The following is a 57,671-nucleotide window of genomic DNA, read 5'->3' on the forward strand; positions in this document are numbered from 1 at the left end:
ATGCAGCTGGTTTTCCTTGAATGGACCAAGGACTAATTCGTCATTTTTATGTAAATAAAAGCCAGCCCAATTAATTTGCTCTAGCTCCATAAAAAGGATACTGCTGATGTTGGCTAAATTCGCTATTACATCAGATTCATCCCCTAGCAATGCAAGAACTTGCTGCTGTAATGTTTGATAATTTGTCATAATGATTTTTAAAAGTAATATCTATAATTTCATTTTACTGTAAATATGACACTAACACGAGCACCGCTCCCATGCTTAATGGATAAATCTTTGTATTAGTATACTTTTTGGCCATGTAAACTGTACACGTGATTAAATTTTATGGTTGTTATTATTGTCACGACTATTTTGTATGAGTGTATTGGAACGGTCATATGATTGTTTGGCAAGTCGATCATACAAAATGACATTGCCAGTAGCACCTAAGTTCATACTATTAAATGTAGGCACATAGACGACTGCATCAGCTGTTTCAACTATTTCAATAGGCACAGAACCATCTTCAGGACCTAAAATATAATATGCATTTTCAGGATGCGTAAACTCAGGCAGTGGAATAGCATTTTCTACCAATTCTACCACCACAATACTAGCACCTTGTGGCTTATAGGCTAATAAATCATCTACTCCCACAGTGGGTATTTTGTCACGCATACGCTGAGTATCAGCATTAAATTCTTTAGCATAACCAAAACGCTGACCGGTGTAATAAACAGCGCTGACGCCATAACAACCAGCTGCGCGAAGAATGCTGGCAACATTACTAGCTGATTTAGGGTTAATTAATCCCATTGTTACTGTTTTATATATCATGTTAAGAGTCTTGTTCCTGTTATCCAAAAAACCAGTAGCTAACGACGATCGCCGTTGAAATACCAGCAACATCTGCAGCTAAACAACACCCCACGGCGTGACGGCTGTATTTAACCCCGACTGCACCTAAATAGACAGCCAATACATAAAACGTTGTTTCAGTAGAACCCTGTAATACTGACGCTAGACGACCTGCAAAAGAGTCAGGACCATGAAATTGCATTGTTTCAACCATTAATGCTCGAGCCCCACTGCCACTAAGCGGTTTCATCAGTGCAGTGGGCAATCCATCGACGAAGCGTGAGTCTACTCCTAACACAGATACACCGTTAGCGATCATAGTGACTATCACATCCAATAATCCACTCGCCCGGAGCATTCCAATAGCAATTAACATCGCCAATAAATAAGGGATAATAGAAATCGCTACGTCAAATCCCTTTTTTGCACCTTCAATAAATAAATCATAGACATTTAAGCCTTTACGCCAGCCCACCACAAGCACCAATACAATGAACGTAAATAATAAAAAATTAGCGATGAATGAAGATTGCTCACCCATTGCTTGGGAAGATAATTGAGCAAAATACAATATGATGGCACCTAAAATGCTAAACAAGCCGGCCATGTAAAAGAGAATAATATGGTTAAACAAATTAATACGCTGAATGAGACAGGTAATAATTAAACCAGCAAATGTAGAAGCACATGTCGCTAGCAAAATTGGAATGAATACATCTGTGGGTTGAAGCGCGCCCTGCTCTGCTCGATATAAAAATACAGCAATAGGGAACAATGTCACAGAAGATGTATTGAGCACCAAAAACATAATTTGTGCGTTGGTCAATGTATCAGTTTTAGTAGATAACGACTGCATGTCTTGCATGGCCTTGATGCCAAAAGGAGTCGCCGCATTATCTAAACCTAATAAGTTGGCAGAAATATTCATTGTGATACTGCCATGCGCTGGATGATGACGTGGGATCTCTGGCATAATTCGACATAAAAATGGTGCCAGGGCCTTGGCTAACTTTCCAACTAACCCCGATGACTCAGCAACTTGAAAAATACCGAGCCAAAATGCTAACACACCAATTAAACCAATTGCGATGTCTACTGATGTTGTTGCCATTGACGATATCGCAGACATCACTTCAGAAAACGTATTTAAGTGTCCCAAAACAAACGCTTGATAAACAGAGGCTAAAAAAGCACCGACAATAAACACAAGCCAAATTAAATGGAGCATTAACTAGTTCCAATGTTTAATAATAGGTAAAGATTACCACCCTCTGATTATTAATTAAATCATCGATAAAAAAGCGCTTTTTAATTAAGCACTTTTTTAAGACTCGCTATGCAAAAATCAATATTTTTATCACTCGCGGCATAACCCATTAAACCAATACGCCATACTTTGCCAGCCAAGGCGCCTAAACCAGCCCCAATCTCAAGATTAAATTCGTTTAATAAGCGCGAGCGAACTGCTGCATCATCAACTCCGTCGGGGATAATCACTGTATTTAATTGTGGCAGGCGATCCGCTTCATTCACTAATAATGATAAACCAATACTTTCTAGGCCCTGTTTTAATTTGTTATGCATCTGGGCATGACGCTCAATGGCATTTTCAAGACCTTCTGCATGCAATAATCGTAATGATTCATGTAACGCATATAATGAATTAACCGGTGCGGTGTGGTGGTATGCGCGTTTACCGCCACCACTACCTGTTCCCCAATAACCCACAATCAAATTCATATCCAAAAACCAACTTTGTACTTGTGTTTTGCGCCCTTGGATTTTTGCGACCGCTGCGTCACTAAATGATACCGGTGATAACCCAGGAACACATGATAAACATTTTTGTGAACCCGAATAAATGGCATCAATGCCCCACTCATCCACTTTCAGCTCAATACCCCCTAGTGAGGTAACTGCATCGACAATAGTCATACAGTCATGTTGTTTTGCTAATGCACAAATCGCTTGCGCATCATTTCGAACGCCCGTCGACGTTTCAGCATGAACAAAACCAATGAATTTAGCTTCTGGATGTTGGGTTAAAGCCGCTTCAATACTGGCTAGTGTATTTGGTTCACCCCAAGGTGCAGTGACATCAACGGCTATCCCGCCGCAACGTTCGACATTTTCTTTCATGCGACCACCAAATACGCCATTCTGACACACAATCACCACATCACCCGGTTCAACTAAATTGACCACGCATGCTTCCATCCCAGCAGAGCCTGGCGCAGATATTGGCATTGTCAGATTATTATTAGTTTGAAATGCATATTGTAATAACTGTTTTGTTTCATCCATTAATTGAATGAATAAAGGGTCTAAGTGACCTAATGTTGGACGCGCTAAAGCATTCAACACCGTTGGTGATACATCAGAAGGACCAGGGCCCATTAGAGTGCGTACTGGTGGAATAAAAGATGTGAAAGTATTGGGATAATGTACTGACATAAAAGACTCTATTAATAACGAATAAAAACATATTACAAAGACATGCAATGTTTTACCATCATACTTTCTGAGCAGAAGTTAATACACAGCATTCACCGGATATATACTCATAAGATTCGAGATACAAATGGATGATGTTCTATATAGATAAATAATCTAACTTTTCACCAAGCGATAGAAGACAAATTGGACCATAGTCGCAGTTTATTTACAAAAAATTTACGTTATATTGTTATAATGGTGCTACTAAAAAGTATCACAGATGAATTGTTGACACTTCTCCCTAGTGATAACAATGTGTTCTTCGTGAACACATGGCTTTCAAAGCCATAACTTATTAACCCGCCAACGTGCGGGTCATTTTTTATCAAATTTTTCGAGAAAACCGCGTTATCAAAGCGAAACGATGTCGTTAGGTAGTTCTCTTTATGCCTAAAAACCTAAATTACCGTTCAAAGTGGTTTAAGACCAGCTTGAAACCGAGCTGCGTTTTGAACATAGTGCTGTGCTGAAGTCCTTAATTGCTCTTGTGCTGCTTCGGGCACCGATTTTACAATTTTACCTGGCGATCCCATCACGACAGAATTATCAGGTATCTCCATATTTTCAGTCACCAATGCATTTGCTCCGATAATGCAATATTTTCCTATCTTAGCACCATTAAGTACTACAGCATTTATTCCAATCAGACTGTAATCCCCTATTTCACAGCCATGTAACATGACCTTGTGGCCGACAGTCACGCCGGTTCCTATTATTAATGGAAAACCATGATCGGTATGTAAAATGCTCCCATCTTGAATATTTGTTTGAGGACCAACTGAAATATTGTCACAATCACCGCGCAACACCGCATTAAACCAAATGCTCGATTGCTCATGACATGTCACATTCCCCATCACCTGTGCGCTAGGTGCAACATACGTAGTTTCATGTATATCGGGACAGTCGTTATCTAATTGGTAAATCATGTTTTATACCTCTTATCTTGTTTAAGACTGAATGTGGCTGTTGTTATTTATGTTGACTCAAACGGATCATGCCTTCCTGCATTGTCGTCGCGACTAAGGTATTGTCTTGTGCAAAAAACTGGCCTTGCACTAATCCGCGTGAATTGCCCGTAAATGGACTGACCGTATTATAAACATGCCATTGATTGAAATCGATAGGTTGATGAAACCACATCGCATGGTCAATGGTCGCCATTCGTATCCCTTTATCATTTGGTTTTATGGGATGGGCTTGTAATGCAGTACTTAAAAAGTGATAGTCCGAAGCATATGCTAAAGCCGCTTGATGCAATGCAACGTCAGCATGTAATTGATGTTGAGATTTCATCCAAATATAACGTTTAGGCGCTGTAACCTCTTCTCCAAACATCGCTTGCGGTTCCACAGTACGAATATCTATTGGTCGGTGATAGCTCAATGTATGGCGTAATTTTTCTGATAACGGCTGATGTTTTAACTCAAACAAATCAATATCATTTGGTAAGGTCTCAGCATGAGGTAGTTCAGGGCATTGGGCATACTGGTGTTCAATATGTGGTTGCACAAGTTGAAACGAAATAGTCATATAGAAGATAGTTTTACCATTTTGCAATGCCTTAACTCTTCGAGTGCTAAAGCTTCTTCCATCTCTGACAATTTCCACATCATATACAACAGGCTTAGCCGCATCACCCGGTAATAAAAAATAACTATGAAAAGAATGCGCAAATTGTGTATCCGGTACCGTTTTATAAGCAGAAACTACTGCTTGCCCCAAGACTTGACCACCAAATACCGCTGGGAATCCTAAATCCCAACTGATCCCTCGATAAAGACCTTGCTCAAGTGTTTCTAACGTAAATAATTCTTCAAGTTTTATATCAATATTCATAAATGCTTCATTCCAATTATCACTTAGGTGCCTTAATCCATTCTAACGAGAAAGCCGCTTGTGTCATTTTACTTTGTTGAATACTTAACATCGCATCACTGATTTCATTATCACAACCCCAGGGTAAATTAATCGCAATGATACCGCTGCCATACATACCCTGAGCGTCGTTTGTCGTATCATAACGCCATTGAATATTAGCCATATTTGACACACTGTGTTCATCAGCTAGTGTATTGAAGCCTTTTAACATTCTAATAGCTGCCTGTGCTTTATTGGTATTCTGTGTGTTAATCATTGGATACCAGATTAGATAACAGCCCGTTGCCCAGCGTTTTAAGCTTTTCTCTATAACATCTAGCACCATGCTATATTCAGAGGCCTGCTCATAAGGCGGATCAACTAATACAATCCCTCGTTTAGCCAAAGGAGGAACGAGTGCGATAAGTTGTTTAAAACCGTCTTCTTGATAACAATGTGCATTTGGTTTGTATACATAATTCAATAATTCAGGATAAACATTGGGATGTAACTCGCAAAAATGAGCTTGATCTTGTTCACGTAAATAACGTTGCATCCATCCTGCTGAACCACAGTATTTATCTGATACTACACCGGTATAAAGTCCTTCACCGTAAGCGTGTAATAAAGCAGAATCTGTCTGCGAAAAAAATGCCTCATCGAGCATTCCAATGCCGGTTAATGATTCATTATTATGTTGAGCTTTTGTGGCAGATAAATCATATTCACCTGCGCCTGCATGTGTATCAATTAACGTACATGGTTTGTTTTTTTGACCTAACTTTAGCAACACACTTAATAGCGTTAAATGTTTTATGAGATCAGCATGATTGCCGGCATGATATATATGTTGGTAACTTAACACGATACACTCTATAAAATATTGACTCTGTAAGTGTATTTTACCGTAGATAAGTCAACTTTGTTACCGATGATTAAAGATATATCCACTCACGATAGTATGTAATATTAACTAATCATGCCATCCTCAAGTATTCTGATATAATCTGGTACTTATCATTTCACTTAAGACATATTTCATCATTTATATGAGGTGTAAATCCAAATAATGCATCAATTTTCACCTTATAGAATGGAATTAAAACATGTATTAACCATTGCATGGCCATTATTAATTGCCCAACTAACCCAAATAGGAATGGGTGTTGCGGATACTATCATGGCCGGTCGTTATAGTGCATTAGATATGGCTGGAGTAGCCGTTGGCTTTAGTGTTATATCCCCTATGATGTTCTTTATACAGGGAATCGCATTAGGTTTGATCCCAGTGGTTTCACGCTTATGGGGTAAGCAAGAACATAGTAATATCGCTATGCAATCCCGTCATATGATGTATATTTTAATCACAATCAGTCTCCTATTTTTAAATGTATATTGGTTGATTAATCCAATACTCTCTTGGTTTGATGTTCCCTCCGATTTACAAAGCATTACCCATGATTACATCGTTTACATGTTATTTTCATTACCTGGTTTTGCTATATATCAAGCGGTACGACAAACGTGTGAAGGTGTGAGTAGTACCCGACCAACAATGCTGATTATGTTTATTGGCTTGTTAGTGAATATCCCTGCAAACGCCATATTTATCTATGGAATGTTTGGACTACCGGCTATGGGTGGTGCGGGTTGTGGTCTTGCAACGATGATCGTTTATTTAGTGATGGCAATGGCTACTATCATCTACAGTAAGGTTAGTCCTTTAATGGGACCTTTAAAATTATATTCTCAACCTTTAACGTTAGATATCGCTATTTTTAAAGATTTATTGAAAATTGGCGTTCCCATTGCGCTCACTTTTTTAACTGAAGTGACATTATTTGCTGCGGTCGCCATTTTGTTAGCACCGTTAGGCTACCTTCAAGTGGCAGCCCATCAAGTCGCGATTAATTTTTCATCCATAGTATTTATGTTACCGTTAAGTATAGCCATGGCTGTTGCTATTCGAGTGAGTTATTTATTAGGTAAGGGAGATGCGCAAACAACCATCATTACCATCCGGGTTTCACGTTGGTTTACTATCCTCTGCGCAACTGTCACCGCCTCTCTTACAATTTATTTCGCCACATGGATTATTTCTATCTATACAAAGGATATCGCAGTCACTGATTATGCCATCCCGATATTATTTTTGGCTGCGTTGTTTCAAATTTCAGATGCCATTCAAGTGATTTCTGCCAATGCATTGCGCGGTTATAAAGACACATCATGGATGCTGGGATTATGTATTATTTCTTACTGGGTTATTGGCCTTCCGTTAGGCGTTGTGTTGGGCTTAACAGATTGGCTTGTGCCAGCGATGGCTGCTCAGGGTTTATGGATAGGTATTATTGTAGGATTGAGTATTGCAGCAGTGCTATTACATATACGGATGAAATATTTTCAGCACCACTATATGCAATAACTCAATAAGCACTAAACAGATTAATTTTTAATTGATGTCGAAACCGCTTGTTGTAATGTGGTGAGTTCTTCATTGGTTAAATTACGCCACTGACCGACGGGTAGTTTTGCAAGTGTCAGGTGCATAATTCGCGTTCTCACTAAACGTTTTACATCATAACCACAATATTCACACATACGACGTATTTGTCGGTTTAAGCCTTGTGTTAAAGTGATATCAAAACTGAATTTACCTATTTGCTTCACTTTACATGGTTTCGTCACTGTATCCAAAATAGGTACGCCGCCACTCATTATCTCAATGAATTTGGACGTTATCGGTTTGTCTACGGTAACTCGATATAACTTATCATGTGCATTTTCAGCTCTTAGAATTTTATTCACAATATCACCATCGCTGGTCAGTATAATCAACCCTTCTGAGGGTTTATCTAAACGTCCCACTGGAAATATACGTGTTTTATGGCCAATAGCATCAATAATATTACCTTTGATATGTCGCTCTGTCGTACACGTTATTCCAACCGGCTTATGATATAACACATATACTCTATCCGATTTATCTGCCGCTACAGCACTAATCACTTTACCCTGAATACTGACCGTATCAGAAGGAGTAATCTTAGTCCCTAGTAGAGGTAATTGTCCGTTAACCAACACTTTTCCAGCGTCAATTAATTTATCCGCTTCTCTTCTAGAGCAGTAGCCAGTATCACTGATGTATTTATTTAGACGTTTACTCGTACTAGTGATAACTCACCCCGACATTAATAATGGTAAATATTTAAATTGATATATATAAAAACAAGGTATATGGTGTAATGTATACATTACAAATTGTAATTATCTAATCGCTAAAAAAATGCATTATATCATTACTTGTTTGTTTTCTAAGGATGGATGATGGATTTTTTACACAATTTTGACCAACTCGAACAAGTCATACGTTATTTTCTTGCGTTTTTTTATACATTTGTCGCAGTATTTTATATTTTTCTTATTAGCAAAAAACAAAGTCAATGTGGTGCCTCGTTGATCCATATGGGGCATCGATTTTCATTACATTGGTGGAATCACCTTACTTTTAGAATGTTCAGAATAGTCATATGGGCAGTCTGTGTATTACGTGTATTTTTCCCTGAGACTGACAACGTCTTAATGATGCTTACGTCTATTAATATTCCAATCATCAATTATGTCGGGGTGCTATTGTTAGTACTTGGATTTAGTTTGACAGTGTATTGTAATTTCATTCTTAACAACACATGGCGGTCAGGTATTGATGAGCAGCAAACGACGCTCATTACCAGTGCGGTGTATGCTAAAAGCCGTAACCCAGCTTATATTGGTGTAGCAGCTTCGCAATTTGGTTTTTTCTTAGCCATGCCAAGTGTGTTTTCTTTAGCATGTTTAGTGATTGGTGTATCCGCGTTACGAATACAAATATCTCTGGAAGAAGATTTCTTAAACAAAGTTCATCAACAAGAATATACTAAGTACAAACAAAAAGTGCCTCGTTATTTTTGAGGCACCTTGAAATTATCAGTATATGGAAAACTAGTTTAAATCTAAGCCTAGTCGACCCGCTACTTCGATATATGTTTCTACTACACTACCTAGTCCCTGTCTAAAACGGTCTTTATCCATCTTATTTCGCGTTTCTTTATCCCATAAGCGGCAACCGTCCGGGGTAAATTCGTCACCTAATACAATATTACCATCAACATCGACACCGAACTCCAGTTTGTAATCAACTAAAATCATATCGCCTTGATCAAACAATGCAGTTAATACTTCATTAACCTTGAATGTGAGCGATTTCATTGTGTTAATCTGGTCTTCAGTTGCCCAGCCAAATGATACAATGTGATAGTCATTAATCATAGGGTCATGCAATGCATCATTTTTCAAAAAGAATTCAAATGTAGGAGGATTAAGAGTTAAACCTTCTTCAACACCTAAGCGACGACATAATGACCCTGCGGCCACATTTCTAACAACACATTCAACAGGGATCATATCCAGTTTTTTCACCACGGATTCAGTATCTGAAATTAACGCATTAACTTGCGTTTTAATACCAGCCTGCTCAAGGTGATTCATAATGAAATGATTAAATTTATTATTCACTTCTCCTTTACGATCTAATTGTTCGATCTTTTCGCCATCAAAGGCAGAAGTATCGTTACGAAACTCTAAAATAAGAAGATTTTCATCATCGGTATGAAATACTGTCTTCGCTTTGCCTCGATATAATTCGTCTTTCTTTTGCATGAAAATTGCCTGTATTAAATATCTAATTCGTTTTGACTAAGTATCTCAGCAAATGCAGGATACAGTTCGGACACCTTGACCGGCGTTAATGGGTTACTTTGTTCATCCATAAAAGTAACCGATGTTTTATTACTGGTTAATGATTTTACTAAGATACGATAGTCTTTCTTTTCAAGTGAAAATTCATCATCATTACCAAATAAACCTTTGATCCAAGATTGCTCAATCCCCTGGTAATTAACAAATAACAAGCCAGTAGATTTATCTAAATCTTTAACATTAAAACCTAATTTACGAAGGACTAACTGAAATTTAGGCCAAGTAATATCATAATTAGCGTCGATTATAAATGCCGAATCACCCTTAGCATCAAACCCTAATTGAGAATTCATACCTGAACGGATCTCTGCAATTCGACGCTCGTCCTCTATCATTTGCTGCGAGGCGAAATGCTGAATGATACCGTTTAACATAGTCGCTTCAAAATCCCGTTTAATAAACGGATTGATGGCGTCACTAATGTTGTCACCATTAGCAATCACTAAATCCAATAAATTAACCGTTAACGTAGCACTACGCCCATGACCCGCCGGTTTAACAATCAGTTCAAAACGTCGACCCACTTCGGTATTATCTTCACTAAAATCATACCAAGCACTATCGGCATCTTCATAAGATACAATCCAATCGGTAACGAGACGAAGCGCACTTGGATCCGGTATTGAATAATCTACATTAATACGGGCTAAGTGACCGGAAATTTGTTGTAAGACAAGGTCATTAATCGATAAATTAGAATCTAATTTATCAAAGATAACAGAAGTGTCGGTTAAATCTTCAGTTAAATAAGTACCTCTAGCTAGCGGTAATACTAATGAAGGTGAGACGACCGGTAAACTTTTACCATACAAAGCTTTCTCAGGTGATGGTACTGCTGGAATAATGTAATCAGGAGCGGTCTCAGGTGTCGATAAATCTGAAGGAACGTTTGTCGTTGCGGGTGAAGGTAAATTCACATAATCAACACCACCGGAGGCAATTCTTCTTTCTTCCTTAGAAGCACACCCAGTTAATACGGAAATAATAACTACGGATAGAGCAGTGAGTGTTAGGTTCTTATTCATTCCTGACCTTTATATAACGTACTAAGAAAATTATATTAATTGATAATCGTGTAATGTTGCTTCGATTAACGCTTTACTCGAAAGTTCCGCCTGAACTAAGGGTAATCTTAACTCAGGTGAACTAATTAACCCCATTTTATAAAGTGCCCACTTAGGGATCACAGGGTTTGATTCGACAAATAACTCAGAATGTAGTTTTTCAATTGTACTATCAATCTCTTGAGCCAGTACAATATTACCTGATAACGCAGCATCACACATCATTTTCATTTGTTTGGGTACAATATTAGCCGTCACCGAGATCACACCGTGACCGCCAAGATTCATAAATTCACATCCTGTAGCATCATCGCCACTGAGCAATAAAAAATCATCAGATACTTTAGATTGCATATCTTTTAAGCGTTGCATATCACCAGTGGCGTCTTTTATCCCCACAATATTCGGATGTGTAGATAATGTTGCAACTGTATCAGGTAACATATCAGCCACTGTTCGACCTGGCACATTATATAGTAATACCGGTACCTTTGCCGCATCAGCTAGTACGCTAAAATGCTCGATCATGCCGCGTTGTTGTGGCTTGTTATAATAAGGTACAACGCTTAAAAATCCATCGATCCCTAGATCTTGGGTTTTATTTTGAAGGAATAATGACTCCGCGGTGGAGTTAGCGCCACTGCCGACTACAACGCCGCAACGGCCATTTACCGCTGCTACCGTCGCCTTAACGACATCAACATGTTGGGTAAAAGAGAGAGTCGCTGATTCACCAGTAGTGCCAACTGATACAATCCCATCAGTGCCCGCTTCGATATGAAAATCAACTAATTTAGCTAGCGACGAATAATCAACATCTCCATTCGCTAACATCGGTGTGACTAACGCCACATAACTACCCTTAAACATATATACTCCTTTCAAAAAACTCACGCAGTCTAGCATCACCATAATTATACACAATAGGACAAACGTGCATATTCATAAAAAACCATTGCTCTACATGCAATACCGCTCTTATACTTATTCAGAAATTAGAACAACAACGAATTTTCTTATATGTTACAACAACTCATTATTAATTTTTTAGGTGTCGATAAACCTGGTCTATTAAGTGCAATTGCATCAACTATCAACACAGCTAATTGTAACATTTTAGATAGTCGACAAGCCATATTCGGTCAAGAACTCTCAATAACAATGATCATTGAAGGAAATCAAAACGCCATCACTAAAGCAGAGGTAGCCATTCCTACGTTATGCCATGAGCTTGATCTATTGGCGATGATGAAACGTACTCATCACCATGCTAAACAACATTTAGCTCACTTACTAAATATCGAGTTCACCGGTCAAGACATTCAAGGATTATTAAGTGAAGTGACGCATTTTTTCCATGAAAAAGCAGCGTCTATTAGCGCATTACGACAAAAGACATACACTTGCCCCGACACACAGCTTGAATCAGTGCGGTGTAAACTGGTCTTGACTGTACCTGAAAATATCGATATCAAAGAGTTTATCAAGGATTGTCAGCTATTTTTAACGTCCTTATCATTACAAGCAACTATCACCGATACTCATCAAACTAATTGGAGTGAATAATTTTATGCAAACATTAACTGCTGGACATCCGGCCCCTCAATTTTCTTTACCTAATGAACATGGTGAGCAGGTTACTTTATCAGAGCTATCAGGAAAAAAAGTATTAATGTATTTTTATCCCAAAGCCATGACGCCAGGCTGTACCGTTCAAGCTCAATGTTTGCGAGACACGCAAAGCGAATTTACTGAACATAACGTGGTGGTATTCGGTGTCAGCCCTGATCCGGTTAAACGCTTACCTAAATTTATTGAAAAAGAAGGACTAAACTTCTCACTATTATCCGACGAAGACCATGCTGTAGCAGAAGCCTTTGGTGTTTGGGGTGAAAAGAAATTCATGGGAAAAATATACGATGGGATCCACCGCATTAGTTTTTTAATTGATGAAAATGGTATGATTGAACACGTATTTGATAAGTTTAAAACAAAAGATCACCATGAAGTTGTTTTAGGCTATTTAAATGCAAACCAATCCTAGTCCTATTTAAATTAAGAGAAACCTTAAGCGTGCATTTTAAGCATAAGGTTTCTTTTATATACACTCGGTAATACCAACTTGTTATTCATTAGATTACCGGTTGTGTGAAAGTTACATCTCGACAGGAATATTAAGAGTAACTGTCGTCCCCTTCTCTACTTTAGAGTCAACTTCAATAGTCCCTTGCATCTTCTTCATAATTTTTTGAACAATCGACATACCTAAACCCATGCCTTGATAAGTTTTTGTCGTAGATGAATCACCTTGCTCAAATAGTTCAAATAATCGGTTTAATACCTCTTCATTCATGCCAACCCCATTGTCAGTAACGGTTATCTTTAAAAGATTGTGCTTAATTCCAGCATGAATGTGAACGTTACCTTGCGGTGTATATTTTATCGCATTACTGATAATTTGGTTTAAGACTTCATTTACTTTCTCAATATCCAAATATAACTTGGTTGGTACATTAGTATTCACTGATACAGCAAACTGAAGGGCACCATGATCAATAATGATATTAAATTTATTCTCTATATTGGTTAGTATAGAACGTATATCATGCCAATCTCTTTTAACCAGATATTGCGCTTCATTGACTTCTTGTATCTTCAGAATATCGTTAATAATTTTATTTAAATAACTAAAGGCATCCTTAGCATGGCTGAGTAACACTTTTTCTTTTTCATCTTTTCCTTCAACCAGCCCTAATACACCATGAATACCATTAAGAGGAGTACGTAACTCATGCGATATATTCGAAAGAAATCGGTTTTTTTGTTGAATTAATTGGTTTTTTTCATCTAAAGCGAGGGTTTGTGCTTCTTTGGCCGCTGCTGTCACCTTAGAAAAATGTTGAAAAGTATAATAAAGAAACAATATCATCGCTATAAAATGCGCGGTTTCCGAAGCTAAAGGTAAGACCGGTTCATTGAATTGTGACAAGTGGCCTAATCGAACGGATATAAAAAGTCCAAACACTAATATCGCGTTAAAAATTAACAGGCTTAAGCCAAGATTTCGGTGTAAGCTAAAGATAATTATCGGGATAACAAAACCCCATATAACTGTAATAGATTGAAATAAACCATTTTTATACAAAATTGCTAAATATGTTAGTTGTAAAATAGTTAATAACAAGCATATGGAAAAAAACAAGGTACGCTTATTTTTGGACAATTGATAAACAACATAAAATATTGGAACATTGATTAGGAATATTAATCTAAAATAGTCATTAAAAAAGATTGCCTGATAAATTGGGACGGTATTTAAAATAATACTCAACATAAAGAAAATGAACATCGTTTTGGTAATATGAGCAGATATAACTTTATCTATATCTTTAGTAGAAAAATTTATCACTGGTTGCATAAAATAGAATCCTTTCTATTACTATTTGTTTGTTTACATTTTATATGTTTTTGATATTAGCATAATATTTCTATTATGTTGACTTTATATCTTCGTCGAGATCATTTGACCAAGCACTGATTAAAGCCTTAACTAAGGTCGCTAAAGGTATTGCAAAGAAAACTCCCCAAAAGCCCCATATGCCACCGAAAAATAACACGGCAATAATGATGTAAAGAGGATGCAATGCTACCGCTTCAGAAAATAAAATGGGAACAATTAAATTACCATCTAATGCTTGTATTATGAAATAGACTAACATTAAGTAGCCAAATTCAGCTGAAAACCCCCATTGAAATAATGCAACAAAGGCCACCGGAATTGTCACGACTGCGGCACCAATATATGGAATAAGCACTGACAAGCCCACCAGTACTCCCAGTAAAATAGCATAACGTAAGTCCATCAGAACAAATGCAATACAAGAAGCCGCTCCAACAATAAGTATCTCTATGACCTTACCACGAATATAATTACCTATTTGTGTATTCATCTCACTTCCAACCTGGTAAATCAAGCGTCTTTCTTTGGGTAACAGATAGGATAAATTGTCCATAAATAGAGGTTTATCCTTTAGCATAAAAAACATCATCAAAGGGACTAAAATTAAATAAATCAATAACGCACCGACACTGACCAAAGATGAGAATGACACGGATATAATATTCTGCGTGATACCCACTAAGCTTTCATTAACTTTGCCCATCATTGATGTGATTTGTTCAGTGTGAAGTAATTCTGGGTACTGCTCAGGCAGCGTTAAAAGCCAGGCTTGAGCGCCTTGCCAAATGAGGGGAAGCTCTTCAACTAAATTGACACTTTGCTTAGAAATAGTTGGTAATAGACTGAGCGTACCAATCAAAGAAATACCGATAAATAACACCATAACAATCGTCGTCGCCAGTGTTCGCGAGAGATTTAACTTTTCTAATTGACCTACAGAACTGTCCAGCAAATATGCTAATACTATGGCTATCAGTACTGGCATGATATAACTGCCCCAAAATAAAATAATGGCACTAATGAAAATAATCAAAAGAAGAAGCATCAATGCATCTGGGTCAGAAAACTTATTACGATACCAATTACCTAGCAAATCGAGCATTTAAAAATTCCTAAAAAAGACCAATAGTCTATTAATGTTGGAGCAGATGATTTAGTATTCTAGCTTGTTAAAAGTCTGAGTACTAGACATTAATCAACACCATAAAGTGTCATCAAGTGTGTTGAACTATTTATTGTATATTCACTCTATACACAGTGTAATTATTCAATAAATGTATCATTTGGAGACCTATTATCTTTTTGCGCAGTATTCTTTTTGCTTTTGTCCTTACATCCTGCTTTGCCAGTGGGCAAGTGTTAAATAATAAAAACACCTTACCTGATATCGGCGTAGTGGGTGCAGATACCTTATCTATCGATGAAGAGTTAGCGATTGGGCAAGTTATATATTCACAACTTCGCGGTCAAGGTGGCGTGCTCTATGACCCCGTAGTGCAAGAATATATTCAAGCGTTAGGCAATAAATTGGTGATTCATGCTGATAATACAAAATACCCGTTTACGTTTTTTGTTATTAATAACCAGGCATTAAATGCGTTTGCTTTTTATGGTGGACATGTCGGCACACATACCGGTCTAATTTATCGCGCGGAAACAGAAAGTGAGCTAGCCTCTGTACTTGCCCATGAAATAGCCCACGTCACACAACGTCATATTGTTCGTCGAAGTCAAGCGGCAGAACGAAGCTCCCCCCTCCAGATAGCCTCTTTAATTGGTGGAGCGATATTAATGATGGCCTCTCCACAGGCTGGTATTGCTGCAATATCAGCAGGTAATGCAGGTGCCATGCAGAATCAAATCAACTACACCCGAACGTTTGAAAAAGAAGCGGATCGAATCGGTTTACGTATCCTTTCTGAAGCTGGGTTTAACCCTTTTTCTGCGGCCGATTTTTTTGGACGTTTATTAGAAAGTAAACGCTGGAGTTCACAAGCCCCTGCATTTTTGCAAACTCACCCACTGTCCTTAAATCGGGTCGCTGAAGCTCGCAATCGTGCTGAAAATATGCCGAAAGTACAAAATATCTCAAGTGAGATGTTTCGCCTAGTTAAAGCGAGGATCCAAGCACGTTATTTTTATACCGCAAAACACAATATTAGTGACTTTACACAGCGTTTAAAAGCACACCATAACATCAACAAAAATGCACCCGACAGTCATCTAGTTTATGGTCTGGCGATTGCGCTAATGCGCGACAACCAATTCAATCAAGCATTATCATTATTACAACAATTGCATCGCGACGATAATGAGAACTTAGCCTATATAGACGCCCTTGCCGACGTTTACATCGCATTAAACAAATTCGAAAATGCTAATGATTTACTCAAACCATTAGCACAAAAGCAGCCTAACAATGCTATCGTGACACTCAATTATGCCAACGTCCTATATAAAGCAGGACAGCATGTTCAAGCCATTGAAGTATTAAAAGATTATTTAATGATTAATCCTGATAGTGTCTTAGGTCATCAGTTAATATCTGATGCCTATGCTGCTTCCCAACAACCCATGCAAATGCACCAAGCAAATGCTGAGTTTTACCAACTCCTCTCCATTCATCAAAAGGCGATTGATGAATTACAATTTGCTTATAATTATGCTGAAAATTATCTGACTAAGCAGCGAATAAGAGCGCGGATCAATCAGCTAAGAGAAAAACAACTACAAATGTCACAAATGTGATTATCGGTATAGCATTACTATTTAGTAAACAATTCTACCGCTTGAATGAGAGAATCCAGTGTCTGTTCACCTAAAAGTGGTTTTGAGGTATCACCTTGGTGCAAGATAAAAGTAGCAGGTAAATACTGGGGTTTTTCAAGTGGAAAACCGACACCTGTATCCCCTACAACAGGAAACTTCATATTATATTGTTGGATAATACGGTCTAATTCTTGCTCAGGTAAATCATCATAACTTACAGCAAAAAATTCAACATTTGGTTGGGTGTTTACCCACTGGTTAAATGCGTTTAGTTCTGGCACTTCTTTTAAACAAGGTGCACACCACTCCGCAAAGTAATTGACAACAACTGTTTTATGATTAAGTGCATGCCATTGATAAGTATCGCCTTGAACACTGCTAAAATCATAACGTTGAGATAAATACACTGAGACTCCTAACACAAGTGAAGAAAGCGCAACAGTCAAAATAATGAGATTTTGTTTATTCATTGTTGATTAAGTCCAAGTAGTTTATATTCTGATAATATGCAATATTTGCTTGAATAACCAAGGAAAATTTACGTGTTAACTATTTATCACAACCCTCGCTGTAGTAAATCAAGACAAACCCTCGCGTTACTTAATGCTGCAAATACGGAACATAACGTACATCTTTATTTGAATGAACCACTTGGCCCTGATGAATTAAATGCCTTAAAGTCAGCACTCCAGGTGAATTCATTTATGGATATGATGCGAACGAAAGAACCTGAATTCAAAACAACCCAATTGAGCCGCACGAGTAGTGAAAATGATCTATTAAATGCGTTAATACAATATCCTAAATTGTTAGAACGCCCCATTGTCTCTAATGGGACTCAAGCTATCATCGGCCGACCACCAGAGAATGTGAATGTCTTACTCTAATATACCCCCTATCCTTATTGTCTTTTATTCAGTTCATGGGAGTACTCGGGCTTTAGCTGAAGCTATCGCCCAAGGCGTCGAGTCTATCGGTGTTGAAGCAATACTACGTCAAGTACCACGAGTTTCAGATAACATCGGGCAACATCAAGATAGCGTACCCGAGACAGGTGCACCTTATGTCACTATGGATGACTTAGCCCATTGCTCTGGATTAGCATTAGGTAGCCCAACACGATTTGGCAATATGGCCGCCCCCATGAAATATTTTTTAGACCAAACTGCAACACAATGGCTTAATGGTAGTTTAATCGATAAACCTGCTTGCGTTTTTACTTCTAGTAGCTCTATGCACGGCGGTCAAGAAGCGACCTTGTTGTCGATGCAAATTCCGCTACTTCATCACGGTATGGTTATTTGTGGACTGCCCTACTCTAATAGCGCATTACATACCACAGTTACCGGCGGTAGCCCTTATGGTGTAACCCACGTATCAATTGATAACACGCAAACATTATCGACAGATGAATTGGTGTTAGCGAGATCTCAAGGTGAACGTTTAGCGACTTTGGCTCGTAAATTATATAAAGATGAAGGAAAAAGCCAATGATGAAAGACGAAGCCATGCAACCAAGAACCTCGTTTTATCGCGCCTTAAGTCTTTTGGGTTATCTAGGGTTATTAAGCTGGATGTGTATTTGGTATTTTATATTAGTTGATACCGAGTACTCAATGGCGTTTATTGCGATGGTATATATACTACCGTTACTGTTTCCTATGATAGGTATCTTGAAGGGAAAACCTTACACCCATGCCTGGTCATGTTTTATTGTGTTGTTATATTTAATGCATGGAATTACAGCGTGGTATTCCATTCCAGAACAGTGGTTGTATGCGTGTATCGAAATTATTTTGAGTGTCATCATGTTTACCGGTTGTAGTATGTATGCCCGTTTACGTGGTCAAGAATTAGGTCATTCATTACCAAAATTAAAACAAGTAATGGATGAAGAAAAACAACGATTTGAGAGTAAATCATAATGAAAAGACTATTTATAGCGACATCTGCTGCTGTATTTATCGCTGGTTGTGGTGGAGGTGGTGGTAATTCTCCAGATACTAATCCCGTTAATCCGTCTACTCCTACATCGCCAACAAGTAATAACATTACTGTCATTGAACAAAGTAATGGTTTTGATTTTTATGGTGATGAAGCGCCGATGGTGGGTCAAAATTCAGGCTTGGGGATCCACCACCCAACAGCGGCAAAGTTAGTCGATATTAAATGGCAACAAACAAGTGGACCTAGCTTAGATTTAATCGCTGATCATACTAATGTGATTGGGTTTACTCCCTCCGTATCAGGTACATATGGCTTTTCAGTAGCTGCTCGACCATGTTCAACTGAACGCAACACCTCATGTGGTTCGCTGACAACCACGAATATCAGCATCAACGTGTCCAATGCTGAAGAAGTGCAAGCGGCAGTACGGATGGACCACACTGCGGTAGAGCGTGGCAGAGTGTCTTTTCGTGTTGACCCGGTTGCTAATAAAACGATTCAATCCGTTGAATGGGTTCAGGCCAATGGCGTAAATGATGTAGTTGCAGCAGAACTAGAGGAACAAGAAAACCGGTTATTTTTTGATGCACCAGAAGTGACACAGGATACGATTCTCAAGTTTACTGCCAATGTTACCTTTACAGATAACACGACATATTCTGATGATGTGTATTTAAGTGTTCGTAATTCAGAAATTGATGAAGAAGACGGTTATTTTCCACGCTATTCTGAGAATATAGTGAGTGAGAATATGTTCGCCTTTAACTCTGACTCTAATTATAAGTCGGCTATTGAACGTTGCGTCTATACTAACCAAATTAATCGCTCTTGTGATTTTTCAGAGTTACCCTTAATTGGTATGGATACGATGGATCCCACCGTGGAAGATATTATGGATCGCGTCTTAGTTTCACACCAATGGATGGGTGAACGTTTTAAAGACTATCTCACTAATTCAGTAGTAGGACCCGATATGCTTCGTCTACTTAGAGGCGTGACGGCTATCGTCATTTCCTATGAAGTGCGACCTTCTTTTTATTGGGCGGTAACGGGGGCGATTTATCTGGATGCAGATAACTTTTGGGTCACCCCTTTAGAACGTGACACCTTGAATGAAATACCTGATTATCGTTCTGGATTTGGGTCAGATTTACAATTTATTATGCCCTGGCGGTATGTTAAAGATGATAACTACTATCCAGCAGGACGTTTTCCAGTAGCCGATCGCTTAACCCGTACTTTTGCTGATGTAGAAGCTGATATATCTTGGTTGATGTATCATGAACTAGGACATGCGAATGATTTTTTCCCACCCGCTTCTTGGGGACAGCTTTCGTTAAATAGAAGTCCACTGGAAACGATTAATTTAAGCTCCATGGCGCCTGACTCAGACGACTTAGATAGTACGTTTCCTTTGCGATCAGATGAGATGCATGCATTAGCTAAAGTCAATTTTGGGGGCGATGACGCTACGCTAGCACAAAAAAATGTGACCCCTGATGATGTAGTCAACCTATTTACACCTGACGTTTCAACAGGTTTTTATAACTATTATACGACCCGTGAAGACTACGCGACGCTATTTGAGAAATTCATGATGAAGTATCGCTTAGATGCTGATTCGGATATAGCGATTGTTGCTCGGAATGATAATCCTGATTATTTAGTCTCTTGGGGACAGCGTAATCGCTTTAATGAACCTGCATTACAACAGCGAGTCCTCTTTACTGTTAATCGAGTATTACCTGAAATAGATGCTAGATCGATTCAAATGACATTACCTGCACCACAATTAATGCGCGAGGATGTCTCGTGGTTTGATAATTTAAGTTTAGGCACTGCCGCCAAGCCGCAAAAGCAACATAATGCCCTTTCTGTATGGCAAGATGATGCGTTAAAAATGCAGCAAATACAGCGTGATATTCGTATCCCCTATTTGCATAAAGACAGTAACTTACAATAACAACATAGATTAATCAGTATGTCCTACACATTGAATAAACAGTTTAAATGTGTAGGACTTTTTTGATCAGGGGGATCGTAATAGCTTGTTGATGGGATAGTGATACTTTATCTAATTCATCTATCACACGCTGAATCGACGAAAAATCTCGTGTTGAAAATTTCAATAAGTAACTAATTGCATTCATTTGCATATTCAGCCCTTTTGTTTGCACATAGGATGTTACTGCCTGAAGTAAACCATCATCTGTCAATGGGTGGATATGGTAAACCTGCCCCCAAGTTAATCGGGAGCGTAAATCAGGCAAACAAAAATCATGATGTGCTGGACCCAATGCGCTGGTTAGCACCATGGCACAAGCTGATTCTATACAGCGATTGATTAAATCGAAAAGTGCAATTTCCAAATCTTTATTGCCAGCCACCACATGCATATTATCCACAACTAATAATGCATGCGCTTCATAACCGGCTAACATATCACTCATTAATGTTTCACTATGTATGTCAGAACTAGCTTGATACGCAGTAAGTATTTCTGGAGCAAATAGTAAACTCAAATCTAAATAATAGGCACTGATACTCTGACTAATCGCATGTTGATAAGCGGCAGTCGCTAAATGAGTTTTACCTGAGTGATGTGCACCATGCACCATTAATAAAGCATTCTTGCTAGACAATGTATTAATTTGTAACAACGCATCTTTTAAGAGTAAATTATCTTCAAAAATAAAACTGTCTAATGTTTGTTTACTTGGTAGCGCTAATGGTAATGGTAATTGCATAAGTTAACGCCACACATATGAGTATTTGATTGAGGTATCAAGATGACTATCATTACCAATACGATTGAAATTATCCATTCCATTATCAAGCGTTGTGTGTGCGACCAGTTTATTACCATTTGACAAAATTTGGTGCAATTGTTCAGGCGTGCCTATCAACTTAATATTAAAGGTACTGGTATCGGTGCTTTGTCCAGTAAGCTCCACTTTTTCAACAATCGATAATGACGTTAAATAGTTCTCAATTTCAGACAACACAATAATATCGTTAACACCACTTATATTAATTTCAAGCTGGATCTGGGTATTATCAACAAAACGAGTCGTATCTAACGCATATTTTTCTGCTTGAAACTGGGCGTATTCATTCACAAACTGTTGGATCAGTTGTGCTTTATCACTACCCGTTAATTGTTGTAATCGAAGGGCTGCATCTGATTTAACGAAATAATCCAACACCCATGAATTAGGCCTTGTCTCAACTAATCGAACTCCTATCGTATAAGGCGTGTTATAGCGGATGGCTCCTTCATGTAAGGTATCAACAAATTGTCCCCAAATATCAATTTCTGATACTAAATTGATATCGATAATATCCATTAATGGTAAATCTAATCTGATACCGCGATTAAATAGATGCTGGTTCAGAATCTCTTTGGTATCAGTCTCGATGGAATCTGTCAGAATAATGCGCTCTTTACTTGCGTATGATTGTTCAATAAACCACAACAATGCTTCTGGACGTTGAGCACCCCAAAGTGGTAGCCCATTTCGTTTAATCCAACGTTCAAGCAGTTCCTGATTAAAAATAACTAAAAGTTGATTAGCCTGATTTTCAACAAATTCAGTAGATGTTACAAATTTAATGGCGTTACCAAGCAACTTCTCATACTCTGGATGCTGTGAAAACGATTGGTCACCTGTTAATTTGATTAATACTTGATGCAATGCAGTTCGGTAAGCGTTTTGCTGAGAACGCGAATCTTGAGAAATTAGAGGAACCACAGCTTTATTTAATTCATCAATAGTGCCCGCACTGAGCTGTGATTGAACAAAAACAAACCAATCATCAGGCAAAATATTTGGGTAAACAAGCGGTGTATGTTTAGCAAAATGAAGGACTATCCTATCTTTTAAAAAATTCTTTATACTTATATAGTGATATTGTGCGCTAAATCAAAGTATAATGCATGAATTATATGGAATTTAAACATTATTTGCTTCAATTTTGGAAGAGCATCCTTTTAAACCACTTTCGAGAATACCCGTGACCAAATCTACCGAATCCCTTAGTTATAAAGATTCCGGCGTCGACATTGATGCAGGAAACGAGCTTGTTGAACGTATTAAATCTGTGACTAAACGTACACATCGACCTGAAGTCAAAGGTGGCTTAGGTGGTTTTGGTGCTTTATGTTCATTACCCTCCAAGTATAAAAATCCTTTATTAGTGTCTGGTACAGACGGTGTCGGCACAAAACTGCGCCTGGCAATGGATTGTAACCAGCATGATGGCATTGGTATTGATTTAGTTGCTATGTGCGTTAATGATCTCATTGTTCAAGGTGCAGAGCCTTTATTCTTCTTAGATTATTATGCGACCGGTAAATTAGATGTCGATGTTGCTGTTGAAGTCGTTAGCGGTATTGGTAAAGGTTGTGAACTATCTGGTTGTGCGCTTATTGGTGGTGAAACCGCTGAAATGCCTGGGATGTATCACGGATCTGATTACGATGTAGCTGGCTTTTGTGTCGGTGTTGTAGAAGCTGAAGATGCTATTGATGGTAGTCAAGTTGCTGCTGGTGATGCATTAATCGCACTTGGCTCATCAGGGCCTCATTCCAATGGTTTTTCTTTGATTCGAAAAATCATCGAAGTTAGCGGTGCAGATATTACTGAACAACTTGGTAGTTCATCGATTCAAGAACAACTTCTTACCCCTACTCGCATCTATGTAAAATCGGTATTGTCGTTACTTGAAACAGTCAAAGTCAATGCAATATCACACATTACCGGTGGTGGTTTTTGGGAAAACATTCCGCGCGTCCTACCAGATACAATGCAAGCGAATATTGATAAATCTTCTTGGCAATGGCCTGATATCTTTAATTGGTTACAGAGCCAAGGTAATGTCACTGAACATGAAATGTATCGCACATTTAACTGTGGTGTTGGTTTAATTATCGCGCTACCACAAGATAGTGTGAACCAAGCACTTAGTATATTAAATGATGCGGGTGAAAACGCTTGGGTTATAGGTGAAGTTGCTGATAAATCTGGCACTGAATCTGTCGTCATTGCTTAGTTAACGTATTAGAGAATAGATATGAAACGCATTGTCGTAATGATTTCAGGCTCTGGCAGTAACCTGCAGACATTGATTGAGCAAATTCATCTAACCGATGTTGATGCTGAAATTGTTGGGGTGATTGCTAATAAACCTGATGCTTACGGATTAACTCGGGCAGAAAATGCAGGTATTGCAAATGTCTGTGTAGACAGTTCGTTATACGCAAATGATCGTGTTGCTTATGACCAATTATTGATTAGTACTATCGAGCAGTACCAACCTGATCTGATCGTTTTAGCCGGTTTTATGCGTATTTTAACCGATGAATTTGTTACGCATTATTTAGGCCAGCTAATCAATATTCATCCCTCGCTATTACCCAAATATAAAGGGTTGAACACGCATCAAAGAGCGATGGATAACGGTGATTCTGAGCATGGTGTTTCGGTTCATTTTGTGACACCTGAGTTGGACGATGGACCTGTTATTTTGCAAGCTAAGGTCCCTATTTTCTCCGATGACGATGCCGATATGCTTGCACAGCGAGTACAAGTTCAAGAACATCACATTTACCCTTTAGTGGTTAAATGGTTTGTAGAAGGTCGCTTATTAATGCGTTCAGGTAAAGCTGTTATGGATGACCAATGTCTTGGTCCAAATGGATTTGCCTCTGATGAGTAGCTTAAGTTCGGGCCTGACTAGATATCTATTCATTTTATTAATGTTCATGGTATGTTTATCGCCCGTTTCTAATGCACAACAACTCATCCATAACCAATATGTACTGACTCCGTTCGAATCTCAATTTGTAGCATTAAGAGAAGGTAAACCTATTGGTCACGCTAGACTTATTTTCAGTCAACTGCCGAATAAGCTTTGGCAATTAGAATATGAGTCCAAAATATCAAAATATTTCTTAACTGATAAACGCAATGAAACAACGCGTTATTTACAAATGAATGCGACTGATTCACAGTCCCTCCCCTTATTACCTATTAGTTATGTGTATCACAGATCGGGTACCGGCCCTGATAAAGTAATGAGCATTACATTTGATCATGACAATAATCAGTATATGACTTCGACACCGATAGATGATGAAGTATTATTCCCGCTTAATTTGCATTTTGATAATCAATTATTTCGTATAGATGTACCCTATCAACTGTCTCAAGGTAAGACAGAATTTAATTATCAATTCATTAATAACAGAGGGCAAACTCGAATATACGACATGCAAGTTATCACCTCTGATACACTTGATTTGCCGATTGGCTCTGTTGAAGCTATTAAAGTCATGATTCGACGCACTTCTTCATCGAGACAAACTTTCGCTTGGTTTGCTCCTTCATTAAATTATCATTTAGTTCGCCTCCAACAGTTCAAAAATGAACAAGAACAAGGTGAAATTCAATTGCGAGTGCATAAGTCACTTTAACCGTCCTCATCGCCACATTTTTTACAGTGGCAAATTTTTCGATTCTATTATTGCTATTTGTTCATTTTTTGTTATCTTCTAATCTGGTCTGACCATCAAGGAGTGGCAATGAGTTTTACGTATTTTATGATCACAATAATCGCTATATTATTCTGCGTATATAAACGTTGGAGTATGATTAAGTCGGTTATTATTTTAACGAGCATTTATTTAATAGGCGCACTCTCAGGTGATGTTTCCCTTGTCGCTGTTCTTGCAGTCTCTCTAGTTGCCGGATTCTTTGGTCAAACACGTTATCGTCAACGGTTTATCACCCCATCATTACTCAAATTTTACAAACAAGTTAGTCCTGAGATGTCCAATACCGAACAAGAAGCTATTGATGCCGGTACTGTTTGGTGGGATGGCGAATTATTTAGTGGGCAACCGGATTGGGAAAAATTGCATGCTATTGGAAAACCAACACTCACCGCTGAAGAACAAGATTTTCTTGATGGTCCAGTAGAAACGGTTTGTTTGATGGTAGATGAGTGGCAAATTAATCATAAAGATGCCGATCTATCACCGGAAATTTGGCAATATCTAAAAGATAATAAGTTTTTTGCTATGATCATCAAACGCCAATTCGGTGGTCTTGAATTTTCTGCTTACGCTCAGTCTCGAGTATTACAAAAACTTTCTGGTGTGTCGGCGGTATTATCAACTACCGTAGGTGTACCCAATTCTCTGGGGCCAGGTGAATTATTACAGCATTATGGCACCCCAGCCCAGCAAGAATATTATTTACCACGTTTAGCTGTAGGTGAAGAGATCCCATGTTTTGCGTTAACAAGTCCTGAAGCAGGCTCTGATGCCGGATCGATCACTGATAAAGGCATTGTCTGTAAAGGTCTATGGGAAGGTCAAGAAGTGACAGGCATTAAACTAACCTTCAATAAACGCTATATAACCCTTGCTCCTGTTGCCACAGTGATTGGTTTAGCTTTCAAATTATATGATCCTGAACAGCTTATCTCAAATGAACCAGATTTAGGTATCACTTGCGCTCTACTCCCCAGAGATACTGAAGGCTTAAATATTGGTAATCGACATTTTCCGTTAAACGTACCGTTCCAAAATGGCCCGCTCAGTGGAGAAGATATTTTTGTGCCTCTTGACTATATTATTGGAGGTGCTGAAATGGCGGGTAAAGGTTGGCGTATGCTAATGGAATGTCTATCTGTAGGCCGTTGCATTACATTGCCTTCTGCAGCCGCTGGTGGAGCAAAATCTGTTGCGCTTTCAACCGGTGCTTATGCACGTATCCGTCGTCAATTCAAAATGCCCATCAGCAAAATGGAAGGTGTGGAGGAAATGCTGGCGCGAATTGGTGGCAGTACTTACATGATGGATGCCGTTACAAGTCTATCCACCACAGCAGTTGATTTAGGTGAAAAACCATCAGTCATTTCTGCAATTTGTAAATATCACCTAACTGAACGTATGCGGACCGTCATTAATGATGCGATGGATGTACATGGCGGTAAAGGCATTATGTTAGGGCCGAATAATTACTTAGGAAGAGGTTATCAAGCCGTTCCGGTATCGATTACTGTAGAAGGCGCTAACATACTGACACGTAATATGATGATCTTTGGTCAAGGTGCGATGCGTTGTCACCCTTTTGTTTTAGCTGAAATAAAAGCGGCAGCGAATAGTGATCCCGACACAGCATTGATTGAATTTGATAAGGCAGTTTTCGGCCATATTGGCTTCGCTTTATCTAGCTTTGTGAAAAGCACATGGTTTACGTTAACGTCTGGTCATTTTTCTCAAACTCCGTTTACTGACTCTACTAAGCGCTATTATCAATTATTAAGTGGATACAGTGCGAATCTTGCATTGATGACGGATATTTCAATGGGTGTTCTGGGCGGCAGTTTAAAGCGTCGAGAACGTTTATCGGCAAGACTCGGGGATGTGTTGAGTCAGTTATACTTGGCTTCAGCTGTACTCAAACGCTTTAACGATGAAGGCAGACTTTCTGAGCATGAACCTCTAATGCACTGGGCGATGCAAGATGCCTTAGCACAAATAGAAATTGCCATTGATGCATTTATTAATAATTTTCCAGTACGTTCTGTAAAGTGGATGCTTCGTTTGATTGTGCAACCTCTGGGTAAAACCAGAAAAGCGCCAAATGACAAATTAGAACACGCTATAGCGCACATATTACAATCACCTTGTGAAGCCCGCACACTGTTAGGAACAGGTCAGTTCACTCGCGAAGTGCCAGGTAATTTATTAGGTGATTTAGAGCGAACATTAAAAAATGTCGTTGCAGCAGAGCCCATTTTTGAACGAATTTGTCGTACCTATAATGAAAAACGTGCTTTTACTCAATTAGATGTGTTAGCACAGCGTGCTCTGACAGATGATATTATCAATGAAACAGAAGCTCAGTTATTAATTAACACTGAAGCAGGTCGGTTACGCACCATTAGCGTTGATGATTTCGCGCCCGAGGAGCTAGTCGCTCATTATCAAATTGAAGAACATCAATCCGTTAATACAATTAGCAACCAAGCTTCTTGAAATATAGTAAATAAAAAAGCTGAACACCCTGTTTAAAGTGAAGTGACCCCTTAAACTTGGACACTTTATTAAGCAGCTTTCAAGGCTTGATTTCGGTACTCTACCGGACTCAGGCCTTTTAGTTTTAGCTTAATGCGTTTGTGGTTATAGTAATGGATGTATTCATCAATTGCTTTAATGAGTTCATCCGCGTTTTTAAATTTCTGTCTATGATACATTTCTGTTTTTAATACACCAAAGAAGCTTTCAGCGACCGCATTATCCAAGCAGTTACCTTTACGGGACATGCTTTGCGTTAAGTTTTTATCTGCGAGCATTTGCTGTATTCCTTTGTGCCGATATTGCCAACCTTGGTCAGAATGGAACATCGGTTTATCATCCGTTTCCAAAGTGTTTAACGCATCTTTTAACATATCACTTACTAGTGGCAAAGTAGCATTTTTAGCTGTGCGATACGCGATAACTTCGCGATTATACAGGTCGATGACCGGAGATAGATACACTTTCTGGCCGTGAACGTTAAACTCAGTAACGTCTGTAACCCACTTTTGATTGAGTTGAGTTGCTTCAAAATCACGGTTCATTAGCTCTTGTTTGGATTGTCCTGCGTCGTGACGATAGGAATTATAACGTTTCGGTCGCACGGTAGACTTCAATCCAAGTTGCTGCATTAAACGCTGCACCGTTTTATGGTTGATATAGTGGCCATGTTGTCTCAACGTATACATTATGCGGCGGTATCCGTATCGCCCTTTGTGCTCATGATAAATCGTTTTTATACATGCTTTGACATCCGCATATTTGTCAGCAGCACTGACTCTAGCAACATGATAGTAGTATACACTGCGTGCCAGACCTAATATCTCTAGCAATAACGGAAGCTTACACCTTGCCTTTAACTCTATCGCGACTAAGACTTTTTCTTGGTTTGAGTGCGCTTTTGTTGAGCTAAGGCTTCTAACTTTTTTAAGACAGCGTTCTCTGTACGTAGGTACTCGAGCTCTTCACGTAGTTCTTTATCCGTCATCGCTTGAATTGATTTCGTTTGTTTGCCTACGGCTTTATGCTTCACTTTTCGACCTTTTGGTTTGGGATGCAGTCCAGATAACCCATAAGCATCAAAGTCTTGTTGCCAACGATATAAAATACCTGGAGAAGATAATTTAAATGTAGCACTGGTATATCCAAGTGACCAAGCATTTTCATGCATGGCATTAAGAATAGACAGTTTGATACTGGCAGAAGCATCAATAAGTGGTGATATTAATCCGCTAGGACCATGTATAGAATAAATCTGTGCCCAGTAACGTATTTGGCTTGAGGAAACATAGTACTCTTTGGCCAGAGAATACGATGAGTCGCCGTTTAGTGCGCATCGAGCCAACATAACTTTAAATGCTGGTTGATATTTTGATTTGTACATAAAAAACCCCCGAAGGTTTTGTCTAGCTTTCGGGGGTCACTTCAAAGTGTTCAGCTTTTATTATTTATCACGGAATATTGACTTTTTATAATGAGAGCAATATTCATTGTCGATGCAGTATTAATTTACCATATCCAATTTCTCGAATAACAAAACGATTTGAGTTCTTGATGTCACGTTGAGTTTTTTAAAAATAGCACTGATATGTGCTTTAATAGTTGCTTCCGTCACACACAGCTCACCCGCGATTTCCTTATTCTTCTTACCCTGTTTTAAGCATTTAATGACTAATAACTGCTTTGGCGTTAATTCTTTTACTAACTCAATTGCCGTTAGCATCTCTGGATGGGTTGAGCTAATAGCATCTATATATCTATCGGGGATAAATGTACCACCATTAAGCACATTCATAATCGCATGAGCCATTTTCCGAGAAGTATAAGATTTGGGAATAAAGCCTTTTGCACCTAAATGCATTGCAATATTCACACTTTCTTCGTTATCCGTTGCCGTAATCACCACGACAGGAATGTTAGCGCATTTATCTAGGACTGCTGTTAAACCATAAAAATGATCAGCCCCAGGCATAGTCAGATCAAGTAATATTACATCGATATCTGGATGTTTTTTGATGGCGGATATTGTATTGTGTAAGCTATCAGCCTCAATGATTTCCATATCATTAAAAAAAGGTAATAAGGCGGCTTGTAATGCCTCTCGAAAAAGAGGATGATCATCCGCAATTAAGAACGTACTCATGATTTAGTTCATCCAAATTGATTCATGTAGTATAAATTTGCACAGTGATAACTATCCATTGAGTTATCCTACTCACTAGAATAGATGAATATGTCAAAAATAGACAGTTTATTTTCCACCCAATTAGATAAGATTGCTGACTTTTCTTTCGATGAAAATGTAGCCTCAGTTTTCCCTGATATGATTTCTCGTTCTATACCAGGTTACCCATTGATGATTGAAAATATTGGACGTATTGCTCGACAATATGCTCAAGCTAATTCTGTTATATACGATTTAGGCTGTGCTACTGGTACAGGTACATTAAGCATGGCCAAACATATCGAACAATCAAATTGTCAGATTGTGGGGATTGATAATTCAGAAGCAATGGTGCATCAGTGTCAACAGTATATCAATCAGTATCATCATCAATGTCCGGTTAAAATCGAACATGCAGATATCACTCAATACCCATATCAGTCTAATACCAGTATTGTATTGATGAACTTTACATTACAGTTTCTAGCACCAGAAGACCGCCAAGCCATGTTGCAATCGATTTATGATGCTTTATTACCCGGTGGCGTGTTAATACTTTCTGAAAAAATTCAACATACTTCGGTTATCGGTGATGAGTTACTGATAAATCTGCACCATCAATTTAAAAGTGACAATGGTTACAGTGATTTAGAGATCAGCCAAAAGCGCACAGCACTTGAAAATGTCATGCTAACTGATACCTACACTACCCATGAATCACGTTTAACTGGGATAGGTTTTAGCGATGTTGTTCAATGGTTTAGCTGTTTTAATTTCATGTCGCTTGTAGCGATTAAGTAGATCCCTATGCACCCTCATTTTCAAGCACTTTTATCAGCACTTCCGACTAATAAGTTAACTTCTTGGGCATACGAATTACCTGCATTACTGCAACGTTGGGAACAAAAAAATCGACATGGTAATACCCAAAAATGGCAAAAACTAATTGATAAATTACCTGATGTAGAAGCAGAATCAGTCCTCTTTAGCGAATCGATTTGCTTAGAGAATGCGCACATAAACGAGTATGAACAACGCGTTTTTCGTGGCTTATTACAACAATTCAAACCTTGGAGAAAAGGCCCCTATAATATTTTTGGGGTCCACATTGATACTGAATGGCGCAGTGATTATAAATGGGAACGCATCGCTCCGCATATTAGTGATTTGCAAGACCGTAAAGTGCTGGATGTTGGCTGCGGCAGTGGCTATCACATGTGGCGAATGTTGAATGAGAAGGCTCGTTTTGTGATGGGCGTTGATCCTACTGATTTGTTTTTTTATCAATTTTTGATCATCAAACGTTTCTTACCATCCTACCCGGTTTATTTTTTACCCTTAGGGGTTGAAGATCTTCCCCAATCTAATGGGTTTGATACCGTTTTTTCAATGGGCGTATTTTACCATCGACGTGATCCGATACTCTTCTTACAACAACTTAAAGATCAATTAGTATCAGGTGGCGAATTAGTGCTTGAAACGTTAATTGTTGAAGGCGATGTCAACACGGTATTAGTGCCAACAGATCGCTATGCACAAATGGGTAATGTCTGGTATCTACCGAGTATTGACGCGTTAACATTATGGCTTAATAAAGTCGGGTTTATTAATGTAAGAATGGTCGATGTCAGTGCAACCACAGTATCAGAACAACGTAAGACAGAGTGGATTGATGGACAATCATTATCCGATTTTCTTGATCCTGATGATCCAAGTTTAACCATAGAAGGTTACCCTGCGCCGCAGCGAGCGACATTCATAGCCAATAAAAAGTAAATTTATCGACTAAAAATCAGGTTTGGCATAGTAATTGTTAGTATTAAGTATGTCTTGTTAACAATTACCGTACCAAACCTATGTATGATACCTTTCTGGCGTCTAATCGCTTAACAACTGAATATCTTGATTCTGCACGAAAATGGTTCACACCATGTGTGGAGATGATTGTTAAGCACACAAACAGTGCATCTCCCTTATTTGTTAGTATCAATGGTTCTCAAGGTTCTGGTAAGTCTACACTAGCGGATTACCTCACGACGACGCTGACACAGGTACATAAGCTTAAAGTGATCAATATCTCTATTGATGATTTTTATTACGACCATGAACATCGTCAAACACTCGCTGAAGATGTTCATCCGTTACTTGCTACTAGAGGTGTTCCGGGTACGCATAATATAGAACAATTACGTCAAGTGATGGATGCTTTATCATTAGGTCATCCGTGTATTATTCCCAGTTTTGATAAAGCAACTGATAACCCAAAGCCGGTTGAGCAATGGCAACACGTCAATCAAAAAGTAGATGTGGTCATCGTCGAGGGGTGGTGCATGCAAATTCCACCGCAACTTTCTGATATGCTGACACCATCAATCAATCAATTGGAACAACAAGAAGATGAAAATGGTGTGTGGCGCCGCTATGTGAATATCGCTTTGCAACACTACCAAGAGCTGTTTCAACGTTTTCATTTATCCTTTATGCTCAAAGCGCCCTCATTTTCTGTGGTACAGCAATGGCGCGAAGAGCAAGAGAGCAAACTACGTGCTATTACCTCCAAACATGAACAGCAACGTTTATTAACACCGGCAGGTGTCTCTCGTTTTATTGCTCATTACGAACGCTTAACTAAACATGCTTTAGCAGTGCTTCCAGCGATCACTGATATGGTTTTTATTCTTGATGAACAGCGCCAAGTTCAACAAATAGACACTCATAAAGTTAATATAAACGTCACACCTAATTCATTAAGTCCATTAATCTTCACTGATTTAGATGGCACTTTATTAGACCATGATTCCTATTCATCAAAGCTAGCATACCCTGCCCTAGCTTATTGTCAGATGCTTGAAATTCCTGTTATACCAACAACCAGTAAGACATTTGCAGAATTATTACCGATACGTTCGGCATTAAACCTTGATGGCCCTTTTATAGTTGAAAATGGCGCTGCGGTATATATACCGAAAAAATTAGGTATGCAATTCACACCAGCGCTTGAAGATAAAGGTGACTATTGGTGTTATTCCATGGCGCCTAAACGTGCAAAATGGATTGAAATTATACAGAGATTATCGACAGATTTTGCTGGTGAATTTACTCATTTTTCAGCAATGAAGACGCCTGAAATTGTTACTGCAACAGGGCTTACATATCCTCAAGCACAATTAGCCAAACAACGCGAATATGGTGAACCCGTTTTATGGTTATCGACAGAACAACGTAAAATTGAATTCATTGAAGCGGCAATATTAATGGGCGCGTCCCCCATCGAAGGCGGTCGTTTTATTCATATCAATGGTTCATCTGATAAAGCAACTGCAATGCAATGGCTACATCAGCAATACGAACAACATTTTAATAATAAGCGATTCGTCACAGTTGCTCTTGGGGATGGACCTAATGATACAACAATGCTGAATAACGCCACCTATGCAGCACAAATACGTTCACCAGCACATGATTTTCCATTATTAACACGCAATGAAAAACAAGCAGCCTATCAAAGCAAACTACCTGGGCCTGCTGGCTGGAATGAATACATCACGACACAACTTCTCTCTATTCAAAAGGATATTTTCTATGGCTGATTTTTACCAAAATGGCATCATCACCACATTACATAATTTAGATGACCGACCTATTAGTGACGTTGAATCAGAACTCGTTACATTCTCTAAACAGCGTCCAATGGGATTGATCCTTCCATCGCTATTCTCAGAGTTAGAAGGTGAAGCTTTACCTAACATCATTAATGAAATCGCTGATGTGCCCTACTTATCACAAATAGTCATTGGTTTAGATCGCGCTGATAAAGAACAATTCGAACATGCTAACGAATTTTTTTCAAAACTCCCCCAACACACTCGTATTTTATGGAATGACGGTCCACGTTTAAAAGCCCTTGATGCTAAACTTCAAGCGTTAGGACTCGCTCCTAAAGAATTGGGTAAAGGACGAAATGTATGGTACTGCATGGGCTACACATTGGCTTCTAACAAAGTTGAATCGGTCGCACTGCATGATTGTGATATTTTAACTTATGATCGATCTTTATTAGCCCGCTTAATTTATCCCGTTGCTAATCCTCAATTTAACTATGAATTTTGTAAGGGATTTTATGCTCGTATAGCGGATGGCAAAATTAATGGACGGGTGTCTCGCCTTTTAGTGACTCCATTGTTACGCGCGCTTAAACGTACTTTAGGTGACAATGAATACATTGAATTTATGGACTCCTTCCGCTATCCGTTAGCGGGTGAGTTTTCTTTTCGTCGAGATGTATTAAATGATATCCGGATCCCCAGTGATTGGGGTCTGGAAATAGGTGTATTATCTGAAATGCATCGCAATTATTCAAATAACCGCCTGTGCCAATCTGATATCGCCAAGGTCTATGATCATAAACATCAAGATCTCTCTTATGATAACGAACATGGTGGTTTATCAAAAATGTCGATAGACATTACTAAAGCCTTGTTTAGAAAATTAGCAACGCAGGGCAATACGTTTAGCACTGAGATGTTCCGGTCAATTAAAGCAACTTATTACCGCATTGCCTTAGATTTTGTCGAAACCTACCGTAATGATGCCATCATGAATGGCTTAACATTAGATATTCATGAAGAAGAAAAAGCAGTTGAATTATTTGCTCAAAATATCATGAAAGCCGGGCAATCATTTTTAGATAACCCTATGGAAACACCGTTCATACCGAGTTGGAACCGAGTCATCAGTGCCATTCCAGATATTTTTGAACAATTAGAAGCCGCCGTAGAAGCGGATTATGAAGATTTGAAGCAAGGTCGCTAATATGACAAATGTGGAACAGCAATCACAGTTACGTGATGATATTTTGTATTACTTACATAGTATTTATGATGATGTGTCACACCCAGCACTTTCGAATCAATTTAAAGGCGATTTAGGATTAGTCGCTAATCAAATGATTGAAGCCATGCAATTAGATGGGCTACAACAACAATTTTCACCCCATACCCATCAAAATCATTGGGATGAAACTCGCGTAATGATGATCACATATGCTGATAGTATCTTTGATGATAAGCATGCACCTTTACAAGTGTTACATCACTTTTTAAATACTTACTTAACCGATACTGTGACAGATGTGCATTTACTACCATTCTTTCCCTATAGTTCGGATGATGGTTTTTCAGTGATTGACTATTCGACAGTGAACCCTGCTCATGGTGACTGGCGTGATATTAATGAACTCAGTCGAGAATATAATTTAATGTTTGATTTGGTGATTAATCACTGTTCATCTCGCAGTCAATGGTTTACTAACTTTATAGATGGCCAAGGCAAAGGCCATGATTTTTTTACAACAGCTTCTCCAGAAGAGGATTTGTCGATGGTAACTCGCCCTCGCGTATCCCCTTTATTAAGGCCTACCCAGACTAATACAGGCTTGCAACATGTGTGGTGTACCTTTTCCCATGACCAAGTTGACTTTGATTTTAAAAACCCGAATGTTTTAATCGAGTTTGCACGGATTATTAATTTATATTTGAATAACGGCGCATCATTATTTCGCTTAGACGCGGTGGCTTTCTTATGGAAAACCTTAGGTACAAATTGTATTAATCTGCAAAAAACACATGAAGTGATTAGACTGTATCGTTTGTTAATTGAGCATAAATCGCCTAAAGCAATCATTATCACCGAAACCAACATTCCCAATCATGAGAATCTCAGCTACTTTGGAAATGCAAATGAAGCCCATGCTATCTATAACTTTAGTTTGCCGCCGTTATTACTTAATACATTAGTATCTCAAGATGCAACAACCTTGACGAAGTGGCTGATGAGTATGCCTCCGGCACAAAATGGCACTGCGTATTTTAATTTTTTAGCGTCCCACGATGGTATCGGTTTACGTCCTGCCGAAGGTTTACTGTCGAGTGATGAGATCAATGAATTGGTTACGACAATGCAAGATTTTGACGGTAAGATCTCGTGGCGAACCAGTGATAACGGCACTCAGTCACCTTATGAGATAAACATTGCGTTAATTGATGCTTGCAAAGGTACCCATGAAGGTGAAGATGACTGGCAAGTATCACGATTTATTTGTGCTCATACAATTATGCTTGGATTAGAAGGGATCCCTGGGATTTATATACACAGTTTACTTGGCACAACCAATGATTTGGAAAGAGTGACTAACACGGGACAAAATCGCTCTATCAATCGCCATCGCTGGATGTATGATAGCTTAGCCGCCGAATTAACGAATGAAAATACCTTACATCATGTCATTTTAAAAAAAATGAAAGAGTTAATCTCTATACGTCAATCACAACGCGCTTTTCACCCTAACGCGACTCAATTTACGTTGCGCTTAGGCCCTAGCTGTTTTGGGTATTGGCGACAAAGTATGGATCGTAGTCAAAGTATTTTCTGCTTATCTAATATTACTAAAACAGAACAAACTTTGAGAGTCAGTGATGTGAATTTGATAAGTACTCAAGATTGGTATGATTTGTTATCTGGAGAGATCCTTCCCGCCGAACAACAAATCATTAAGCTTGCACCTTACCAGACGCTATGGCTAACTAATCATTACGCACATTAAAGTAGATTATCCAAATAACAAGGATGTTATTTTGTGGAAAGCCTGGTCAATAAACTAGAAGTATCTAAACGACCGCCACCTGATTGTTGTACATCTGCATAAAATTGGTCGACTAGAGCCGTCAATGGTAAAGTCGAGCCGTTTTGACGCGCTGCATCTAACGCAATACCTAAATCTTTTCGCATCCAATCCACCGCGAAACCGAAATCATATTCGCCTTTGATCATAGTCGCAGCGCGATTATCCATTTGCCATGACTGGGCTGCACCTTTAGAAATAACATTTATGACACTTTGAGTATCTAACCCAGCATGCTCTCCAAAATGAATAGCTTCAGATAAACCTTGTACAATCCCGGCTATACATATTTGATTCATCATTTTAGCCAATTGACCAGAACCGGCAGATCCTAACAGTTGATGGTGGCGACTGTACGCATTTAATATTGTCTCAACATTGGCGTAAATCGCCTCATTTCCACCACACATAATCGTTAGTTGGCCGTTTTCAGCACCTGCTTGACCACCTGATACCGGCGCATCGATAAATCCAATACCTTTTTGTGCACACGCCATATGTAATTCCAATGCTAATGTTTGTGAGCCTGTTGTATGGTCGATTAATACACTACCCGATGGCATGTTCTCAAGGACACCGTTCTCACCATAAAATACACTTCGGACATCGTTATCATTGCCTAAACACATGCACACGACATTTGCATATTTAACTGCGCTAGCGACTTGAACATGAAGATGGCTGGAGTCAAGATTTTGCTCATTTATCCAATGTTGCGCTTTGTCTATAGTACGGTTATAAACATGAGTACTAAAACCTGTTTGATGGAGATGTCTTGCCATAGGGAAACCCATCACGCCTAGCCCTAAAAATGCAACCTGTTGTGTCATTTAATTATCCTTTACAGTAAACTTCCTCACGCTTTAATGCGTATTAGGATATAGATAATACATTCTGATAGCCAATATTTTTGGTGTTTACATCAATTAAACAAATAACAATAATTAAGGACATTTTCGATGGATAGCATCTACGATTTTTCTATGACGTTAGCGAACGGGCAGGAACAGGCTTTAGCTGAATTTAAAGGTAAAGTCTTACTCATTGTTAACACCGCTAGTAAATGTGGATTCACACCACAGTACGACGGATTACAAAAGCTCCAAGATCAATATGCTGATAAAGGTTTCAGTGTATTAGCTTTTCCGTGTGATCAATTTGGTAAACAAGAACCAGGTTCTGATGAAGAAATCATGTCATTTTGCACGACTAAATTTAATGTTAACTTTCCAGTATTCTCTAAAATTGAAGTTAATGGTGATAACGCTGCACCCATCTATCAGGTAATGAAATCATCCGCAAAAGGTATCTTTGGTAGTGAGGGGATCAAGTGGAATTTTACAAAGTTTTTAGTTAACGCAGAGGGGGAAATAATTAAACGTTATGCACCTACTACCAAACCAGAAGTGATTGCTAAAGATATAGAAAAACAACTTTAGCTTACACTTTACGAAGCACTAGATGAAAATATTTACCCAACCACATATAAGGTGGTTGGGTTGAATAGGTAATTTCAGCATCAAGTAATGCTTCGTAATGAGTAGTTTGGTGTGACAAATCTCGCATATAGTCATGGATGCATCGAATACCCGCTTGATGAATTATTTCAATGTTATTCAGCGAGTTGATAAATGATAAAACAGGTTGAACAGATAACGGTTGCTGAGGGTTTAATCTCACTTTCTTTTTTACTTTGAGTCCTTTTTTCACATAATCAAAATTGCCGTAGATGAGATTACCAAAAGTCAAAGCGTCTTTATTAAAAAAACTCAAGGACAAGTGACCGCCTGGAACTAATTGTTTTAACAAGAGTTCAATCGCTGCAAAAGGCTCTTGCAACCATTCTAGAACGGCATGATTGATAATCAAATCATATTGCTTAGTCACCGATTGCAGTGAGCCAACAGAATAATCAATAGATAAGTGTTTATCCTGAGCTTGCTGTTTTGCATAAGCAATCGACTCAGAAGAAATGTCCATCCCCTCAACATGATGCCCTGCATCGGCAAAAAATTCAGCCATCTGCCCTAACCCACAGCCACTATCCAGTATCTGTTTAGGGGGTGTATTGACTAAGTTGAGTGTCGATAAATGATGACACAACAACGCATGGCGTAATTGCCCTTTCGTTGTTCCATATATATTTTTAGCAAATTTATCACTGATCCCATCAAATCCATGATCCATTTGTGCATTTTTCTTAGCTGTCATATTGGGTTATTTATATCAACAAACTGCACATCTAAATCAAACGTTCTCGCACAATATTCACCCAATGCCTTAATGCCATAACGTTCTGTCGCATGATGACCGGCTGCGAAGAAACTGACACCATACTCATTGGCGATATGAGTAGTTTGCTCCGATGCTTCACCCGTAATAAAAGCATCAATACCTGCTTGAGCTGCAGTTTCTAAATACCCTTGACCTCCTCCAGTACACCAGGCCACAGTATCAATGGTTTGATTAGTATCACCTAAAATTATGGGCGCTTTGTCTAATTGATCATCAATCAGTTGAGCAAATGCGTGAGCTGACATTGGTGCAGTTAAGCGACCATGCATTAGGACACCATGAGGTTTCACCGGTAAGTATCCTGTTATATTAATGTCGAGTAATTGAGCTAATTGTGCATTATTACCTAATTCAGGATGCACATCTAACGGTAAATGATATGCATATAAATTAATATCGTGAGATAACAATGCCTTGATACGGGCTTGTTTCATATGGGTAATATTTGGCGTTTCCCCTTTCCAAAAATAACCATGATGTACAAGTATTGCGTCAGCATGCTGCGCAATCGCAGTATCAATTAATGCTTGGGATGCTGTCACCCCAGTGATTATTTTTTGAACATCTCTGCGACCTTGGATTTGTAAACCATTAGGACAATAATCTTGGATAGAATCTCTGTTTAATAGGGTGTTAAGCGCATTTTCTAATTCAAAATGATGCATGACTGTGGGTCCAAATTTTGGTCAAATAGACATTAATTACAAAAAACGATATAAATGTTAACACACATTAACAATAACGTAAGGTTTCATACAAATTATGAGCAAACTAGACAAAGACCAAGTCATTGAGCAATTTACTCAAGCTTATACTGCTGCTAATGGAAAAGCCCCTGAAATTGTAGCTAAAGGTGGTTGGTATAGTGTTGATGGTGGTAAGAATGTTAGATTAGCCACCTTAGTTGATATGACTGCTGAATTATCAGGTGGTAATAGTGCTGCAACTAAGACAGAGAAATCAACGACTGCGACAAAAAAAGCTCCAGCCAAAAAAGCTGCACCAAAAAAGAAGCCAGCATCAACGGCTGGCTTTTCTGTGAAAGCGTATTGGGAAGAACAGGTTATTGCCAAGCAAAACGCTTCAAGACCTCCGCGTTAAGTCGCAATAAATAGGCAAAAAAAGCAATACAAGTCATATACATTTACTTTCGCCTATACCTATTATGCAATGGGTGTTTGATGTTGATTAAACACCTTATTGTAAGTTCTAAATAGCATTCCTTCAGCGGCAATGCCCAGCTTTTCCATCACATTTTTCTTTTCTGAATACTTAATACCAAAGACGTCGTGTGTCTGGTTAAATGCTAGTAACACATCATCCGATGTCGATAACTCATCGACTAAACCTAGCTCTAACGCTTGCATGCCAAACCAATATTCACCCGTCGCGACCTTAGAGATATCGAGTGTTGGACGGTTACGTGTCACAAAGTCTTTAAACATCACATGCACTTCCTCTAGTTCAGCTTTAAACTTTGCTCGACCTTCATCGTTATTTTCACCAAATACAGTTAAGGTACGTTTGAAATCCCCTGCAGTATGTTGTTCAAACTCGATGTCATTTTTCTTTAATAATTTATTAAAATTCGGCATTTGCGCGATAACACCAATAGAACCAATGATCGCAAAATTTGCGCAGACTAGCTTATCAGCGACACATGCCATCATGTAGCCGCCACTCGCTGCTACTTTATCAACACATATGGTTAATTTAAGTCCTTTGGCTTTAATTCTCTCAAGTTGAGACGCAGCAAGGCCATACCCATGCACAACACCCCCACCCGATTCAACATTCACTAGTACTTCATCGCTCGATTTTGCTGCCAGTAACACTGCCGTAATTTCTTCACGAAAATTGTCTACTTCATGCGCATCCACTGAACCGTTAAAATCGATGACGAATAATCGCGGCTTTTGTGCAGATTCAACAGAACCAGACGATTTAACATCGCTTTTATCCGCACTTGGATTGGTAGACACATCTTTTTTGAGCTGTTTAGCTTGTTGTTTATCTGCTTTTTTCTTTGCTTTATTTTCTGCCTTTTTACGCTTTTCTAATGCTTTAATTTCAGCATCATTCATTAACATCTTTTTAGCGTAATCAGCAACATCATCAAGGGCTTCTGAAATAGAACGGATTTCTAACTGCCCTTTACCGCTTGATTGTCCTTTTTGCTTCATCGCTATAGCCACAAAAGCAATTAAGACAGCAATGATCGCGATAACGACTGTGATGGCTTTAGCAAAAAACAATCCGTATTCAAATAAAAATTCCAACAATATACCCTCAGTTAATTTATAAACATTTATTAAAGTATAATAACAAAAAAGCCATCGAAAATTCGATGGCTTTTAATGTTAATAGCACAAATACTGCAATAAGTCGTTAATCTACCACAATCGCAGTATTAGTGATTGGTAACAAGCGACCACCAGAAACAATAAATGATGCTACTTGAGATTGCATCTCTAGTGTTGTTGCACCACTTGGACCTGGATTTAAGCTAGAACCATGAGCACCTTCATTAAACAACACATAACCACTTACCGGGTCTGCAGACTGTATAGATGCTGATACTTGGTCAATGCCCATAGTATTCACATATGCAGTTTGACCTGCTAGTGGCACTGCAGTCGATACCGGAATGACTTGATCCGGCAAATTATCACCGCCATCACCCACAACCGTCATCACATGTGATGGTGTATTCGATGCTAACAACTGTACATAGTTGATTGGGTCGGTTGCATCTAATACCGTTTGTGCTGCGAATATAAACTGTGAGAATACCGCATTAACACCGGCTAACTGTTCAGCAGATAACGCTCCTAAAAAGTTAGTGACCGCAGCAACTTGTTGGGCTTCAGTATATGGCGCATCACCATAAGTCGCAGCTAAAAAGTTCTGGAAGTCAGGGCTAGATTCACTTAATAACAACGCTTTGATTAATGGAGAAAAAGCATTTGATTCTAGTAAGAAACTTGCAATACCCGCTCCTGGTGATTCTAGAGATGCAGCTTTAATGGCAAACATACCATCAAGAGCGGCTAAATCACCTCCCATTGATTGGTTCGCCACTGCCGCAAAGTTACCACCATTAATCGCGCCAAGTGATACCCCCATGATAGATACATTAGTTTTATCTAAATTCACCATGCCGGCAGAAGTAGTATCAACCACAGCATTTAAACCTAGACGTAAACCAAGTAAATCAGAAATCGCCTGACGAGAGTTATCTCGAGCAGTCGGTAGCGAACCTAAGTTCATATAATGGGTTGCAGAAACGGTCGTCGCATTCAAATCATCCACATTGTCACCGTTTAAGTCGAAACCACGACTACCATGCAATGGTTGGTCAATAGCAACGGTGGCCACACCTGCCAGTGATAACGCACCAGATATGGCAAGCATGTCTTCTTTTTGGCTTGTAATACCGTGGAACAGAATCGCCACAGGCCAACCCGCTTCTGGCTCACTAATATCATAGCCTAATGCGCCGGCAACCATTGGATCAGGAATGGTAATTTGTACATCTAATGTCTCATTACCATTGTCTCTGCCTTTAGCTTGAGGTACTGGGCTAAATTTAGTTAAGTTACGTGCTGGATCAAGTCCTAAATCGGCTAAACCTACAGCAGAACATAAAGCATGGTTTGGACCAGGAGTGGCTCCAGCTAAGGCTTCTGCAGGCGCTGATGCTAGAACAATACCGCTATCACATGCTGCGGTCATAAATTCGTTGACTGGCGCCAGAGGATTATCAGCACGAGGCGTCGCTAAATAGTAAGGTAAAGAAATTGTCGCTTGAGCACGCTTAGCCGCACAGAAAGCACCCACTTGCGGTAAAATACCGTTAGCCAGACCCATAGCGAAATCATTCAATGGACCAAACGCAGTGGCCATTTGACCTGTTGCTGTACCCAATAATCCAGCACACGTTTGTAGTGCAGAAAAATCAGCGGCTTGAATTGCAGGAATAAACGGCGCTTCAGCTTCTGACAAGCTCGCAATACCTAACTGGACAGCACCAGCAAGAGTTGCATCGCTGACCAAGTTTAATGCTTCCATCGCATTAGGGGCAGCCGCTACGTCAGTGGCTACGATTGCAGGTAATGCTTGTCCTGCAGTTGGGTCGCCTGCTGCTGCACGTTGTGCAAACTCACCAACCATTAATTGTTTAATCGTCGCTTGCGTATTTAGAGTCGATTGGGTAGTAAATGCGGCAGCATACGTAATTTCATCACGAGTGACGCCCACTTGAGCTAATGACACAATATAAGAATTAACTAAATTTTGTAAATCTAACTGAGCCTGACTACCTAATGGTTTCACTGCAGGGTCTTGTTTGACTAATTCCCATGTAGATGAACCACGTACTGAGCGGCCGGTTGAATCTTTTAAATCACCGTCCATCACTAACATATAACCTTGACTAGGCTTAAGTGGCTTCAACGGAACAAAAGCTACCGTATTGCTGTCAGATAACGATAATACATAATCAACGCCAAACGTCAGTTTATCGCCGACTTTACAGCCAGCAGATGGGATCGGAATGGCTGCACAATCAGGATCGTTTTGATTTAAACCTAACGTCGCTTCATATAAAGAAATACCGGCTGACAGTGTCGAAGCATCTAAACTGACACCAGGAGGCGTAACAACATCAATAACGAAAGGTTGATTTGTTGACCAACCATCCAAGATATTTAATGCATTTTGCGGATCACCGAAGTTAGTTGGATCTGCAACGGGGATATTCAATGTATAGTCAAAGAAACCATCATCACCCGGTAACATTAACAAATCATTTGGTATGTTAAGGTTGCCTGCACCTGGATCAAATAAAACACGAGAAAATGCAGACTGAGTTGGAGTATTTTCTTCTAGGTCACCGATGGTTTCACCGCCACCACAACCACCAAGAGCAAGTGCTGTTGCAACGCTGGTACTGATTAACAGTTTTTTCATTATATCTCCCTAAGAGTATTAATTGTTGTTATTTTTTACTGTCTGAATGATTCATTGATATCATTCAATGATTAAATAAGTGCTTAGACCAGTTATTAATATCTCAAGTCTATTGCCTTTAAAGTCAATTTGCAAAACTTTGTTAATGTTTTGTAACTACTTTTTTTAATTATTCATCAATAATCATCAAAATAGCTGATTTTTAACCTGTTTTTTCTTTATAGGTTCAAACAATCCTGAACAATTATGTGATTTTCTACTTATTAGGTACAATATGCGTTAGATATAATCACATTACTATAAGGTTGAATTTCATTGGATGTAAATCTTTTCACTTCTTCCCCTTCTGAGCTTGTGGGTAAAATTATTTTAATTACTGGTGCAGGTGATGGCATTGGTAAACAAGCTGCATTGACATTCGCGGAACACGGCGCAGAAGTTATTTTATTAGGCAAAACAGTTAAGAAACTAGAATCGGTCTATGACGAAATTATGGCTAATGGTCACAAAGAGCCAGGTATTATTCCGTTAGATATGGCTGGGGCGACTGAAAAGCATTATATTGATATGGGTGCTATGTTATTGGATCAATACGGACGTTTAGACGGTGTATTACACAATGCCAGCATTTTAGGGCACTTATGTCCGTTTAACCAAATTACTGCACAAGAGTTCAATGACGTGATGCAGGTTAATGTTACCGCTCAGTTTTTGATGACCCAAGGCATTCTGCCAGCATTACAAAAAGCAAAAGCATCCAGTATCGTATTTACAACATCGAGTGTAGGACGTGAAGGTCGTGCGTTTTGGGGAACGTATTCCATATCGAAATTTGCCACTGAAGGAATGATGCAAGTAATGGCCAGTGAATATGCGAATAGTCATATCAGAGTTAATTGCATAAACCCAGGTGCCACACGCACCACCATGAGGGGAAAAGCTTTTCCAGCAGAAGATCCTCAGTTATTAAAAACACCTAAAGATATTATGCCTGCGTATGTATATTTAATGAGTAATGCATCTGCGGACGTCAATGGTCAATCCATCGACGCCCAGCCAAAGTAAGTTACTTTTCAGACCATGTGTCGCGTAAGCCTACTGTTCGATTGAACGTTAGGTTTTGCGCTTCACTGTCACGGCAGAAATAACCAGTACGTTCGAACTGAACCCCCTCACCCACAGCCAAATTTGCTAAACTCGGCTCTACTACACCTTGTTTTATCACTAAACTATCTGGATTTAAGCTAGCTAAATAATCATCTTCAGCTGCCGGGTTTGGCACATTGAATAAACGGTCATATAACCGAATTTCAGCTGGCACACCATGTTGTGCACTGACCCAATGTATGACACCTTTCGCTTTGCGACCATCAGCAGGATCTTTTCCTAAAGTATCAGGATCATAGGTACAATATACAGTGGTCACATTCCCTTGAGCATCTTGCTCAAAACGATTCGCTTTAATGAAATATGCGTTACGTAAACGGACTTCTTTATCTATCACTAAGCGCTTGAATTTCTTATTAGCAGATTCTCTAAAATCTTCGGCTTCAATATATAACTCGCGGGTAAATGGCACTTCACGAGTGCCTTTTGATTCATCATTAGGATGATTCGGGGCGTGTAATATTTCAGTCTGATCTTCAGGGTAATTTTCTATGACGATTTTAATTGGGTCTAATACCGCCATAGCACGAGGTGCATTCACATTCAAATCGTCTCTAATACATGCTTCGAGCATACTCATTTCTACTAGATTATCCATTTTTGTGACACCTATACGGGCACAGAACTCACGAATAGAAGCAGGTGTATAACCCCGGCGACGCAAACCTGCAACAGTTGGCATGCGCGGATCATCCCAACCACTCACATGGTGATCGGTCACCAAATCAATTAACTTTCGTTTAGATAACACGGTGTATTCTAAATTTAAGCGAGAAAACTCATATTGACGTGGTTGCGAAGCAATACTTATATTATCAATTACCCAGTCATATAAACGACGATTGTCTTGAAACTCTAAGGTACATAATGAATGAGAGATATTCTCAATCGCATCAGATATACAATGGGTAAAATCATACATTGGATAAATGCACCACTGATCCCCAGTTTGATGATGATGAGCAAAACGTACGCGATAAATGACAGGATCACGCATACACATAAAGCTTGACGCCATATCAATTTTTGCCCGTAAGCAACATTCACCTTCATTGAACTCACCAGCACGCATTTTTGTAAACAGCTCAATATTTTCTGCTACTGAGGTGTCTCGATAAGGACTATTTATGCCAGGTTGGGTCAGTGTACCACGCATTTCTCTCATCGTATCTTGATCAGAAAAATCCACATATGCTAGACCCTTTTCAATTAACTCAACCGCATAATCATGTAGTTGTTCAAAATAATTAGAGGAATAGCGAACTTCACCATCCCAATTAAATCCTAACCAAGACACATCGTTCATGATTGAGTTGACATAATCTATATCTTCTTTTTCAGGATTAGTATCGTCAAAACGAAGATTACACGTGCCGTTATAATCTTGGGCAATACCAAAATTAAGACAAATCGATTTTGCATGTCCAATATGCAAGTAGCCGTTAGGCTCTGGAGGAAAACGCGTTTGAATAGTTTCATGCACACCCTGCTGCAAATCTTTATCAATGATTTGTCTGATAAAGTTACTTGGGCGGACTGCTATTTCATCGCTCATTATGTTGATTCCTTTGAAAATTATTGGATTTTGCTAAACACGCGCATTATATACCATTGTCGACGCTTTGCTCACCAATTTTATATGTGCTTTGCATAAAATTATCAATTTATGCAATACAATGTTATAAAATGCTTCTTATTAAATCTTTTTTTGTTAGAAAGGATGCTCATGAAGAGTAAAGCTACATCGTTTGATATTGCGTACCTCGCTGGTGTTTCACAATCAACGGTATCACGTGCTTTGTCGAATTCCTCTTTAGTGAATGCTGAAACACGTGAACGGGTTCAACAAATAGCCAAAGAACTTAATTATAAGGTAGATAAAAACGCAAGTAATTTGCGCAAACAACGTTCTTCAACGATTGCATTATTATTATTTGAAGATCCATCGAGTGATGACTCTCAAATTAATCCTTTTTTCATTGCTATGTTAGGCAGTATTACTAAAGCATGCTCTGCAGCGGGCTATGACTTATTAGTGTCGTTTCAAAACCTACAAGATGATTGGCATGCCGAATATGAAGATTCGCACAAAGCTGATGGCTTAATTCTTTTAGGTTACGGTGACTATCTTGATTACCAACAAAAAATCACTCAATTAGAAGAGCAGAATACGCACTTTGTACGTTGGGGAGCGCATGATCCTAATCACCCTGGTGTCTCTGTAGGTAGTAATAACTATCAAGGTGGTTTTATGATAACAGAGCACTTAATTAAACAAGGTCGTCAACGATTCGCATTTATTGGCGAGGCTGGCAATCATTATCCCGAATTCATGGCCCGTTTTAATGGCCATACTGATGCGTTATCGGCGCATCAATTGGATGAATATTTTGTTGGCCAATTTGACGCAATCTTTACCGAAGATGCTGGCTATGAAGCAGCTATGGTATTGTTTGAAGATGATGCAAAACCAGATGCCATTGTGTGCGCAAGTGATTTAATTGCTACGGGTGTATTAAGAGCAATGAATGACAATGGATTACATTGCCCTAACGATATAGCGGTAGTAGGTTACGATAATATCCCCGTCAGTGCCTACACCACGCCAGCACTAACAACTGTTCAACAAAATACAAAACTAGCTGGAGAATTACTTGTCTCCAACTTGATTAAATTAATTAATGGGCAAAGCGTGACTGACCAGCTCATGTCAGGAGAGCTGGTCATTAGAAAAAGTAGTTAGCTACTTGTACAACATTGCATGGGTTGCCGCTTTCAATAATTCAGGTTCAGTGACAGCATCGTTTAATACCCATACTTGAACACCATTAGGTTCAACAGTTGTTCTTAACTCATTAGTTAGTTCACTTTTTGTACCGGATAGCTGTTCTTCCCAATGCCCGGCTTGAAGCATATCTGATACGACAAATGGCTGAGCAATATTACTTTTATTAAGTAAAACTAGGACGATTTGTTGGATATCTTCGGTTTGAATGACACGATAGAAACTCGCTTTATCGCCTTTTAATTGATGATTAATTTGTAAGCCCTGTTGTAATGCTGGTAATGCTTGGCGTACTTTACCAATTTCAATCAATCCCTCACGAATTGGATGTGAGACATGTTCATCAAGCATTGCTTGACCAATGAAATTACGATTGCCAGAATGTTCTGCTTTACCGCGCATAAAGCCGAATTCAGATCCCTGGTAAACCACAGGGATCCCACGTGAAGTGAATAACCAGTTATGAGCATTGATAAACCCATCATCAGTCGCATTCATTCTTGGCATATCATGATTGTCATAGAAAGTAGTGAGATCGTATACATTGTGATATGGCCCATGAGTCAAATGCAAATAATCAGCTAACTCTTCATAGCCTTTATCTGGGTTTGTAAAAACTTGGGTAATTGCTTTTTGTCCGGGAAAATCTAGTACACTAATTTGACCATTTTTGGGTAGTGTATGTTGAGCAATAAAATTAGCGTTATAATCGTAACTTTCTGCAAACATGAAAAAATCCGGATGTTGGGCGCGGATCCGATCAGCCATCAGTTTCCAAAATCGATGAGGGACATGTTTAATGGTATCTATTCTAAATGCACTTGCACCTTGTTCAATCCAATATAAATAACTATCGATCAGATAATCCTGTACCGCTAGATTAGTATCATCTAAATTCGATAACTGCAAGATATCCGGGTATTGATGAAAGAAATCATGTAATGGGTTATTCGGATCGAGTTCTTCAGTAGCCAGATTTTGATGATCTGCTACTAGCTTACCCTCTTTATCATATAACTCTCCAAAACCAGGCTGATCAATAGGCATAGTAAATGAAGGTGAGCCATGATTCGCCACAATGTCTAAAACAGCTTTAACATTCTTTTTCGCCATCGCTTGAGTTAAATCACGATAAGACAAACCAGCGGAAATAAGATGTTCATCTTCTTTAAAAAAGTTGGTGGCCCAATATCCATGATAGCCTGTCTTTCCGCCGTCTTTAAAAGCCCCGCCGAATTCAATATTTTCACCACCGCTGAATGCTTGATCCGGATTGTCTACTACTGGTGTTAACCAGATCGCACTAAAACCCATGTCAGTAATATAATCAAGGTTGTTTAATACGCCTTGAAAATCCCCTCCCATGTAGCCGACATTTGCTGTTTGGCCGTCGGGTCCGCTAAGTTCAAGATTAAACGTCGGATAATCACCGCCTTGTTCAGGGAAGTTATTAAGAGGATCACCGTCAACAAAGCGATCTGTTAGCACAAAATATAAGGCTTCTTTAGCAAACGCTTCTTTAGTACCGTACAACTCTATCAAAGGGGCTGATACTGAATTATTAGGCATGCTTTCTTGAGCTTGCTGTGATGTTGCACTGCAGCCTAAAAGTGTTATTGCCGTCATGGCAGATAAGGCGATACGAATACCGTGGGAGAGTGAACTGTGCTGCATAAAATTTCCTTAATTATTAATAATCCTAATATACCTAACATTGTTTCTTTAAAACAAATTTTTACATACGTATTCACATACAAAAAAGCATTTATGATAATTAAAGATATGGGTGAAACTCACTCAACTCCATGAAAAATCTCAATGGTTTGAAACATTTATTTAAGATAATGTAAATTAGTTCTTAAAGGGCTTAATTAGCGAGTGGGAGTATCACGGTAAAGGTAGTGCCTTCACCAAGAGTGGATTCTACTTTAATGTCACCTTTATGCGATTGCATAATAGAATAGGAAATAGAGAGCCCTAACCCCGTCCCTTGACCAACTGACTTTGTCGTATAAAAAGGATTGAATAACTGAGTTAGAGTATCACTTGACATACCGCAACCGTTATCTTTGACCTTTATGTGACATTCATCATTAATTTTTAGATACGTAATACTAACAACGCCGCCATCCGGCATAGCATGAGCAGCGTTGACAAATAGATTAACAAACACCTGTTGTATTTGACCGAATTTCCCAAATACTAATAAATCGTCTTTATTGACATTATGCTCTACGTGATGTTTGTATTTAAGCTCGTTTTGTACCACATGCAATGCTGTTGATACAGTATCTACAATTGAAAACGATTTAAAATCATTTTCACCTTGATGAGAAAACGTTTTTAAACCTGTGACTATCTCTGAAATTCTATCTACCCCTTCAATATTAGATGTGAGAATATCACTCGTATCATCAAGGATGTATTCAATATCATATTGGGTTAAACATCTAAGAAATTCGGCGCTTTTTTCTTTGCTTAACTCATTAATAAAGGTATTTATCGTCATCATATTATTCGATAACATTTCTAAATTTGAACGTATATAGCCTATTGGGTTATTAATTTCGTGGGCTATACCAGCAGCAAGTTGTCCAAGAGACGCCATTTTTTCAGATTGCACTAATTGATTTTTAGCTTGCGTCAGTTGTTCTTGTATCACATCCAGATTATCTTTAGTTTCTGTAATTAATGTGCCATTTTTTCTTGCTATCAAAAATGTTTTAACCTGTCGTTGTATGATCGTTAAAGCGTCAAAGGTTTCTGTAGAAGCCGGTGCATGTTTTAATAGAAAGGCAGATAGTAAAATCGTATCGTGATCAATTTGTTTACTGACATAAAGCATCTGTAATGGATAAGGGTAAATGCTTTTATGATTAATTTCGACCATATTCCATTGTGCTGTTGCGGGTTGTAAAGCTAACATTTCATTCACTTTTTTGATAAAAGAAATATTACTGCCCCATTGCTTATTACTATCACAAATTCTCGTAGACAAATTAAACTTTGGTTTTGAAGTATACTGTACTTCGCTAAGCCCCCACACAGCATTCAAAAAGGAACAAGTCAGTTCAGTCACATTATTTAGTAAACTCGTATTATTGACACCAAAAGACAAACTGCCACTTGTCGAGAGTAAAAACTGTAATTCATCACGTTTTTGTTCACTTTCAAGTAATGCATTTTTTAATGATTGATTGGCAACATAAATCTCTCGTGATTTTTGTGCGAGCAACTGTTCTGCCATCTCACGAGATTTTTTCTCACGCGCAAGTCTGCGCTCAAGTAACGCAATTTGATCATTCAGATTAGATAATGATGTGTTATTCAAATGAAAGTTCCAATATCAACATAAATGCACCAATTAATATCGGCAGATATAAAATAAATTTAAGTCAATTGTACAAATACCTTAACAGCTTCTCATATTTTATAAAACTAATGCACGAATTAACGTTGTTCCAAGGTATCACGTTATGAGTGATTCATTTTAGATTTATAATGACCAGTCAATTACGACACGTTTGATTCTTACTATTTAGAGATATTCATACTATGAATATCTCTATAAATACTATAATATGAAAGTGCTTTCATGTTTTAAAAAGGATTTTCGATGTCAAATAATAGACGCTATATCAGTAACTTAACTCGTGATACCTATGCATTGGTATTAGCTGGTGGTAGAGGTTCCCGATTACACGAACTGACTCAATGGCGCGCCAAGCCTGCTGTTTACTTCGGTGGTAAGTTTAGAATAATCGACTTCCCATTATCAAATTGTATTAACTCAGGCATCCGTCGTATTGGTATTCTGTCTCAGTACAAATCACATTCTTTAATTCGTCATGTGGTGCGAGGATGGGGTCACTTTAAAAAAGAATTAGGCGAATCAATTGAAATTTTGCCTGCATCTCAACGTTTCTCAGATGATTGGTATCAAGGTACTGCCGATGCAGTTTATCAGAATATTGATATTATCAGAGACGAGTTACCTAAATATGTAATGATTTTATCTGGCGATCATATTTACCGCATGGATTATGGCAATATGCTTGCTAAGCATGTCGAGTCTGGAGCAAAAATGACGGTGTCGTGCATGCGTGTTCCTTGTAAAGAAGCGGCTGGCGCGTTTGGTGTGATGGCAGTCGACGAAAATAATAGTGTAACGAATTTTACCGAAAAACCAGAAGTACCAGCGGCACTGGCTGATGATCCTGATAATTGCCTCGCATCGATGGGTAACTATATTTTTGATACTGAATTCTTATTTGAACAACTTGAGAAGGATTATCAAACCAAAAATTCAGAACGCGATTTTGGCAAAGATATTATTCCTACGATTATTAAAGAACACAAAGTCAACGCATTTGAATTTGGCTTAGGTGAAAAGAATAATTATTGGCGCGATGTGGGTACTATAGATAGCTTCTGGGAAGCAAATATGGAATTAGTGGAACCAGTTCCAGCATTAAACCTGTATGATGAAGAGTGGCCTATTTGGACTTATCAAGAACAATTACCACCGGCTAAATTTGTCTGGGATAAAGAGAATCGTCGCGGTGAAGCGATAAACTCAGTCGTCTCCGGCGGATGTATCATTTCTGGCTCATCACTTAAAAAGAGTTTATGTTTCTCTAATGTGCGGATCCATTCTTATTCCTTCATTGAAGAATCCGTACTCTTACCGAACGTCGAAATTGGTCGACACTGTACAATAAAAAAAGCAGTACTTGATCGAGGTTGTGTTGTACCTGAAGGTATGGAAATCGGAGTCAATCATGATGATGATAGACAACGTGGATTCCGAGTGTCTAGCGCAGGGGTAGTCTTAGTAACCCCAGATATGTTAGAAGCGTTAAAATAATAACGATTCAGATTATATTAAATCAGTGATAAAACGGTGCATTGAATGCACCGTTTTTTTTGGTTTTTCTAAAACGAATAAGTGTCCTCCATCAACATACTCATGTAGCATTGATGGATTACCCTTCAAGAAAGGTTTAACAAACATAGGCATAGTAACGGTTGTATTACGTCCAGTTAATAACAAACTAGGCACTTCACAGCGATTATAGAAGTGATGAATGTTTGTAGGCATATATCGAAAAATATCCACTTCTACATTGACATCATAAGTTAATGTTTTTTTTCCTGACTTGATCACGCTAACACTCTTAACGTAATCGTCAATACACTGTGGATGGAAATCTTTAAATAACGCTTTTTGTGCAAAATAAGTACGCATATCATCATGTAAATCCCACCATTGCCTACGCTGTAATGTACGCTTAGCGGGCGTAATATAATCAATCAACCCTAATCGTTTTAACAGGGCAATGAAACGACCACCTAGCCCAGTCATTATTGGCGGATCACATAAAACAACACCTTTAAATAACTGCGGTGCTTTACATGCAGCCATATATGTCACTACCGCACCAAAGCTATGTCCTATTCCTATCACAGGCTCATTAGCATGCGCTTGAATGTGTTCTATTACTTCTGTCACTTGATTAGACCAATGATCGACTAATGGATACATAGGATCATGTGCATATTGATGCTTAGCAATAATATTCAAGGAATGTGGCGTAAACTGTTCCTGTAATTGCTCAAAGAATACATTATATGTCGGTGCTGGGAAGCCGTTAGCATGTACAAAATTGATCGTTGTCATGGACTGATCACCATTAATTACAATGACGTTATAATGCCATAAGGTATCGGTAATGTTGAATAACTCATTGTTATCAATACTTATCAGTTTGGGTTGTTTGCAAGTCTTATAGTCACGGTTAATAATAACCACATCCGACCAGCGATATTTTTGAGATTTTATGACATTTGATGATGTATTAGACCAAACCCAATCTTTTTTATCTGGCATGCAATCTACCATTACCATTGGTGAGAATTGGTCGCAAGGTCGCACTGTATATGGTGGCATTTCCAGTGCGGTATTATTTGAATGTTTAGCCCACCAAATCACTGACCAAAGGCCGATTAAAACATTAAATGTTAATTTTGTCGGGCCTTTACTGTGCAATGAACCATTTACGGTTAAAGTCGAAACGCTGCGAGTCGGTAAAAATGTCTCTCAATATATCGCATATGCCATTCAACATGATAAAAATTGTGTGGTAATGCAGGCTTGTTTTGCTCGTAATAGACAATCCAAAGCGAGAGTGGAAAATTGTGAAAAGCATGATTTTGAACTTCCAAAAAAAGCAACTTTTATCCCACCTATACCCAAAGTAACACCAAAATTTTTACGTCAATTTGATTTAGCTATTCAATCAGGTGGGATCCCATTTACGGGTCAAAAAAGCGCCCATTATAAAGGCTGGTTTCGGTTCAAGCAGCCTACTAAGGCGTTCACATTTACTCATTTAGTGGGTTTATTAGATGCTTATCCACCGACACTTATCCAAATGTTAAAATGGCCAACCCCTGCTAGTACCATTAACTGGAATGTTGAATTTTTAGAAAGTGATACGCCTTATGATAGTCAAGATTGGTTTGCTTATCATGATGATACAAGACATGCCCATCATGGTTATGGCATTACCGAGGCTAATATATGGGATAAACATGGAAAACTTATTGCGATTAGTCGTCAGCGTGTGGGTGTATTTGATTAAATTATCAATGACCCACTTCTTACCAGCTCATCGCAACATCGCATAAACACAATCTCGATTATTCACCCAGTAACATCTGTGCGCTGACAGCATATCTTTGTGGCGATTGTTCTAAAGCCTTTATATGCGTAAGTACTTTATCGTTCATTGGTGTCGGTATGTTAAACTTCCTAGCTGCGTTTATCGTCGCGCCATTAATATAATCAATTTCAGTGTTTCGATGGAGCTCTAAATCCCACCACATTGAGAGCTTAGCAGCTGGATCAATATCTACCATAGATTTAGCAATGCTAGGAAATAACCAGTCTGGTAGACTTAAGACCCTTGGGATCATTTTTGCTGACACTTTCGTAATTTTAGGTAATTTAATACCCAATGCTTCACAAACCTGAAGATGCTCACGCATCATTTGTGCTATTACTCGTCGATAGCCTTTATTCAGTAGCGTATTCTTTAATGACATATTAGACAACGCATTGACACTATTAGTTAGATTGACTTGGCATTTCGCCCATAACAAGGCATCCATATCATCACACCAATCCAATGGGAAGGTATCGTAGAATTGCTGCTTAAAGCCATTGATAAGTTCACTAAAATAATCATGTTCGGACTTTTCAACCATATTTTCTAACATGACGGTTCCAGAAGAGCCTCGATGAAAATGTCCGACACCTAATTTCACCACATTAAATGGAAACATTGCTCTATATACTTGATGTTTAGGAAAAGCATCTCGCACTATCGCATCACTGCCAATACCATTTTGGCAACAGATAATCACCGTTCTATCATGTAGTAATGGACCTATTTCGTTAACAACCGACGCTATCGCAGTGCATTTTACCGTTAACCATAGTACATCCACTGTGAGAGATTGTTCTGTGGATACACTATGTGTCACAGCTTCGTAAAATGTGACATTACAGGTATTGAGCGTTTTTGTGTGAGTAGCAAAATCAGATATTGACATTTCAGTGCCAAAATCATCACGTGCATACCCTCGCCCAATGACAGTAATTGACGAGTTACTATCGATATTGTGTAAAACCGGGGCTAGATGCGCAGTTAAATAACCACCAATCAAACCTGCCCCGATAATGCCATGCCGATGCATTTGGTCAGTTGTATTTGATGCTAGTCTCGTTTTGTGTAAATTCATTTCCTATCCATTAGAGTGAAGCGTAACTTAAATAATCAGGATTTTGTTGTGCTAAATAACATTAATACGATTGAACGCGTAAGCATAGTGAAACACATACCATTCATGTAATATACATCTCCAAGAAATAGCAAAACAATCATCTATTTTAATAGCAACTAATAAATAACATCACAGAGAACATGCGTTGAGTCAAATAGCCCCCCGTTTACTTGTTATTGGTACCGTTTGGCCTGAACCCAAAAGTTCAGCAGCGGGTACTCATTTATTATCATTAATTAACGTTTTCCAGCGTAATGGTTATGAGTGTCATTTCGCTTGCCCTGCAAATCATTATGAAGCACAACACACGATTGATTTATCGGCTTTGAATATCACCGCTGTGAATATTGAACTCAATGATAGTCGTTTTGATGAAATGGTCGGTGAATTAGCACCTGATGTAGTCTTGTTTGACCGCTTTATGATGGAAGAACAATTTTCTTGGCGCGTTAGAGCTGCCTGTCCTAATGCGTTGTGCATACTGGATACTGAAGATATCCATTCTCTACGCGAGTTGCGACGTCGATTGCACAATCAGTATCCTAATATCGATTTATCTATCGAGGCATTAGCACAATATCATGAAGGCGATAGTGCATACCCTCAACTCCAAGGCTGCTTACACAACGAATTAGCAATACGCGAAATCACCAGTATCATGCGTATGGACCTGAGTTTAATTATTTCAAAACAAGAATATCAATTTATCACGAAGCACTATCCACTCAGTGCAGACACTTTGTTTTATTGTCCATTTTTAACACCTGGTATTACAAATAAACAACAAGCCCAATGGCTCTCATTTGAGCAACGGCAACATTTTGTCTTTATCGGCAACTATCGACATGCACCAAATTGGGATGCCGTACAATATTTAGCTAAAACGGTTTGGCCTCAAATTAAAGCTCAACTACCAGAAGCTCAATGTTATGTGTATGGGGCATATACACCAGCAAAAGCACAACAATTTAATCAACCTAAATCTGGGTTCCATATCGCCGGTTGGGCCCGTGACGCACAAACAGTATTAGAGAATGCTCGAATTAATTTGGCGCCATTACGTTTTGGTGCTGGCTTAAAAGGCAAGGTTTTTGATGCAGCACAAGTCGGCACACCGAGTATGATGACGACCATTGCGAGTGAAGGGATTTATACGGATGAAGTACTTTGTATTGCTGATGATGCTCAAGAGTTTGCCAATAAAGCAGTACAGTTATACCAAGACCGGGAGCTATGGACAAGCACACAACAGAGCAATGCCGCACATCTTAATGCTCAGTTTAATGCTAACCATTACACAGCAATATTAATTGAGCGAATTCACAGTCTACGGGATAATTTATCACAACACCGAGCGGCTAATTTCTGGCAAGCGATGATTAATCAGCAACAATTAAAAGCAACTCAATATATGTCGCAATGGATTGAAGCTAAGCAG

Annotated in this window: 54 protein-coding genes and 1 pseudogene (2 of these 55 running past the window's edge); 25 read left to right on the forward strand and 30 right to left on the reverse strand. The window is 38.8% G+C overall.

Annotated elements, in window-relative coordinates; translation table 11 throughout:
* The 7 genes from G2999_RS13645 to rlmJ form a co-directional block, all read right to left on the reverse strand.
* Nucleotides 1–189: hypothetical protein (locus tag G2999_RS13645; protein ID WP_010177684.1), on the reverse strand; the 189-nt coding region annotated here is incomplete at its 3' end.
* A 132-nt stretch (nucleotides 190–321) separates the two neighbouring features.
* Nucleotides 322–822 carry an RNA methyltransferase gene (locus G2999_RS00620; RefSeq protein WP_010177686.1) on the reverse strand — a complete coding sequence of 167 codons (501 nt, stop codon included), beginning with the start codon at nucleotides 820–822 and terminating at the stop codon, nucleotides 322–324.
* Nucleotides 823–841: 19 nt separating this feature from the next.
* The gene (locus tag G2999_RS00625) at nucleotides 842–2,071 is read right to left on the reverse strand and encodes a nucleoside recognition domain-containing protein (RefSeq protein ID WP_010177688.1); all 1,230 of its coding nucleotides are present in this window, start codon (nucleotides 2,069–2,071) and stop codon (nucleotides 842–844) included.
* Nucleotides 2,072–2,151: 80 nt separating this feature from the next.
* Nucleotides 2,152–3,297 (reverse strand): alanine--glyoxylate aminotransferase family protein, encoded by a 1,146-nt coding sequence (locus G2999_RS00630; RefSeq protein WP_010177690.1) that lies wholly within the window; start codon nucleotides 3,295–3,297, stop codon nucleotides 2,152–2,154.
* 452 nt (nucleotides 3,298–3,749) lie between these two features.
* On the reverse strand, nucleotides 3,750–4,268 hold the full coding sequence (locus G2999_RS00635; RefSeq protein WP_010177692.1) for a gamma carbonic anhydrase family protein: 519 nt from the start codon (nucleotides 4,266–4,268) through the stop codon (nucleotides 3,750–3,752).
* Between the two features lie 43 nt (nucleotides 4,269–4,311).
* Nucleotides 4,312–5,178, reverse strand: coding sequence for an acyl-CoA thioesterase II (locus G2999_RS00640; protein WP_010177694.1), 867 nt, complete (start codon nucleotides 5,176–5,178; stop codon nucleotides 4,312–4,314).
* Nucleotides 5,179–5,197: 19 nt separating this feature from the next.
* Complete coding sequence (gene rlmJ, locus G2999_RS00645; protein WP_010177696.1) at nucleotides 5,198–6,064, reverse strand: 23S rRNA (adenine(2030)-N(6))-methyltransferase RlmJ; 867 nt, start codon at nucleotides 6,062–6,064, stop codon at nucleotides 5,198–5,200.
* A 204-nt stretch (nucleotides 6,065–6,268) separates the two neighbouring features.
* On the opposite strand from rlmJ, the gene G2999_RS00650 reads away from it, so the two are divergent.
* Complete coding sequence (locus G2999_RS00650; RefSeq protein WP_010177699.1) at nucleotides 6,269–7,624, forward strand: MATE family efflux transporter; 1,356 nt, start codon at nucleotides 6,269–6,271, stop codon at nucleotides 7,622–7,624.
* Nucleotides 7,625–7,644: 20 nt separating this feature from the next.
* On the opposite strand, the gene rluF is transcribed toward G2999_RS00650, so the two are convergent.
* A complete protein-coding gene (gene rluF, locus G2999_RS00655; RefSeq protein WP_029257297.1) occupies nucleotides 7,645–8,376 on the reverse strand; it encodes a 23S rRNA pseudouridine(2604) synthase RluF in 732 nt (243 codons plus the stop codon).
* Nucleotides 8,377–8,526: 150 nt separating this feature from the next.
* On the opposite strand from rluF, the gene G2999_RS00660 reads away from it, so the two are divergent.
* Entirely contained in the window at nucleotides 8,527–9,150 is a 624-nt protein-coding gene (locus tag G2999_RS00660) for an isoprenylcysteine carboxylmethyltransferase family protein (protein WP_010177703.1), read from the forward strand.
* Nucleotides 9,151–9,180: 30 nt separating this feature from the next.
* Here the strand turns inward: G2999_RS00660 and purC are convergent, their stop codons facing one another.
* The 3 genes from purC to dapA are packed head-to-tail and all read right to left on the reverse strand — an operon-like array spanning nucleotide 9,181 to nucleotide 11,930.
* Complete coding sequence (purC, locus tag G2999_RS00665) at nucleotides 9,181–9,897, reverse strand: phosphoribosylaminoimidazolesuccinocarboxamide synthase (RefSeq protein WP_010177705.1); 717 nt, start codon at nucleotides 9,895–9,897, stop codon at nucleotides 9,181–9,183.
* Between the two features lie 14 nt (nucleotides 9,898–9,911).
* On the reverse strand, nucleotides 9,912–11,021 hold the full coding sequence (gene bamC, locus G2999_RS00670; protein ID WP_010177707.1) for an outer membrane protein assembly factor BamC: 1,110 nt from the start codon (nucleotides 11,019–11,021) through the stop codon (nucleotides 9,912–9,914).
* A gap of 30 nt (nucleotides 11,022–11,051) precedes the next feature.
* Nucleotides 11,052–11,930 (reverse strand): 4-hydroxy-tetrahydrodipicolinate synthase, encoded by an 879-nt coding sequence (dapA, locus tag G2999_RS00675; protein WP_010177709.1) that lies wholly within the window; start codon nucleotides 11,928–11,930, stop codon nucleotides 11,052–11,054.
* A 150-nt stretch (nucleotides 11,931–12,080) separates the two neighbouring features.
* On the opposite strand from dapA, the gene G2999_RS00680 reads away from it, so the two are divergent.
* Entirely contained in the window at nucleotides 12,081–12,626 is a 546-nt protein-coding gene (locus G2999_RS00680) for a glycine cleavage system protein R (RefSeq protein WP_010177711.1), read from the forward strand.
* A gap of 4 nt (nucleotides 12,627–12,630) precedes the next feature.
* Nucleotides 12,631–13,104, forward strand: coding sequence for a thioredoxin-dependent thiol peroxidase (gene bcp / locus G2999_RS00685; protein WP_010177713.1), 474 nt, complete (start codon nucleotides 12,631–12,633; stop codon nucleotides 13,102–13,104).
* A gap of 111 nt (nucleotides 13,105–13,215) precedes the next feature.
* Here bcp and G2999_RS00690 read toward each other — a convergent pair whose 3' ends face one another.
* Nucleotides 13,216–14,478, reverse strand: a complete 1,263-nt coding sequence (locus tag G2999_RS00690) for a sensor histidine kinase KdpD (protein ID WP_010177715.1) — start codon at nucleotides 14,476–14,478, stop codon at nucleotides 13,216–13,218.
* 73 nt (nucleotides 14,479–14,551) lie between these two features.
* A complete protein-coding gene (locus G2999_RS00695; RefSeq protein ID WP_010177717.1) occupies nucleotides 14,552–15,622 on the reverse strand; it encodes an AI-2E family transporter in 1,071 nt (356 codons plus the stop codon).
* Between the two features lie 254 nt (nucleotides 15,623–15,876).
* Between G2999_RS00695 and G2999_RS00700 the strand changes: the two genes are divergently transcribed.
* Nucleotides 15,877–17,268 (forward strand): M48 family metalloprotease, encoded by a 1,392-nt coding sequence (locus G2999_RS00700; RefSeq protein WP_156780176.1) that lies wholly within the window; start codon nucleotides 15,877–15,879, stop codon nucleotides 17,266–17,268.
* Nucleotides 17,269–17,285: 17 nt separating this feature from the next.
* Here G2999_RS00700 and G2999_RS00705 read toward each other — a convergent pair whose 3' ends face one another.
* Entirely contained in the window at nucleotides 17,286–17,759 is a 474-nt protein-coding gene (locus G2999_RS00705) for a TlpA disulfide reductase family protein (RefSeq protein ID WP_010177722.1), read from the reverse strand.
* Nucleotides 17,760–17,831: 72 nt separating this feature from the next.
* Here G2999_RS00705 and arsC point away from each other — a divergent pair, with 72 nt between their 5' ends.
* From arsC to G2999_RS11495, 4 genes are read left to right on the forward strand one after another with little or no spacing between them, the layout of a single operon-like run.
* Entirely contained in the window at nucleotides 17,832–18,176 is a 345-nt protein-coding gene (gene arsC / locus G2999_RS00710) for an arsenate reductase (glutaredoxin) (protein ID WP_010177724.1), read from the forward strand.
* Nucleotides 18,163–18,783, forward strand: coding sequence for an NAD(P)H:quinone oxidoreductase (gene wrbA, locus G2999_RS00715; protein ID WP_010177726.1), 621 nt, complete (start codon nucleotides 18,163–18,165; stop codon nucleotides 18,781–18,783). Before arsC ends, wrbA begins: the two co-directional genes overlap by 14 nt.
* Complete coding sequence (locus G2999_RS00720; protein WP_010177728.1) at nucleotides 18,780–19,214, forward strand: DUF2069 domain-containing protein; 435 nt, start codon at nucleotides 18,780–18,782, stop codon at nucleotides 19,212–19,214. The genes wrbA and G2999_RS00720 overlap by 4 nt, the downstream gene beginning before the upstream one ends.
* Complete coding sequence (locus G2999_RS11495; RefSeq protein WP_010177731.1) at nucleotides 19,214–21,199, forward strand: hypothetical protein; 1,986 nt, start codon at nucleotides 19,214–19,216, stop codon at nucleotides 21,197–21,199. The genes G2999_RS00720 and G2999_RS11495 overlap by 1 nt, the downstream gene beginning before the upstream one ends.
* A gap of 43 nt (nucleotides 21,200–21,242) precedes the next feature.
* Here G2999_RS11495 and G2999_RS00730 read toward each other — a convergent pair whose 3' ends face one another.
* Both G2999_RS00730 and G2999_RS00735 read right to left on the reverse strand, forming a co-directional pair.
* A complete protein-coding gene (locus G2999_RS00730; RefSeq protein ID WP_010177732.1) occupies nucleotides 21,243–21,983 on the reverse strand; it encodes a DnaA ATPase domain-containing protein in 741 nt (246 codons plus the stop codon).
* A gap of 3 nt (nucleotides 21,984–21,986) precedes the next feature.
* Nucleotides 21,987–23,060, reverse strand: coding sequence for a DUF2066 domain-containing protein (locus tag G2999_RS00735; protein WP_010177734.1), 1,074 nt, complete (start codon nucleotides 23,058–23,060; stop codon nucleotides 21,987–21,989).
* A gap of 190 nt (nucleotides 23,061–23,250) precedes the next feature.
* Between G2999_RS00735 and purM the strand changes: the two genes are divergently transcribed.
* The 4 genes from purM to fadE all read left to right on the forward strand — a co-directional run bounded on the left by purM (nucleotide 23,251) and on the right by fadE (nucleotide 28,285).
* Nucleotides 23,251–24,288, forward strand: a complete 1,038-nt coding sequence (gene purM, locus G2999_RS00740) for a phosphoribosylformylglycinamidine cyclo-ligase (protein WP_010177736.1) — start codon at nucleotides 23,251–23,253, stop codon at nucleotides 24,286–24,288.
* Between the two features lie 21 nt (nucleotides 24,289–24,309).
* Nucleotides 24,310–24,954 carry a phosphoribosylglycinamide formyltransferase gene (gene purN, locus G2999_RS00745; RefSeq protein WP_010177738.1) on the forward strand — a complete coding sequence of 215 codons (645 nt, stop codon included), beginning with the start codon at nucleotides 24,310–24,312 and terminating at the stop codon, nucleotides 24,952–24,954.
* A complete protein-coding gene (locus tag G2999_RS00750; RefSeq protein WP_010177740.1) occupies nucleotides 24,947–25,711 on the forward strand; it encodes a DUF3108 domain-containing protein in 765 nt (254 codons plus the stop codon). Before purN ends, G2999_RS00750 begins: the two co-directional genes overlap by 8 nt.
* Before the next feature lie 108 nt (nucleotides 25,712–25,819).
* Entirely contained in the window at nucleotides 25,820–28,285 is a 2,466-nt protein-coding gene (gene fadE, locus G2999_RS00755; RefSeq protein WP_010177742.1) for an acyl-CoA dehydrogenase FadE, read from the forward strand.
* Nucleotides 28,286–28,353: 68 nt separating this feature from the next.
* Here the strand turns inward: fadE and G2999_RS00760 are convergent.
* The 3 genes and pseudogenes from G2999_RS00760 to G2999_RS00770 form a co-directional block, all read right to left on the reverse strand.
* Nucleotides 28,354–29,202 (reverse strand): annotated as a pseudogene (locus G2999_RS00760) (IS3 family transposase); the annotation flags it as partial.
* Complete coding sequence (locus G2999_RS00765; protein WP_010177648.1) at nucleotides 29,196–29,708, reverse strand: helix-turn-helix domain-containing protein; 513 nt, start codon at nucleotides 29,706–29,708, stop codon at nucleotides 29,196–29,198. The pseudogene G2999_RS00760 and the gene G2999_RS00765, both read right to left, overlap by 7 nt.
* A 120-nt stretch (nucleotides 29,709–29,828) precedes the next feature.
* Nucleotides 29,829–30,467, reverse strand: a complete 639-nt coding sequence (locus G2999_RS00770; RefSeq protein WP_010177746.1) for a response regulator transcription factor — start codon at nucleotides 30,465–30,467, stop codon at nucleotides 29,829–29,831.
* A gap of 90 nt (nucleotides 30,468–30,557) precedes the next feature.
* Between G2999_RS00770 and cmoA the strand changes: the two genes are divergently transcribed.
* The 5 genes from cmoA to G2999_RS00795 all read left to right on the forward strand — a co-directional run bounded on the left by cmoA (nucleotide 30,558) and on the right by G2999_RS00795 (nucleotide 37,089).
* The gene (cmoA, locus tag G2999_RS00775) at nucleotides 30,558–31,289 is read left to right on the forward strand and encodes a carboxy-S-adenosyl-L-methionine synthase CmoA (protein WP_010177748.1); all 732 of its coding nucleotides are present in this window, start codon (nucleotides 30,558–30,560) and stop codon (nucleotides 31,287–31,289) included.
* Between the two features lie 6 nt (nucleotides 31,290–31,295).
* Nucleotides 31,296–32,264 (forward strand): tRNA 5-methoxyuridine(34)/uridine 5-oxyacetic acid(34) synthase CmoB, encoded by a 969-nt coding sequence (gene cmoB, locus G2999_RS00780; RefSeq protein ID WP_010177750.1) that lies wholly within the window; start codon nucleotides 31,296–31,298, stop codon nucleotides 32,262–32,264.
* A gap of 80 nt (nucleotides 32,265–32,344) precedes the next feature.
* Nucleotides 32,345–34,078 (forward strand): HAD-IIB family hydrolase, encoded by a 1,734-nt coding sequence (locus G2999_RS11500; RefSeq protein ID WP_010177753.1) that lies wholly within the window; start codon nucleotides 32,345–32,347, stop codon nucleotides 34,076–34,078.
* Nucleotides 34,071–35,300, forward strand: a complete 1,230-nt coding sequence (locus G2999_RS00790; protein WP_010177754.1) for a glycosyl transferase — start codon at nucleotides 34,071–34,073, stop codon at nucleotides 35,298–35,300. The genes G2999_RS11500 and G2999_RS00790 overlap by 8 nt, the downstream gene beginning before the upstream one ends.
* A 1-nt stretch (nucleotide 35,301) precedes the next feature.
* Nucleotides 35,302–37,089 carry a sugar phosphorylase gene (locus G2999_RS00795; protein ID WP_010177755.1) on the forward strand — a complete coding sequence of 596 codons (1,788 nt, stop codon included), beginning with the start codon at nucleotides 35,302–35,304 and terminating at the stop codon, nucleotides 37,087–37,089.
* A gap of 26 nt (nucleotides 37,090–37,115) precedes the next feature.
* Here the strand turns inward: G2999_RS00795 and G2999_RS00800 are convergent, their stop codons facing one another.
* Nucleotides 37,116–37,997, reverse strand: a complete 882-nt coding sequence (locus tag G2999_RS00800; protein WP_010177756.1) for an NAD(P)-dependent oxidoreductase — start codon at nucleotides 37,995–37,997, stop codon at nucleotides 37,116–37,118.
* A 129-nt stretch (nucleotides 37,998–38,126) separates the two neighbouring features.
* On the opposite strand from G2999_RS00800, the gene G2999_RS00805 reads away from it, so the two are divergent.
* Nucleotides 38,127–38,606 (forward strand): glutathione peroxidase, encoded by a 480-nt coding sequence (locus tag G2999_RS00805; RefSeq protein WP_010177757.1) that lies wholly within the window; start codon nucleotides 38,127–38,129, stop codon nucleotides 38,604–38,606.
* A gap of 1 nt (nucleotide 38,607) precedes the next feature.
* On the opposite strand, the gene G2999_RS00810 is transcribed toward G2999_RS00805, so the two are convergent.
* Together G2999_RS00810 and G2999_RS00815 are read right to left on the reverse strand one after the other, a co-directional pair.
* Nucleotides 38,608–39,378, reverse strand: a complete 771-nt coding sequence (locus G2999_RS00810; RefSeq protein ID WP_010177758.1) for a methyltransferase domain-containing protein — start codon at nucleotides 39,376–39,378, stop codon at nucleotides 38,608–38,610.
* Nucleotides 39,375–40,127, reverse strand: coding sequence for a Nif3-like dinuclear metal center hexameric protein (locus G2999_RS00815; RefSeq protein WP_010177759.1), 753 nt, complete (start codon nucleotides 40,125–40,127; stop codon nucleotides 39,375–39,377). The genes G2999_RS00810 and G2999_RS00815 overlap by 4 nt, the downstream gene beginning before the upstream one ends.
* 97 nt (nucleotides 40,128–40,224) lie before the next feature.
* Between G2999_RS00815 and G2999_RS00820 the strand changes: the two genes are divergently transcribed.
* Nucleotides 40,225–40,563, forward strand: a complete 339-nt coding sequence (locus G2999_RS00820; protein ID WP_010177760.1) for a hypothetical protein — start codon at nucleotides 40,225–40,227, stop codon at nucleotides 40,561–40,563.
* A 62-nt stretch (nucleotides 40,564–40,625) separates the two neighbouring features.
* On the opposite strand, the gene sohB is transcribed toward G2999_RS00820, so the two are convergent.
* Both sohB and G2999_RS00830 read right to left on the reverse strand, forming a co-directional pair.
* Nucleotides 40,626–41,741, reverse strand: coding sequence for a protease SohB (gene sohB, locus G2999_RS00825; protein ID WP_010177761.1), 1,116 nt, complete (start codon nucleotides 41,739–41,741; stop codon nucleotides 40,626–40,628).
* A gap of 109 nt (nucleotides 41,742–41,850) precedes the next feature.
* Nucleotides 41,851–44,433, reverse strand: a complete 2,583-nt coding sequence (locus tag G2999_RS00830; RefSeq protein WP_010177762.1) for a VolA/Pla-1 family phospholipase — start codon at nucleotides 44,431–44,433, stop codon at nucleotides 41,851–41,853.
* 315 nt (nucleotides 44,434–44,748) lie between these two features.
* Here G2999_RS00830 and G2999_RS00835 point away from each other — a divergent pair, with 315 nt between their 5' ends.
* A complete protein-coding gene (locus G2999_RS00835) occupies nucleotides 44,749–45,498 on the forward strand; it encodes a YciK family oxidoreductase (RefSeq protein ID WP_010177764.1) in 750 nt (249 codons plus the stop codon).
* A gap of 1 nt (nucleotide 45,499) precedes the next feature.
* Here the strand turns inward: G2999_RS00835 and glnS are convergent, their stop codons facing one another.
* A complete protein-coding gene (gene glnS, locus G2999_RS00840; RefSeq protein ID WP_010177766.1) occupies nucleotides 45,500–47,155 on the reverse strand; it encodes a glutamine--tRNA ligase in 1,656 nt (551 codons plus the stop codon).
* A gap of 171 nt (nucleotides 47,156–47,326) precedes the next feature.
* Between glnS and G2999_RS00845 the strand changes: the two genes are divergently transcribed.
* The gene (locus G2999_RS00845) at nucleotides 47,327–48,343 is read left to right on the forward strand and encodes a LacI family DNA-binding transcriptional regulator (RefSeq protein WP_010177768.1); all 1,017 of its coding nucleotides are present in this window, start codon (nucleotides 47,327–47,329) and stop codon (nucleotides 48,341–48,343) included.
* On the opposite strand, the gene G2999_RS00850 is transcribed toward G2999_RS00845, so the two are convergent.
* Nucleotides 48,344–50,059, reverse strand: a complete 1,716-nt coding sequence (locus G2999_RS00850) for an alpha-amylase family glycosyl hydrolase (RefSeq protein ID WP_010177770.1) — start codon at nucleotides 50,057–50,059, stop codon at nucleotides 48,344–48,346.
* 193 nt (nucleotides 50,060–50,252) lie between these two features.
* Nucleotides 50,253–51,716 carry a sensor histidine kinase gene (locus G2999_RS12520; protein ID WP_010177772.1) on the reverse strand — a complete coding sequence of 488 codons (1,464 nt, stop codon included), beginning with the start codon at nucleotides 51,714–51,716 and terminating at the stop codon, nucleotides 50,253–50,255.
* A 285-nt stretch (nucleotides 51,717–52,001) separates the two neighbouring features.
* Between G2999_RS12520 and glgC the strand changes: the two genes are divergently transcribed.
* A complete protein-coding gene (glgC, locus tag G2999_RS00860; RefSeq protein ID WP_010177775.1) occupies nucleotides 52,002–53,252 on the forward strand; it encodes a glucose-1-phosphate adenylyltransferase in 1,251 nt (416 codons plus the stop codon).
* Between the two features lie 12 nt (nucleotides 53,253–53,264).
* Here the strand turns inward: glgC and G2999_RS00865 are convergent, their stop codons facing one another.
* On the reverse strand, nucleotides 53,265–54,275 hold the full coding sequence (locus G2999_RS00865) for an alpha/beta fold hydrolase (RefSeq protein ID WP_010177777.1): 1,011 nt from the start codon (nucleotides 54,273–54,275) through the stop codon (nucleotides 53,265–53,267).
* Between G2999_RS00865 and G2999_RS00870 the strand changes: the two genes are divergently transcribed.
* A complete protein-coding gene (locus tag G2999_RS00870; RefSeq protein ID WP_029257303.1) occupies nucleotides 54,226–55,029 on the forward strand; it encodes an acyl-CoA thioesterase II in 804 nt (267 codons plus the stop codon). The two genes, G2999_RS00865 and G2999_RS00870, sit on opposite strands and share 50 nt — an antisense overlap.
* Before the next feature lie 58 nt (nucleotides 55,030–55,087).
* Here G2999_RS00870 and G2999_RS11510 read toward each other — a convergent pair whose 3' ends face one another.
* The gene (locus tag G2999_RS11510) at nucleotides 55,088–56,191 is read right to left on the reverse strand and encodes a 2-dehydropantoate 2-reductase (RefSeq protein WP_010177782.1); all 1,104 of its coding nucleotides are present in this window, start codon (nucleotides 56,189–56,191) and stop codon (nucleotides 55,088–55,090) included.
* Between the two features lie 187 nt (nucleotides 56,192–56,378).
* Between G2999_RS11510 and G2999_RS00880 the strand changes: the two genes are divergently transcribed.
* On the forward strand, nucleotides 56,379–57,671 hold the 5' portion of the coding sequence (locus G2999_RS00880) for a glycosyltransferase family 4 protein (RefSeq protein ID WP_029257304.1). It continues 60 nt past the right edge of the window; the window shows 1,293 of its 1,353 coding nt (coding positions 1–1,293); its start codon is at nucleotides 56,379–56,381; its stop codon lies off the right edge, out of view.
* Nucleotides 57,664–57,671 carry the 3' portion of an aminotransferase class V-fold PLP-dependent enzyme gene (locus tag G2999_RS00885; RefSeq protein ID WP_010177785.1) on the reverse strand. Its footprint extends 1,675 nt past the window's final position, so only the last 8 of its 1,683 coding nucleotides appear in the window; the start codon falls outside the window, past its right edge; the stop codon is at nucleotides 57,664–57,666. The genes G2999_RS00880 and G2999_RS00885 overlap by 68 nt on opposite strands.

This window comes from Glaciecola sp. HTCC2999 (genome assembly GCF_000155775.1).
Taxonomy (GTDB): domain Bacteria; phylum Pseudomonadota; class Gammaproteobacteria; order Enterobacterales; family Alteromonadaceae; genus Opacimonas.

Excerpts from the sequence above, each read along its gene's own strand:
- G2999_RS00730 (WP_010177732.1), bottom strand. The coding sequence starts at position 21,983 with ATGCAATTACCATTACCATTAGCGCTACCAAGTAAACAAACATTAGAC.
- G2999_RS00820 (WP_010177760.1), top strand. The coding sequence starts at position 40,225 with ATGAGCAAACTAGACAAAGACCAAGTCATTGAGCAATTTACTCAAGCT.
- G2999_RS00845 (WP_010177768.1), top strand. The coding sequence starts at position 47,327 with ATGAAGAGTAAAGCTACATCGTTTGATATTGCGTACCTCGCTGGTGTT.
- fadE (WP_010177742.1), top strand. The coding sequence starts at position 25,820 with ATGAGTTTTACGTATTTTATGATCACAATAATCGCTATATTATTCTGC.
- G2999_RS00625 (WP_010177688.1), bottom strand. The coding sequence starts at position 2,071 with ATGCTCCATTTAATTTGGCTTGTGTTTATTGTCGGTGCTTTTTTAGCC.
- purN (WP_010177738.1), top strand. The coding sequence starts at position 24,310 with ATGAAACGCATTGTCGTAATGATTTCAGGCTCTGGCAGTAACCTGCAG.
- G2999_RS00705 (WP_010177722.1), bottom strand. The coding sequence starts at position 17,759 with ATGAATAAACAAAATCTCATTATTTTGACTGTTGCGCTTTCTTCACTT.
- G2999_RS00630 (WP_010177690.1), bottom strand. The coding sequence starts at position 3,297 with ATGTCAGTACATTATCCCAATACTTTCACATCTTTTATTCCACCAGTA.
- G2999_RS00765 (WP_010177648.1), bottom strand. The coding sequence starts at position 29,708 with ATGTACAAATCAAAATATCAACCAGCATTTAAAGTTATGTTGGCTCGA.
- G2999_RS00805 (WP_010177757.1), top strand. The coding sequence starts at position 38,127 with ATGGATAGCATCTACGATTTTTCTATGACGTTAGCGAACGGGCAGGAA.
- G2999_RS00660 (WP_010177703.1), top strand. The coding sequence starts at position 8,527 with ATGGATTTTTTACACAATTTTGACCAACTCGAACAAGTCATACGTTAT.
- wrbA (WP_010177726.1), top strand. The coding sequence starts at position 18,163 with ATGTCTTACTCTAATATACCCCCTATCCTTATTGTCTTTTATTCAGTT.
- G2999_RS00815 (WP_010177759.1), bottom strand. The coding sequence starts at position 40,127 with ATGCATCATTTTGAATTAGAAAATGCGCTTAACACCCTATTAAACAGA.
- G2999_RS00690 (WP_010177715.1), bottom strand. The coding sequence starts at position 14,478 with ATGCAACCAGTGATAAATTTTTCTACTAAAGATATAGATAAAGTTATA.
- purC (WP_010177705.1), bottom strand. The coding sequence starts at position 9,897 with ATGCAAAAGAAAGACGAATTATATCGAGGCAAAGCGAAGACAGTATTT.
- G2999_RS00635 (WP_010177692.1), bottom strand. The coding sequence starts at position 4,268 with ATGATTTACCAATTAGATAACGACTGTCCCGATATACATGAAACTACG.
- G2999_RS11510 (WP_010177782.1), bottom strand. The coding sequence starts at position 56,191 with ATGAATTTACACAAAACGAGACTAGCATCAAATACAACTGACCAAATG.
- G2999_RS00795 (WP_010177755.1), top strand. The coding sequence starts at position 35,302 with ATGACAAATGTGGAACAGCAATCACAGTTACGTGATGATATTTTGTAT.
- G2999_RS00750 (WP_010177740.1), top strand. The coding sequence starts at position 24,947 with ATGAGTAGCTTAAGTTCGGGCCTGACTAGATATCTATTCATTTTATTA.
- G2999_RS00640 (WP_010177694.1), bottom strand. The coding sequence starts at position 5,178 with ATGAATATTGATATAAAACTTGAAGAATTATTTACGTTAGAAACACTT.
- cmoB (WP_010177750.1), top strand. The coding sequence starts at position 31,296 with ATGCACCCTCATTTTCAAGCACTTTTATCAGCACTTCCGACTAATAAG.
- G2999_RS11495 (WP_010177731.1), top strand. The coding sequence starts at position 19,214 with ATGAAAAGACTATTTATAGCGACATCTGCTGCTGTATTTATCGCTGGT.
- bamC (WP_010177707.1), bottom strand. The coding sequence starts at position 11,021 with ATGAATAAGAACCTAACACTCACTGCTCTATCCGTAGTTATTATTTCC.
- dapA (WP_010177709.1), bottom strand. The coding sequence starts at position 11,930 with ATGTTTAAGGGTAGTTATGTGGCGTTAGTCACACCGATGTTAGCGAAT.
- G2999_RS00850 (WP_010177770.1), bottom strand. The coding sequence starts at position 50,059 with ATGCAGCACAGTTCACTCTCCCACGGTATTCGTATCGCCTTATCTGCC.
- glgC (WP_010177775.1), top strand. The coding sequence starts at position 52,002 with ATGTCAAATAATAGACGCTATATCAGTAACTTAACTCGTGATACCTAT.
- G2999_RS00770 (WP_010177746.1), bottom strand. The coding sequence starts at position 30,467 with ATGAGTACGTTCTTAATTGCGGATGATCATCCTCTTTTTCGAGAGGCA.
- G2999_RS00650 (WP_010177699.1), top strand. The coding sequence starts at position 6,269 with ATGCATCAATTTTCACCTTATAGAATGGAATTAAAACATGTATTAACC.
- G2999_RS00830 (WP_010177762.1), bottom strand. The coding sequence starts at position 44,433 with ATGAAAAAACTGTTAATCAGTACCAGCGTTGCAACAGCACTTGCTCTT.
- cmoA (WP_010177748.1), top strand. The coding sequence starts at position 30,558 with ATGTCAAAAATAGACAGTTTATTTTCCACCCAATTAGATAAGATTGCT.
- G2999_RS11500 (WP_010177753.1), top strand. The coding sequence starts at position 32,345 with ATGTATGATACCTTTCTGGCGTCTAATCGCTTAACAACTGAATATCTT.
- G2999_RS00800 (WP_010177756.1), bottom strand. The coding sequence starts at position 37,997 with ATGACACAACAGGTTGCATTTTTAGGGCTAGGCGTGATGGGTTTCCCT.
- glnS (WP_010177766.1), bottom strand. The coding sequence starts at position 47,155 with ATGAGCGATGAAATAGCAGTCCGCCCAAGTAACTTTATCAGACAAATC.
- G2999_RS00620 (WP_010177686.1), bottom strand. The coding sequence starts at position 822 with ATGATATATAAAACAGTAACAATGGGATTAATTAACCCTAAATCAGCT.
- G2999_RS00695 (WP_010177717.1), bottom strand. The coding sequence starts at position 15,622 with ATGCTCGATTTGCTAGGTAATTGGTATCGTAATAAGTTTTCTGACCCA.
- G2999_RS00680 (WP_010177711.1), top strand. The coding sequence starts at position 12,081 with ATGTTACAACAACTCATTATTAATTTTTTAGGTGTCGATAAACCTGGT.
- G2999_RS00870 (WP_029257303.1), top strand. The coding sequence starts at position 54,226 with ATGACATTTGATGATGTATTAGACCAAACCCAATCTTTTTTATCTGGC.
- G2999_RS00865 (WP_010177777.1), bottom strand. The coding sequence starts at position 54,275 with ATGCCAGATAAAAAAGATTGGGTTTGGTCTAATACATCATCAAATGTC.
- G2999_RS00790 (WP_010177754.1), top strand. The coding sequence starts at position 34,071 with ATGGCTGATTTTTACCAAAATGGCATCATCACCACATTACATAATTTA.
- G2999_RS00720 (WP_010177728.1), top strand. The coding sequence starts at position 18,780 with ATGATGAAAGACGAAGCCATGCAACCAAGAACCTCGTTTTATCGCGCC.
- bcp (WP_010177713.1), top strand. The coding sequence starts at position 12,631 with ATGCAAACATTAACTGCTGGACATCCGGCCCCTCAATTTTCTTTACCT.
- G2999_RS00810 (WP_010177758.1), bottom strand. The coding sequence starts at position 39,378 with ATGACAGCTAAGAAAAATGCACAAATGGATCATGGATTTGATGGGATC.